This window comes from Kitasatospora sp. NBC_00240 (assembly GCF_026342405.1).
In the GTDB taxonomy this organism is placed as follows: domain Bacteria; phylum Actinomycetota; class Actinomycetes; order Streptomycetales; family Streptomycetaceae; genus Kitasatospora.
Genome location: NZ_JAPEMU010000001.1, coordinates 5,042,116 through 5,099,381, shown reverse-complemented (window position 1 = coordinate 5,099,381; position 57,266 = coordinate 5,042,116). Strand labels below are relative to the sequence as shown.

Annotated in this window: 47 protein-coding genes, 2 tRNA genes and 1 pseudogene (1 of these 50 running past the window's edge); 26 read left to right on the top strand and 24 right to left on the bottom strand. The window is 73.5% G+C overall.

The features are described from left to right. On the bottom strand, positions 1-1,482 hold the 5' portion of the coding sequence (locus OG689_RS21595) for a pyridoxal-dependent decarboxylase (protein WP_266322566.1). It extends 30 nt beyond the left edge of the window; only the first 1,482 of its 1,512 coding nucleotides appear in the window; its start codon is at positions 1,480-1,482; its stop codon lies off the left edge, out of view. Positions 1,483-1,772: 290 nt separating this feature from the next. Beyond that, positions 1,773-2,276 (bottom strand): ATP-binding protein, encoded by a 504-nt coding sequence (locus OG689_RS21590; protein ID WP_266322565.1) that lies wholly within the window; start codon positions 2,274-2,276, stop codon positions 1,773-1,775. Positions 2,277-2,493: 217 nt separating this feature from the next. Between OG689_RS21590 and OG689_RS21585 the strand changes: the two are divergent. The 3 genes and pseudogenes from OG689_RS21585 to OG689_RS21575 form a co-directional block, all read left to right on the top strand. Then, a pseudogene (locus OG689_RS21585) lies at positions 2,494-2,706 on the top strand (helix-turn-helix domain-containing protein); the annotation flags it as partial. A 168-nt stretch (positions 2,707-2,874) separates the two neighbouring features. Further along, positions 2,875-3,885 (top strand): hypothetical protein, encoded by a 1,011-nt coding sequence (locus OG689_RS21580; protein WP_266327329.1) that lies wholly within the window; start codon positions 2,875-2,877, stop codon positions 3,883-3,885. Then, complete coding sequence (locus OG689_RS21575) at positions 3,882-4,766, top strand: aminoglycoside phosphotransferase family protein (protein WP_266322564.1); 885 nt, start codon at positions 3,882-3,884, stop codon at positions 4,764-4,766. Before OG689_RS21580 ends, OG689_RS21575 begins: the two co-directional genes overlap by 4 nt. A gap of 736 nt (positions 4,767-5,502) precedes the next feature. On the opposite strand, the gene OG689_RS21570 is transcribed toward OG689_RS21575, so the two are convergent. Beyond that, the gene (locus OG689_RS21570; protein ID WP_266322563.1) at positions 5,503-7,329 is read right to left on the bottom strand and encodes a DUF262 domain-containing protein; all 1,827 of its coding nucleotides are present in this window, start codon (positions 7,327-7,329) and stop codon (positions 5,503-5,505) included. 183 nt (positions 7,330-7,512) lie between these two features. Continuing rightward, on the bottom strand, positions 7,513-8,424 hold the full coding sequence (locus OG689_RS21565; protein WP_266322562.1) for a DMT family transporter: 912 nt from the start codon (positions 8,422-8,424) through the stop codon (positions 7,513-7,515). Positions 8,425-8,598: 174 nt separating this feature from the next. Here OG689_RS21565 and OG689_RS21560 point away from each other — a divergent pair, with 174 nt between their 5' ends. Both OG689_RS21560 and OG689_RS21555 read left to right on the top strand, forming a co-directional pair. Beyond that, complete coding sequence (locus OG689_RS21560; protein WP_266322561.1) at positions 8,599-9,537, top strand: LysR family transcriptional regulator; 939 nt, start codon at positions 8,599-8,601, stop codon at positions 9,535-9,537. Positions 9,538-9,620: 83 nt separating this feature from the next. Then, complete coding sequence (locus OG689_RS21555) at positions 9,621-9,764, top strand: hypothetical protein (protein WP_323189384.1); 144 nt, start codon at positions 9,621-9,623, stop codon at positions 9,762-9,764. An 88-nt stretch (positions 9,765-9,852) separates the two neighbouring features. On the opposite strand, the gene OG689_RS21550 is transcribed toward OG689_RS21555, so the two are convergent. The 5 genes from OG689_RS21550 to OG689_RS21530 all read right to left on the bottom strand — a co-directional run bounded on the left by OG689_RS21550 (position 9,853) and on the right by OG689_RS21530 (position 16,257). Continuing rightward, positions 9,853-10,863: an MASE1 domain-containing protein gene (locus OG689_RS21550; protein ID WP_266327327.1), complete on the bottom strand. Its 1,011-nt coding sequence runs from the start codon at positions 10,861-10,863 to the stop codon at positions 9,853-9,855. 202 nt (positions 10,864-11,065) lie between these two features. Continuing rightward, the gene (locus OG689_RS21545) at positions 11,066-11,911 is read right to left on the bottom strand and encodes a PP2C family protein-serine/threonine phosphatase (protein WP_266322559.1); all 846 of its coding nucleotides are present in this window, start codon (positions 11,909-11,911) and stop codon (positions 11,066-11,068) included. Between the two features lie 283 nt (positions 11,912-12,194). Next, entirely contained in the window at positions 12,195-13,391 is a 1,197-nt protein-coding gene (locus tag OG689_RS21540; RefSeq protein WP_266322557.1) for an aminotransferase class I/II-fold pyridoxal phosphate-dependent enzyme, read from the bottom strand. Between the two features lie 88 nt (positions 13,392-13,479). Then, the gene (locus OG689_RS21535; protein WP_266322556.1) at positions 13,480-15,078 is read right to left on the bottom strand and encodes a prenyltransferase/squalene oxidase repeat-containing protein; all 1,599 of its coding nucleotides are present in this window, start codon (positions 15,076-15,078) and stop codon (positions 13,480-13,482) included. Between the two features lie 294 nt (positions 15,079-15,372). Continuing rightward, the gene (locus OG689_RS21530) at positions 15,373-16,257 is read right to left on the bottom strand and encodes a LysR family transcriptional regulator (protein ID WP_266322555.1); all 885 of its coding nucleotides are present in this window, start codon (positions 16,255-16,257) and stop codon (positions 15,373-15,375) included. 107 nt (positions 16,258-16,364) lie between these two features. Between OG689_RS21530 and OG689_RS21525 the strand changes: the two genes are divergently transcribed. Continuing rightward, positions 16,365-17,234, top strand: a complete 870-nt coding sequence (locus OG689_RS21525) for an oxidoreductase (RefSeq protein ID WP_266322554.1) — start codon at positions 16,365-16,367, stop codon at positions 17,232-17,234. A gap of 83 nt (positions 17,235-17,317) precedes the next feature. Here the strand turns inward: OG689_RS21525 and OG689_RS21520 are convergent, their stop codons facing one another. Continuing rightward, a complete protein-coding gene (locus OG689_RS21520; RefSeq protein ID WP_266322553.1) occupies positions 17,318-18,421 on the bottom strand; it encodes a C4-dicarboxylate ABC transporter in 1,104 nt (367 codons plus the stop codon). A 70-nt stretch (positions 18,422-18,491) separates the two neighbouring features. On the opposite strand from OG689_RS21520, the gene OG689_RS21515 reads away from it, so the two are divergent. Together OG689_RS21515 and clpB are read left to right on the top strand one after the other, a co-directional pair. Next, positions 18,492-19,400 (top strand): LysR family transcriptional regulator, encoded by a 909-nt coding sequence (locus OG689_RS21515; protein WP_266322552.1) that lies wholly within the window; start codon positions 18,492-18,494, stop codon positions 19,398-19,400. A 170-nt stretch (positions 19,401-19,570) separates the two neighbouring features. Continuing rightward, positions 19,571-22,192: an ATP-dependent chaperone ClpB gene (gene clpB / locus OG689_RS21510; protein WP_266322551.1), complete on the top strand. Its 2,622-nt coding sequence runs from the start codon at positions 19,571-19,573 to the stop codon at positions 22,190-22,192. 130 nt (positions 22,193-22,322) lie between these two features. On the opposite strand, the gene OG689_RS21505 is transcribed toward clpB, so the two are convergent. After that, a complete protein-coding gene (locus OG689_RS21505) occupies positions 22,323-23,204 on the bottom strand; it encodes a hypothetical protein (protein ID WP_266322550.1) in 882 nt (293 codons plus the stop codon). Then, the gene (locus tag OG689_RS21500; RefSeq protein WP_266322549.1) at positions 23,201-23,470 is read right to left on the bottom strand and encodes a helix-turn-helix domain-containing protein; all 270 of its coding nucleotides are present in this window, start codon (positions 23,468-23,470) and stop codon (positions 23,201-23,203) included. The genes OG689_RS21505 and OG689_RS21500 overlap by 4 nt, the downstream gene beginning before the upstream one ends. A gap of 333 nt (positions 23,471-23,803) precedes the next feature. Here OG689_RS21500 and OG689_RS21495 point away from each other — a divergent pair, with 333 nt between their 5' ends. From OG689_RS21495 to OG689_RS21485, 3 genes are all read left to right on the top strand, one after another. Beyond that, entirely contained in the window at positions 23,804-24,166 is a 363-nt protein-coding gene (locus OG689_RS21495; RefSeq protein WP_266322548.1) for a beta/gamma crystallin domain-containing protein, read from the top strand. 127 nt (positions 24,167-24,293) lie between these two features. Then, complete coding sequence (locus tag OG689_RS21490; protein ID WP_266322547.1) at positions 24,294-24,857, top strand: YbjN domain-containing protein; 564 nt, start codon at positions 24,294-24,296, stop codon at positions 24,855-24,857. Positions 24,858-25,095: 238 nt separating this feature from the next. After that, positions 25,096-26,256, top strand: a complete 1,161-nt coding sequence (locus OG689_RS21485) for a pyridoxal phosphate-dependent aminotransferase (RefSeq protein WP_266322546.1) — start codon at positions 25,096-25,098, stop codon at positions 26,254-26,256. A 117-nt stretch (positions 26,257-26,373) separates the two neighbouring features. Here the strand turns inward: OG689_RS21485 and argJ are convergent, their stop codons facing one another. Beyond that, a complete protein-coding gene (argJ, locus tag OG689_RS21480; protein ID WP_266322545.1) occupies positions 26,374-27,528 on the bottom strand; it encodes a bifunctional glutamate N-acetyltransferase/amino-acid acetyltransferase ArgJ in 1,155 nt (384 codons plus the stop codon). Between the two features lie 853 nt (positions 27,529-28,381). On the opposite strand from argJ, the gene OG689_RS21475 reads away from it, so the two are divergent. The 4 genes from OG689_RS21475 to pyrE all read left to right on the top strand — a co-directional run bounded on the left by OG689_RS21475 (position 28,382) and on the right by pyrE (position 32,584). Continuing rightward, the gene (locus OG689_RS21475; RefSeq protein WP_073929139.1) at positions 28,382-28,912 is read left to right on the top strand and encodes a DUF2617 family protein; all 531 of its coding nucleotides are present in this window, start codon (positions 28,382-28,384) and stop codon (positions 28,910-28,912) included. 283 nt (positions 28,913-29,195) lie between these two features. Continuing rightward, positions 29,196-30,707, top strand: a complete 1,512-nt coding sequence (locus OG689_RS21470; RefSeq protein WP_266327325.1) for a spermidine synthase — start codon at positions 29,196-29,198, stop codon at positions 30,705-30,707. Positions 30,708-30,822: 115 nt separating this feature from the next. Then, positions 30,823-31,944, top strand: a complete 1,122-nt coding sequence (locus tag OG689_RS21465) for a hypothetical protein (RefSeq protein ID WP_266322544.1) — start codon at positions 30,823-30,825, stop codon at positions 31,942-31,944. Between the two features lie 88 nt (positions 31,945-32,032). Next, positions 32,033-32,584 (top strand): orotate phosphoribosyltransferase, encoded by a 552-nt coding sequence (gene pyrE / locus OG689_RS21460; RefSeq protein WP_073929141.1) that lies wholly within the window; start codon positions 32,033-32,035, stop codon positions 32,582-32,584. Positions 32,585-32,726: 142 nt separating this feature from the next. Here the strand turns inward: pyrE and OG689_RS21455 are convergent, their stop codons facing one another. Beyond that, positions 32,727-33,446 (bottom strand): VTT domain-containing protein, encoded by a 720-nt coding sequence (locus OG689_RS21455; protein ID WP_266322543.1) that lies wholly within the window; start codon positions 33,444-33,446, stop codon positions 32,727-32,729. A 325-nt stretch (positions 33,447-33,771) separates the two neighbouring features. Between OG689_RS21455 and fbaA the strand changes: the two genes are divergently transcribed. The 3 genes from fbaA to OG689_RS21440 all read left to right on the top strand — a co-directional run bounded on the left by fbaA (position 33,772) and on the right by OG689_RS21440 (position 36,575). Further along, on the top strand, positions 33,772-34,794 hold the full coding sequence (gene fbaA / locus OG689_RS21450) for a class II fructose-bisphosphate aldolase (protein ID WP_266322542.1): 1,023 nt from the start codon (positions 33,772-33,774) through the stop codon (positions 34,792-34,794). Between the two features lie 193 nt (positions 34,795-34,987). After that, a complete protein-coding gene (locus OG689_RS21445) occupies positions 34,988-35,419 on the top strand; it encodes a DUF3151 domain-containing protein (protein WP_266322541.1) in 432 nt (143 codons plus the stop codon). A 181-nt stretch (positions 35,420-35,600) separates the two neighbouring features. Beyond that, positions 35,601-36,575 carry a DUF3152 domain-containing protein gene (locus OG689_RS21440; RefSeq protein ID WP_266322540.1) on the top strand — a complete coding sequence of 325 codons (975 nt, stop codon included), beginning with the start codon at positions 35,601-35,603 and terminating at the stop codon, positions 36,573-36,575. A gap of 123 nt (positions 36,576-36,698) precedes the next feature. On the opposite strand, the gene OG689_RS21435 is transcribed toward OG689_RS21440, so the two are convergent. Together OG689_RS21435 and OG689_RS21430 are read right to left on the bottom strand one after the other, a co-directional pair. Continuing rightward, positions 36,699-37,919, bottom strand: coding sequence for an SUKH-4 family immunity protein (locus tag OG689_RS21435; protein WP_266322539.1), 1,221 nt, complete (start codon positions 37,917-37,919; stop codon positions 36,699-36,701). Then, a complete protein-coding gene (locus OG689_RS21430) occupies positions 37,916-39,721 on the bottom strand; it encodes a hypothetical protein (RefSeq protein WP_266322538.1) in 1,806 nt (601 codons plus the stop codon). Before OG689_RS21430 ends, OG689_RS21435 begins: the two co-directional genes overlap by 4 nt. Positions 39,722-40,589: 868 nt before the next feature. Between OG689_RS21430 and OG689_RS21425 the strand changes: the two genes are divergently transcribed. After that, positions 40,590-41,228, top strand: a complete 639-nt coding sequence (locus OG689_RS21425) for an SUKH-4 family immunity protein (RefSeq protein WP_266322537.1) — start codon at positions 40,590-40,592, stop codon at positions 41,226-41,228. 32 nt (positions 41,229-41,260) lie between these two features. On the opposite strand, the gene OG689_RS21420 is transcribed toward OG689_RS21425, so the two are convergent. From OG689_RS21420 to purS, 4 genes are all read right to left on the bottom strand, one after another. Further along, positions 41,261-42,088 (bottom strand): sterol carrier family protein, encoded by an 828-nt coding sequence (locus OG689_RS21420; RefSeq protein ID WP_266322536.1) that lies wholly within the window; start codon positions 42,086-42,088, stop codon positions 41,261-41,263. Between the two features lie 137 nt (positions 42,089-42,225). Continuing rightward, positions 42,226-44,481: a phosphoribosylformylglycinamidine synthase subunit PurL gene (gene purL, locus OG689_RS21415; RefSeq protein ID WP_266322535.1), complete on the bottom strand. Its 2,256-nt coding sequence runs from the start codon at positions 44,479-44,481 to the stop codon at positions 42,226-42,228. After that, positions 44,481-45,158, bottom strand: coding sequence for a phosphoribosylformylglycinamidine synthase subunit PurQ (gene purQ / locus OG689_RS21410; RefSeq protein ID WP_266322534.1), 678 nt, complete (start codon positions 45,156-45,158; stop codon positions 44,481-44,483). Before purQ ends, purL begins: the two co-directional genes overlap by 1 nt. Continuing rightward, positions 45,155-45,406: a phosphoribosylformylglycinamidine synthase subunit PurS gene (gene purS / locus OG689_RS21405; protein ID WP_073929151.1), complete on the bottom strand. Its 252-nt coding sequence runs from the start codon at positions 45,404-45,406 to the stop codon at positions 45,155-45,157. The genes purQ and purS overlap by 4 nt, the downstream gene beginning before the upstream one ends. A 453-nt stretch (positions 45,407-45,859) precedes the next feature. Here purS and OG689_RS21400 point away from each other — a divergent pair, with 453 nt between their 5' ends. The 7 genes from OG689_RS21400 to OG689_RS21370 all read left to right on the top strand — a co-directional run bounded on the left by OG689_RS21400 (position 45,860) and on the right by OG689_RS21370 (position 50,602). Next, positions 45,860-46,177, top strand: coding sequence for an Lsr2 family protein (locus tag OG689_RS21400; protein WP_073929152.1), 318 nt, complete (start codon positions 45,860-45,862; stop codon positions 46,175-46,177). A 130-nt stretch (positions 46,178-46,307) separates the two neighbouring features. After that, positions 46,308-46,380 (top strand) — tRNA-Gly (locus OG689_RS21395). Positions 46,381-46,445: 65 nt separating this feature from the next. After that, positions 46,446-46,521: transfer RNA gene (locus OG689_RS21390), tRNA-Gly, on the top strand. Between the two features lie 172 nt (positions 46,522-46,693). Then, entirely contained in the window at positions 46,694-47,737 is a 1,044-nt protein-coding gene (locus tag OG689_RS21385; protein WP_266322533.1) for an ABC transporter ATP-binding protein, read from the top strand. Continuing rightward, positions 47,734-48,579, top strand: a complete 846-nt coding sequence (locus tag OG689_RS21380) for an ABC transporter permease (RefSeq protein ID WP_266322532.1) — start codon at positions 47,734-47,736, stop codon at positions 48,577-48,579. Before OG689_RS21385 ends, OG689_RS21380 begins: the two co-directional genes overlap by 4 nt. Positions 48,580-48,668: 89 nt before the next feature. Then, positions 48,669-49,967, top strand: a complete 1,299-nt coding sequence (locus OG689_RS21375; protein WP_266322531.1) for a histidine kinase — start codon at positions 48,669-48,671, stop codon at positions 49,965-49,967. Continuing rightward, positions 49,964-50,602, top strand: a complete 639-nt coding sequence (locus tag OG689_RS21370; protein WP_266322530.1) for a response regulator transcription factor — start codon at positions 49,964-49,966, stop codon at positions 50,600-50,602. The genes OG689_RS21375 and OG689_RS21370 overlap by 4 nt, the downstream gene beginning before the upstream one ends. Positions 50,603-50,627: 25 nt before the next feature. Here the strand turns inward: OG689_RS21370 and OG689_RS21365 are convergent, their stop codons facing one another. The 4 genes from OG689_RS21365 to purD form a co-directional block, all read right to left on the bottom strand. After that, positions 50,628-51,539, bottom strand: coding sequence for a phosphoribosylaminoimidazolesuccinocarboxamide synthase (locus tag OG689_RS21365; RefSeq protein WP_266322529.1), 912 nt, complete (start codon positions 51,537-51,539; stop codon positions 50,628-50,630). 113 nt (positions 51,540-51,652) lie between these two features. Continuing rightward, complete coding sequence (locus OG689_RS21360; RefSeq protein WP_266322528.1) at positions 51,653-53,191, bottom strand: N,N-dimethylformamidase beta subunit family domain-containing protein; 1,539 nt, start codon at positions 53,189-53,191, stop codon at positions 51,653-51,655. A 240-nt stretch (positions 53,192-53,431) separates the two neighbouring features. Further along, positions 53,432-55,099, bottom strand: coding sequence for a hypothetical protein (locus OG689_RS21355; RefSeq protein WP_266322527.1), 1,668 nt, complete (start codon positions 55,097-55,099; stop codon positions 53,432-53,434). 642 nt (positions 55,100-55,741) lie between these two features. After that, entirely contained in the window at positions 55,742-56,989 is a 1,248-nt protein-coding gene (gene purD / locus OG689_RS21350) for a phosphoribosylamine--glycine ligase (RefSeq protein WP_266322526.1), read from the bottom strand. Positions 56,990-57,266: the final 277 nt, after the last annotated feature.

Genomic DNA, 57,266 nt, shown 5'->3' with positions numbered 1-57,266 from the left:
GTGGTCGAGCACACCGGTGAGGTGGTGCTCCTCGATCCGCAGGTTCTGGCCCATGAACCTGAGCGGGTACAGGGTCGCGCCGCGGTAGAAGGTCCCCTTGTCGGGGAGACTGAACTGGTGCAGGTGCCACGTACCTTCGGCGAGCATGCGGTCATGGATGGCCTGGTTGACCTTGTTGATCCGATCGACGTCGGGGGCCGCCAGGTCCACATCGGCGGGGACGTACATGAACGCCACCGCTGTCAGGTCGGGGTCGTTCAGGCGCACGAGCCTGGGCGAGGCGTCCACCAGCTCCGTGAACCGCCTTGTCGTTTCCAGCCGCCGTTCGACCATGGCCGCGAGCCCGGACCGGCCGTACGCCTTGACCATCATCCAGAGCTTGAGCGACATCCACGCCTTCGAGCCGATGAAGGGCGTGGTCTGACCGATCGCGAAGTCCTCCTGCATGATCAGGTCCGAGTAGCTCGCGACCATCCTCATGTGTGCCGGGTCGCGCACCAGCAGTGCGCTGAGGGCGTACGGGATGCCCATGACCTTGTGCGGGTCCACCGTGATGCTGTCGAAGCCGCCGATCCCGTCGATCTTGTGACTGAGCTTGTCCGTCAGCGCACACGCGAGGCCCCAGCACGCGTCCGCGTGCAGCCAGATGCTCTCGTCGACCGAGCGCACCAGGTCGTGCACCCCGCTTAGGTTCTCGATGGTGTGGGTGCGACTGTCGCCGGCGTACGCGACGACCGCCATCACTGAGCCGGCCTCCTTGCGGAGCGTGCGTTCCAGCGCCCGTAGGTCGTAGCGGAAGTCGATGGTGTCGACCTCGACCAGACGGGAGCCGCAGCCGATCCACGCCATGGCGCTCTTGACGCTGTAGTGGCCGATCCCGCGCGGCACCACGATGGAAAGCTTGGAGGGGTCGGTGATCCCGTGCTCCATGGTGCCCGGCGCGCGGTGCTCCCTGGCGAGCATCATCGCGATGGTGTTGCTGAGCGTGCCGCCGTGGGTGACGCACCCACCGACGTCCCAGATCGACTCGGTCCTCTCGACCGCGGAGTTGCGGTATCCGAGCAGCCCGCGCAGCCAACGCAACACCGCGATCTCGACGAAGGTGCCGCTCGGGGAGTCGAAGCTCTGGTTGATCAGGTTCTGCTGGGTGAACAGGGAGAGCAGGCCGCCGCAGAGGGCAGCCACGTCATCGCCCGTGTCGCCGAAGCCGAGGAAGAACGGACTGTTCTCGTTCTTGCAGTCCGGCAGCACGTCGCGGACGAACTCGTCGAGTACCGCCTCGATCGGGCTGCCTTCTTCCGGCAGCGGGACGAGCAGCGTGTCCCTCAGCTCGAACGGCTGGCGGCGTGCCTGGAAGACGGAGTCCTGGAGCTTGAAATCGAGGCCCAGGTCGATAAGGCGGGTGAACAGGCCGCGCAACTCCTCGCGGTGCTCGGCGGTGAGGTGGCGCGGCGGCTGATCCAGGACAAGCGGTGTGGTCATCGATGCCTCCAGTGATGCAAAGTCACATGCCTGCGAGCTGACGGCTGGATGAGGCATGTCGTGCTGCCGCCAGCCGCTCGAATCGGAGCGAACCCTCCCCGGACGGGAGGCGCGGCGATTAGCTTGGGAACCATGAGAGTTGACCGGCGGCTCGGACTGTCGTACTGACGCGTTCCATGACGTACCCCTCGTCGCTTTCGAGTTGGTCGTGGTGTTCGTTCGGGACGTGCGAAAGCAGCTCCGGTCCGCACCAGGAGAGGGCGGATCGGCGCGAACAACGGATGGGAATTTCAGCGCGCCCCTGGCGAGACGTCAGGTGGCGTGAGCGGGAGCAGGCCCCAGACGACCTTGCCGCGCGGGTTGGGGCGCCAGCCCCAGCTCTCGGTGAGGGCATCCACGATCAGCAGGCCCCGACCGTCCTCATCGTCCGTGTCGGCCGGCCGGGGCGCGGGCGTCTCCGGCGACTGGTCGGCGACTTCGACGAGCAATCCGTGCGCGGCCAGGTCCACGTTGACGTCCACCCGGTCCGCCGGCCCGGAGACCGCGACGGCGTTGGCCACAAGCTCCCCCAGGACGAGTTCGAGGTCTTCCAGCAGGCCGCTCGGAAGATGCTCGACGAAGTGCTGGTGGGCGCGGTGGCGCGCCGCGTTGGCCGCCCTCCGGTCAGGAGTGAGTACGCACTTGAGCGTCCCGACTCTGGCTGGCTGACCGGCTACCGCGACCAGGGCCGCCGCGCAGCCCTCGCCGCTGGCCGTCACACCGCCGGCTGCAGAACTGCTCCCGAGATCTCGCACGAACTCACCTCCCCAGTCGCGACCGGGCTACTGGACAACCCCAGCCGGTCATATATCTGATCGCGTGGATAGCACCGAAGTCTCTCCACAGCGCACCAGTAGCGGTGTGTAATGGAGCGTGAGCGCTTGAGAGACATTCAGCCCTGCCACGGACTGCCTGGCCAGTACCGGCAATCGGACAGCACCGTTGTCCACAAGAGACGCCTCGGGGGACCAAATGCCGCGACCGCCAAAGCCGTTGGACCCGACCCGATCGGCAGCCCACTGGCTTGGCGCCGAACTCCGACACTGGCGCGAATTACGGAAGCTGAGCCAGGACGAACTCGGTGTCCTGGTCCACCTGAGTGGTGACCTGATCAGCAAGTTCGAGCGGGCCGAACGTCCCTGCCGGCTCCGGCATGCGACGGCGCTGGACGCCGCGCTGGATACCGGCGGCGTCCTCTCACGAAGCGTCGCGCTAGCTGACGCTGAAATGGACAACCGCTCCCGGGAAATGGACAACTCGCCCGGCGGGGCCGCAATCCCTCCCCGAGAGGCCGGGGTCGGAGGCACGCTGGAGGGACCACTGTCCGCTCCCAAGTGGAACGAGTCCATTCCCATGGAACGACGGAACTTCCTTGCCGCGACCAGCACTGTTCTCGCCGCCGGACCCCTGCTCCAGCTGATGAACACAGCACCAGCCGCCGCCACCCCCTCCGCGGTGCGGCCCACCGACGTCGAGCAGATCCGAACGGCCGCATCCACCCTACGCAGTTGGGACAACCTCTACGGCGGCGCCGGCGTCGTCCGAGACACCGCCCTCGCCCAACTCCACTGGGCGGCCAGTCTGCTGAACAGCAACTGCCCTGCCCCGCTCAGAGCCGGACTGTTCAGCGCCGTCAGCCGCCTGGCCACCGTCGTAGGCGCCTCGGCCTTCGACGCCTTCGCCCACGAAGACGCCCATCGTCTCTTCGCCTTTGCCACCTCCTGCGCCGAGGAAGTGGACAACTGGCCGCTGCGCGCCATCTCCTACAACCTGCGCTCCCGACAGGCCACCTGGCGCGGCGATCCGGACTCCGGACTCACCCTGGCCGAACTCGGCCTCGCCCGAGCGGATCGTCTCTCCCCTGCCGAATGCTCCATGCTCCACAACGCCCGCGCCCGAGCCCTCGCCAAAATGGGCCGCACCCATCAGACGCTGGCGGCGATCGGAGCGTCCGACGAACTCTTCGCCTCGATCGTCCCCGCCAACGAGGGACCGTGGATGGCCTACTACGACGGCGCCCAGCACCACGGCGACACCGGCCATGCCCTGTTCGACCTCGCACTCGCCGGCCACCCGCCGCAGGAAGCGCTCCAGCGACTGCAGACCGCCGTCGACAGCCACGGCGACGGATTCGCCAGGTCCCGCACCTTCTCGCGAACGAAGCTGGCCTCCCTACGTATGGCAGCCGGCGACCCCGAACAGGCACTGGCGGACGGCCGCATCGCGCTCGCCGAGGTGAGCCAACTCCGCTCACTGCGCGCCAACCACGAGCTGGGCGAGCTGAGCCGCATCGCCCACCGTCACCGCACGACCTCCGGCATCCGGGACCTGCGCGAGCAGATCACCTCTACGGTGGTGGTGTGACCAGCGCCGCCGATTCCCACGCACTGCTGCTGAAGGCCTGCGCCGCCGCAGGCCTGTCAGCGGACCAGGCTGAGCCCATCCGCATCGGCGAGAACGCCCTGTGGCGACTGCGCCACCAGGTAGTCGCCCGCGTCGGCCGCCCCGGGCAGTGGGACGCCGCCGTACGGGAGCTGGCGGTCGCCCGCTGGCTGCGCACCTGCGACATCCCGGCTGTGCGCCCGCTCGACCACCTGCGAGAGCCGTTGGACGTCGAGGGCAGCCCGGTGACCTTTTGGCACGAACTGCCCGAGCACCGGCCCGGCACCGCCGCAGACATCGCACCGCTCCTCCGCCGCATCCACGAACTCCCGATTCCCGACTTCCCGTTGGGCCGACTGGCCCCGTTCGTCCGCCTCGCCGCTCGCATCGACAATGCAGCCACACTCGACGACGAACAGCGGCAGTGGCTCCGCCAGCACCTCGCCGACCGCCAGGCCGCGTGGTCTGAGCTGCCTGCTGGCCTTCCCACGAGCGTCATCCACGGTGACGCCTGGGGTGGAAACGTCGCGGTTACCCCCGCCACCGCCTACCTCCTCGACTTCGAGCGGACCTCCCAAGGCCCGCCCGAATGGGACCTCACCGCCACCGCTGTGGGCCACGGGACCTTCGGCACCGTTTCCGACCAGCACTACGAAGCCTTCTGCGAGGCGTACGGTGCCGACGTGACCACCTGGGCCGGCTACCCGATCCTGCGCGACATCCGCGAACTCCGGGTCACCTGCTTCGCCCTCCAGCACGCCGCCGCAGACCCGCACCGCCACCGCGAGGAGGCCCACCACCGCCTCGCCTGCATCCAGGGGCAGAACGGTCCCCGCCCCTGGAACTGGACGGCCGTAGGTTAGATCACGCTCGCCGTCGACCAACTCGGCGCCGCCCCCAGTGGCGCCGCCTTCGTCGGCGACCTGAGGCCGATCTCCACGGCGCCCGCGCCGCCGGAGTCACGGCGGTCGGCGCGGGCTGGGGCCTTACGATGATCGCCGATCCAGCCACCGGCGGAGGCCACGCAACCTTCAGCTCTACGGCGCTCCGCTCCTTACGTTCGGTCCTACCTCTTGTGCCTGTCCAGCCAGGCATGGCCGGGCAGCGTCAGCTCCAAGGCGCCCGCGAGCCAAGCCCGCTGGCCGGCGCCGAGGTGGGGCAGCATCTGGTCGAAGGGTTCGACGGCTTCCTGCCGAGTCGGTTGTGACGTTCGGCCATGGCTCAGCATGTCGAGTTCCCACTCGGTTGGGAAGGCCGGAAGTGCCGCCGCTTCCGTCATCAGGGGCGCTCGGCGTGAGAGGCAGTGGCGGATCCTCCCTGAGCCCGCGAGCGAGCGCTGATCGGGTCGGGGGACCTGATCAGGCCGTGCCAGATCCGTGCCAGAACGGGCGGTGGAGGACGGTCAGCAGCGGTCGGAAGCGGACCCGTCGCGAGCCCGCCTGATCGGGTATCGCCGCAGTTCAGAGGCCGTTTTCAGCTCGAAGGGCCAAAGATTCCCAAGCTTATAGCGCGAGTTCGATTCTCGTCGCCCGCTCCGAAGGAAAGCCCCAGGTCGATGACCTGGGGCTTTCCTGTCGTCCGGGGGGCGCTTGCCGGCGATCAGTCTTCGTCGACCTCGTCCACCGGATCGGTGGTGGGGTAGCCGTCCTCGGCGACGACCGCCTTGCCTGTGGCCTTCTCGATCGCCTCGACCAGGGCCCGCTGTCGGGCGTTGAAGAAGCCCGCGAAGTCATCCTTGGCGAGCAGCGCGGGATCAGCCAGGTGGGTACGGATGTGGTCGGCCACGGTGTCCGCCTCCACCTCGGCGTTCTTGGCGAGCCTGGGGAGGTAGGAGGAGGGCGCTGCCCCGCCGATGATCCGGTTGGTGCGTCCGGTCAGCGGGGTCTTGTTGACGATCGAGTTGTAGCTGCCCCTGGGGATGTTCTCCCGCTCGCACCACGCCTGCGGGAAGATGTGGTGGATGTCCACGGCCTCTGCGAAGTACTCGGTGATCTCGGTCTTCTCGCCGGTCCGCCAGTCGACGGCGCCTTCCTTCATCAGCAGGGCGTAGATCCCCTTGTAGGCGGCGCTGTTGCGGGTACGCAATGTCAGCAGGCGGCTCTCACTGAACCGGGCGTCGCGGATGGTGCGAGGTTCGGCCCCCGTGCCGCGCACCCAGCCCACGGTCTCGGGGAGGTCGTGGCTGAACCTGGTCTCCGTCGAGCCGCCGTACAACTCGCCGAAGACACCGCACCAGTACCAACGGGCCAGCTTCAGCTGTGCACCCGCCGGTTCGGCATGCTCGCCGAGCATGCTGAGGATCGCGGCGAGCGGGATCAGCTGGGTGCCGTAGGGCAGGAACTTGGTGTCGAAGAGGTACTGCTGGCGGAGGAACTTGGCGGCGTCCTTGAAGCCCTGGACGACCAGTGGCGCGAAGCGGCGGTAATCGTCGAGACCCAGTTCCAGCATGTCCTTGCGCTTGCAGCCGATCCGGGGCAGCCGTTCCTCGTCGACCCCGACGGTAGCTGCCTCGACCCGCCGGGCGGCCGTCGCCATCAGCGTGACGGCCTGCAGGAAGTCGGTGTTGGAAACATCTTTGAGGACGCGGTACTCCGGCGCTTTCCACGCGGTCCGAACCACGTTGTCCCAGTGGCTGCGCAGGTCGAACTCGTCGGCGGCGTAGGTGGCAGTGAGCAGCTCGAAGACAGTGAGGGTGACGCCGCCGGTGTTGACCTTCTCGAAGACCTGGCAGACCGCCTGACGCTCGGTCTGCTTCCCGAGTTCGATCACCGGCACCTGGTAGAGCTCGAAGGGACGGACGAAAGCCTCCTCGAAGTCCCGCCACCACTTGCGGCCGTCCTCGCCGCGCGCCTTCCAGTAGTCCTCGTAGCCGTAGCTCCAGTCGCGGTTGGCGAAGAGCTGGGAAAGCGGGAAGAGCCGGGCCGCGTACTCCTTCTCCGGGGTCGAGCAGTCCTCGACGGGTTCGCCCCGGAAGGTGCGCACCACCCGGTCCGCCGGCAGCAGGCGGATGGCGTCCTCACGGTCCAGCTGGGGGTCGAGGGCCTTGACCATGTCGACGTAGAACCAGCCGGAGATCCGCTGCTTGCGCTGGTTCTGCGTCTCGACCGGTTTGCCGAGCATGAGCGACTGGAAGAGCGAGGTCATCCGCTGCTGGCCGTCAAGGATCAGGGTGTCCGGCTCGGCACCCGGAGGCGGGGTGGCGCCCTCAACCGGGCGGCACTTGAAACGGACGTCACCACCGGTCTGCAGCAACATGAGAGTGCCGACCGGGTATCCGCGAGAGATCGAGGCGAGCAGGCCGATGATGTTGTGGTCCGGCCACACCCAGCCGCGTTGGAACTCCGGCAGCTGCGCCTCCCCCTCGGCCACCCGTCGCAGCAAGTTGACCAACTGGATCTTGTCGATCCCGAATGCTTGCTCCGTCACGGCCCGTCCCCTCCCTTGACACTGAACGCAGCCGAGGTTATCGGGTGTTGGAGCGCACCCGAGGTCGGTTCCAAAACCGAGGAGCGGGTCGAGCGGCTGTTGCCGTCCTCCGGCATGGGCGCAGTTCGTGATTGCCTTCGGTCTTCCGGAGGAGGTGGCACGTCACTGGACGCCGGGCGCCGGTCAGGCCGGTGCCGAGGCGCGGAGGGTGCCGAGGGCGCGCCGGGGCCGGCGTCGGGTCATCGCCACTCCGGTGAGGACGACCGCCATCCCGACGGCGATGCGGAGGCTGAGCGGCTCGTGCAGCACGACCGCCCCCAGCAGGACGGAGACCACCGGCAGCAGGTAGCCGACGGTGGCGGCGTTGGTGGCGCCTTCGTCCGCGATGATCCGATACGTGAGGTGGAAGGTGATCCCGGTGGCGAAGATCCCCAGGACGCCGACGGCGAGCAGGGTCTCCGGGGCGAGATGGACGGGCGCCAGGCCGCCGGCGGGCAGGGTCAGTGCGGTCAGTGCGGTGGCGGCGACGAGTTGGGCCGAGGACAGGGCGATGGTGGGGATGCCCGTGGCGACGAGGTTGCGCCCCATGTAGGCGAAGCCGACGGCGTAGCTGGCCGCGGCCGCGAGAATGGCCAGGGCGCCCCAGCCGACGGGCCCGGTCTGCTGCCAGGGGCTGAAGATCACGACGGTGCCCGCGAAGCCGAGCAGGAGCCCGCCCAGACGCACCGGGCGCAGGCCGCGCTCGGTGCCGATCGCGAGGCCGATCAGCAGTGACCACAGCGGGGTCGTCGCGTTGAGGACGCCGGCCATGCCGGAGCCGACGGTCTGCTCGCCGAGGCTGAACAGGGCGAACGGCAGGGCGTTGCAGAAGAAGGCCGCCACGAGCAGATGACGTCGGACGGCACGACCACGTGGCAGGGGTGCGCGTGCCTTCAGGGCCAGGACCAGCAGCATCAGGGATCCCAGTGCGCAGCGGGCAAGAGTCACCTGGACGGGGGACAGTCCGGCCAGCGCCAGCTTGATCCACAGAAAGGTCGATCCCCAGAGCAGAGCGAGAACGCCCAACCGGGCCCAGGCCCGCGGTCCGCTGTTCACTGGTCGCTCCTCGTCCGGTGGTCCGGTGGTCTGGTGGTCCGCCTGAGTTCGCCTGAGTTCGCCTGAGTTTGTCCGGACGTCGTCCGAGTTCGTCCGAGCCCGCCTGAGGAACGGTGCCGCAGGTGATACAAAAGGACAAGCGAAAGAAAATGCACAATCATTAAGGATTTCTACATGCTTGATGTGCGGCGCATGCAGGTCCTACGGGCGGTGGTCGCCAGTGGGTCCGTGACGGCGGCGGCGGCGAACCTCGGCTACACGCCGTCCGCCATCAGCCAGCAGGTAGCGGCCCTGGAGAAGCAGGCCGGGATCGCCCTGCTGGAACGCGTCGGGCGGGGCGTGCGGCCGACGGCGGCGGGGCGACTGCTCACCGAGCATGCGGACGTCATCAGCAGGCGGGTAGCCGAGGCCGAGACGGCGCTGGCCGACCTGCGGTCCGGGCGCACCGGCACGGTGGCCGTCCGCTACTTCGCCTCGGTCGGCGCCACCGTGGTGGCGCCCGCGCTGGCCCGGCTGCGCCGCCAGTACCCCGGTGTACGGATCGACCTGAAGCTCAACGACACCGGCGACCCGCTGACCGAGGTGGAGCAGGGCGGGGCGGACCTGGCTCTGGTGGTCCGCCGCGCCGACGACCAGCCCCCGTCGGGCGTCCGGCTGGTGCACCTGCGCGACGACCCCTACCGCGCCGTGCTGCCTCACGGGCACCGGCTCGCCGCCAACGACGTCCTCGACCTCGCCGAGCTGGCCGACGAGCCGTGGATCGGCAGCGAGCCGCCGGGCCCCTGCCTGGAGCCGGTCCTCGACGCCTGTGCGGCGGCGGGCTTCAGTCCCGACTTCGTGGTGGGGAGCGAGGACTACGCCACCGCCCAGGGCTTTGTCGCGGCCGGCCTCGGCGTCGCGGTGATCCCGTCGCTGGGACTGGGACTGGGCCTGGGACTGGGACTGGGCAACGGCAACCCCGGTGTCACCACCCACCGGCTCCAGCGCCCCGAACCGGTCCGGACGGTCTACGCGGCGGTCCGCGACACCGCCTTGGAGCAGCCCGTCCTGTGCGCACTGCTCGACGCCCTCACGGCCTCGCTGACGCCGGAGCCGACGGAGCCGACGAGGTAACCGTGCTGACCGTGAGCCGTGCGAGGTCCATCGCGGGCGAGGCGATGAACGAGGACTGACGGAGGCCGCGCCGCGATTCACGGCTGGACGCCACGGTGCTGACCGCCGCGCACGCCCTCGCCCGGCGGGCGGTGGACGCGGGCCACGGCGCCGAGGGCTTCGCCCGGCTGACCGAGCTGGTCCGCGAGCGGCCGGACGAGGGGGTGGTGGCGGCCGGCCGGTCCTGAACAGGGGCCCGACGGCCCGCCGCGGCCGGGACCGGTGTCCCGCGTCCCGGCCCCGCGCCCCGCGCCCGGTCGGTGTTCGCCGGGCCGGTCAGTGCTCGCCGGGCCGGTCGCCGGGCCGGTCCTCGTCCTCCGGCGGCCAGCGGTGAACGTCCTCGCCCGGCGCCAGCCGGGCCACCACCTCGGCCAGCCCGATGCAGGCCTGCTCGATCCTGAAATAGGTGTTCCGCTGCTCGGCGATCAGGGCCGCCAGCAGCAGCGCGGTCAGCGCCGCCGCGCCGTTGAGGGCCTGCAGGGTGAACATGACCGCGAGCGTGCTGTGGCCGGTGAAGGGTCCGACGCCGTCGACCGCGGCCCGGACCGCGACCACCGAGATCACCAGCACGCACGGCGCAGCGCCCATCAGCTGGTACCGCAGGGCCGCCCAGATGAGCACCGGGAAGACCAGGAACAGCAGGTGCAGGGTGCTGCGGGTGCCGATCAGCGTCACCACCGTGGTGACCATCACCAGCAGCGGCGGTTCGACCCACTGGTACGGCCGTATCGCGGTCGGCCGGCGGAAGGTGTACAGCGCCAGCAGCAGCGGCGTGATGACCAGGACGCCCATCGCGTCGCCCACCCACCAGGCCGACCAGGTCGCGCAGAAGCCGCTGGCCGGCAGCGAGCCGATCAGCAGCAGCGCGAAGCTGCCCACGGTCGCGCTGATCAGCATCCCGGCGAGGGCGCCGAGAAAGACCAGCACCACGCCGTCCCGCAGCCGGTCCAGCTCGATCCGGAAGCCCACCCGCCGGAGCATCAGGTAGGAACAGACCGGGGCGAGGGTGTTCCCGGCGGCGATCGCGACCGAGGCGCTGTTCAGCGGCCCGATGGTGGAGATCACCAGCAGGGTGCCGATCGCGATGCCGGGCCAGATCCGCGGGCCGAGGATCAGCAGGCAGGTCAGGGCGATGCCGGTGGGCGGCCAGAGGGGCGTGACCTTGGCGCCCCCGACGACCACCTGCTGCAGCAGTCCGATCCGGCCGGCCACGAAGTAGGCGGCCGCGACGGCGAGGATCCGCAGGGCTGCTGCGGTGAGACGCCGGAATACCTCGTTGCGCACCACAACAGCCATCAGACAACGCCGCCGACCCGGCACCGGCCCGTGACACGCGCTGCGGGGCGTCTTCCGCCGGCCGGCCCTGCCACCCCGCGGCGGGCGGGACCGGCCGGTCCGGCGGACGAAGCGCGCGGACGGCCGGGCCGGGCCCGGCGGGGTGACCGGCCCCGGCGGGGTGACCGGGCGCGGCGGGGTGACCGGGCGCGGCCTACGCCTCGCGGGCCCGCTCGTCGTGGCACAGGACGAGGACGGCGGCGTCGTCCGTGTGGCCGGTGAGGTCGGCGACCTTGATGATCTCGGTGGCCAGCTCGCCGGGATCGGGGGCGGTGCCGGCCCTGGCCCCGGCGCCGACGCCTTCCTCGACCACCCGGGTGACCTGTTCGAGGCCGGCCTCGATCGGGAACGAGGGGCCCTCCACCACGCCGTCCGTGACCAGGACGAACGCGCCCGGCACCGGCAGCCGGCGCCGGGTCACCGGGTACTCCTCGCCGGGCAGGATCCCGATCGGCAGTCCGCCTTCGTCCTGGGTGACGCCGCTGCGGCCGTCGGTGGTGGCCCAGACCGCGGGCACATGGCCGGCCCGGGAGTCCGACAGCTCCCAGCTGACCGGGTCGAACCGCAGGAAGCTGCAGGTGGCGAAGAGGGAGCAGTCCATCGAGAGCAGCAGTTCGTTGGCCCGGGCCAGCACCTCCCCCGGGTCGGCCGAGATGCCGGCGACCGCCCGCAGGCCCACCCGGACCTGGCCCATGAAGGCGGCCGCCTCCACGTCGTGCCCCTGGACGTCGCCGATCGAGAACCCGAGCGCGCCGTCGGGCAGCCGGAATCCGTCGTACCAGTCGCCGCCGATGTCCAGGCCGTTGCGGGCGGGCGCGTAGCGGGCCGCGGTGCGCAGTCCGGGCAGCTCCGGCAGGGCGCCGGGGAGCAGTTCGCGCTGCAGGGCCTGGGCGAGTTCCACCCGGGCCTGCTGCAGCTCGGCGCGCTCCAAGGCCTGCGCGGTGAGGCGTCCGAGTTCGGTCAGCAGGTCCTCGGCGCTGGTGGGTCGGCGTCGGGTCATCGACCCTCCCAGGGGCTTGGGTCACGGGCCCGCGGCCGGTCACCGCGGGTGCGACCGGTACTCGGGATCTCCCCGGGGCGGGCGACCGTACGGCACCGGCGGCCCGGCCCGGCCGGTCGCCCGGCGAATCGCAGGTTCATCCTATTTCTGCGGTGCCGCCGCCGCTTGACGGAGCGGTCCGGCCCCGGGCAGGAGCGCTCAAGGCCCCGCCGGGCCCCCGTCCGGCCCGCGTGTCCGCACCCGCGGCCGTCCGGGGCACCCGCCCCGGGCGGCCGCCGCCCGGTCAGCCCGCCTTGCCGAGGGCCTGGTCGAGGTCCGCCCACAGGTCGTCCGGGTGCTCGATGCCGACGGTGACGCGGATCGTCCCCGCGCCGATGCCCGCCGCCCGCAGCTGCTCGTCGTCCAGCTGGCGGTGCGAGGTGCTCGCCGGGTGCATGACCAGGGTGTGCACCCCGCCCAGCGAGGGCGCCAGGGCCGCGAGCCGGACGGCCCCGGCGAAGGCGTGGCCCGCCTCGCGGCCGCCGACGTGCTCGAAGGCGAGCATCCCGCCGTGGCCGCCGTCCAGCAGCCGGCCGGCGAGGGCGTGGTCCGGGTGCTGCGGCAGTCCGGGGTAGTGCACGGCGGCCACGGCCGGGTGGGCCGCCAGCCGGGTGGCCAGCGCGAGGGCGTTGTCGCAGTGCCGCCGGACCCGCAGGGCGAGGGTCTGCAGGCCGCGCAGGGTGAGCCAGGCGGTGAACGGGTCGGCCGAGGCGCCCAGCTCGGAGGCGTAGTGCCAGACCTTGCCGTGCAGCTCGGCCGAGGCGAAGACGGCCACCCCGCCGAGCACGTCGCTGTGACCGCCGAGGTACTTGGTGGCGGAGTGCACCACGATGTCCGCGCCGTGGTCGAGCGGGCGGCAGAGCAGCGGGGTGGCGAAGGTGTTGTCGACGACGCTGAGCACGCCGGCCTCCCGCGCGACGGCGGTCAGCGCGGGCACGTCCGAGATCCGGGTCATCGGGTTGGAGATGGTCTCCAGATAGAGCAGGCGGGTGTTCGGGCGCAGCGCCTGCCGGACCTCCTCGGCACTGTCGCCGCCGACGTGGGTGACCTGCACGCCCCAGCGCTCGGCCAGGTCGCCGAGCATCGCCATGGTGCCGCCGTAGAGGCTGCGCTGGGCGATCACGTGGTCGCCGGAGCGGAGCAGGCCGAGCAGTACGGAGTTGATCGCGCCCATCCCGGAGGCGGCGGCCAGTGCGGCGGCGCCGCCCTCCAGGTCGGCGACCGCGCGTTCCAGCGTCCGGACGGTGGGGTTGCCCATCCGGCCGTAGAGGAAGGCGCCGGCCGGGTCGCTGAAGGCCGCGGCCAGGGCGTCCGGGTCGTCGAAGGCGAACACGTGGCCCTGGTGGATCGGCACGCCGAGCGGCCGGCTGCCGGCCACCTCGGCGGCCGGCGGGTGGACGGTCCGGCTCTCGGGGTGCCGATCCGGGGGAAGTGAGGTCATGGCACCATCCTCGGAACCCGCGGCCGGGCCGTCCAGGGCCGATCGGAGCGGATCGGCCCAGGAGCCGTGGTGGCGGCGGCCGGGCAGGTCACCGTCCGGCGAGGCCGGCCGGGACGTGGGCCAGGCCGAGCAGCACGCTGACGTCCGCCAACGCCGGGACGTCGTAGAGCAGCGGCCGGGGGCCGGCCTGGTCCGGGCGGCTGAGGTACCCGCCGTCCGGCTGCTGGCAGGTGGCGAGCAGCCGGACGGCCCGCCGGAGCACCGGGCGGTGCTCTCCGGAGCGGGCCAGGGCGATCACCGCGTACGCCGTGCTGATCGGGTCGCTCGGGTCGCCGGGGACGTGTCCCCAGCCGCCGTCGGCGTTGGCGGTCCCGGCCAGGTGGCCGACGGCCCGCTTCCGGACCAGGTCGAGCTCCGAGCGGTCGGCCGGGCCGGCGCCGGCGCGGGCCGCGTCGCAGGCCAGCACGGCCCGGAAGACCGCGTTGGAGGTGTTGCGGCTCCAGCCGCGGCCGAAGCTGCCGTCCGGACGCTGGCCGGCCGCGATGAAGCGGGCGCCGCGCTCGACCACCGCCCGGTGGGCCGGGTTCGGGGCCAGCGCGTTGACCGCCCCGGCGGTCATCGCGACCTCCGAGGGGATGCCGCGCGCGTAGGTGGGGAAGCCGCCGTCGGGGTTGCGCCGGTCCAGCAGGTAGCGCTCGGCCGCGGCGATCCGCCGGCGGTGCCGGGCGGCCCCGGCGCCGCGCAGGAACTCGACGGCGTACGAGGTGTCGTCGACGTCGCTCTGCGTCACCCCGGGGTGGAAGCCGAACCCGCCGTCGGGGTTCTGCCGGCCGGCGAGGGCGTCGGCCATCCGGTCGACCAGCGGCCCCGCGTACCCGCAGCGGACGAGGGCGAGCCCGCCGGTGGCGGTGGCGAAGAGGCCCATCCCGGTGATGAACGGGATCCCCCCGTCCGGACCCGGACCGGCCAGCACGTCCCCGAGAACGCGCCGGACGGCGGGCCGGTGGCCGGGGTGCTTGCGCAGGGCGAGCAGTCCGAGCAGCCGGGCCAGGTTGTTGCCCTCCCAGGCCGGCCCGGGCCGGACGGCGGGCGCCAGGACGGCCCAGTCCGCGCCGGTGACCAGCTCGGGGGAGCCGGCGCCGTACGCCGCCATGATCTTGAGGGAGGTCATCTCCAGCTGGAGCCAGCTCTGTTGGCCGCGTACGTCGTAGGCCTCCGGCCGCACCCGGGGGAACTCCCCGGCGCCGAGCTCGGCCAGCAGGGTGGCGAACATCAGCCGCTTGCGGTCGGCGGTGAAGTGGTCGACGGCGTCCAGCGCCCGGGCCGCCTCGCGGTCGGCGGGGGCGGCGAGGCCGAGCGCGGCCCGGCCGAGGGCGCGTTGGAAGAGGTCCGGCGGGTGGTGGTCGAGGGTGTCCCGGAGGTACCGGGCGAGCCGCCGGCGGGCCTGCGGGGCGGCCCGCTCGACGGTGAGCAGCCGCAGCGCCAGCGCGGATTCCAGCATCCGGCTCGCGCAGGGCGCCCGGAGCAGGCCGTCCGGGCCCACCCGGGCGGCGACCCGCCGGGCCAGCCGGTCACGGCAGCGCGGGAGGTCGTGGGCGAGGGGCTCATGGGCCGGGGGCCGGTGGGCGAGCGGCCCGTGGGCGAGGGGTTCGACCCGGCCGGCGGAGGGCAGCAGGGCAGGCGTCAACTTCGGGGCTTTCCATGGGGGACGACGCGGCCTGGCCGGTCGCCGCGGACGATGCGGCCGGACGGTGGCCGGCCCCGGACCGGCGGCGCCGCGGGAGCCTGCGGAGGCCGGGCGGGGCCGTCGGGGCCGGCCGACTCGCCCGCGCCCACCCGGACCCGGCCCGCGACAAGATCACGACTTACGGATCGTAGCGTATTCCGCACGTTGGGTGACGGGCTTCCGGGGGCTTCCGCGGCCGGCCCCGGCCCGATCCCGGCAACTCCGCGACCGGGCCCGCCCGGTGACGGCCGGGCCTCAGGCCTCGGCGGCCAGCTCCCGGACCACCTCCGCGAAGCCCCGCACCAGCGGGTTGTCGGTGCCGGCCGCCCAGGCGAGCACCACGCGCAGCGGCTCGGCGTCGGTGAGCGGCACCCAGCGGAGGTCGGGACGGCCGTAGTACTGGGCCATGCTGGCCGGCGCGAAGCAGATGGCGGCGCCGTCGGCCACCTGCTCCAGCATCTCCTCGACGTTGTCGTTGGTCGGGCCCCAGCGCGGGGCCGAGCCGTCCGGCCGGGGGTTCACGGCCCACCAGTCCACCCACTCGCGCGGCGCCCGCTCGGTCCACATCAGCGGCTCGTCGTTGACCTCCATCAGGCCGACGCCGGCCCGCCCGGCCAGCGGGTGCCGGGCCGGCAGGCCGACCACCCGGGGTTCGGAGTGCACCAGTTCGGCGTGCAGGCCGGTGAGGTCGGCGGGCAGCCAGACGAAGGCGACGTCGACCCGGCCGTCGCGCAGCGCGGCGGCCTCCTCGCTCCAGTCGAAGCGCTTGGGCGTCACCTGGACGCCGGGGTGGCGGCGGGCGAACTCGGCCCGCGCCCGGGTGGTGAGCTCCCCCGCGCCGCTGGCCTCGAAGCCGACCCGCAGCACCCCGGTCTCGCCGCGCAGATGGCGCGCGGCGGCGGCCGTCACCCGGTCGGCCTGGCGCAGCGTGCGGCGGGCCTCGGCCACCACGTCCAGCCCGGCGGCGGTGGCGTTCACGCCGCCGGAGTGCCGCTCGAACAGTCGCAGGCCCAGCTCGGACTCCAGGTTGCGGAGCGCGTACGAGAGGGCCGGCTGGCTCACGTAGAGCCGTTCCGCGGCCCGCCCCAGGTTGCCCTGATCGGCGATCTCGACGAGGTAGCGCAGTTGCCGGAGCTCCACGCAGCGATGATAAGCCGCCTTTATCGGGTGACGGAAGCTCTGTCTTGGACGTCGGACACCGCGGGGTGGCTCACTGGATCCGTCAACAGGGAACGAGGGAGCAGGACATGACGAACACTCACACCGGTGGCACCCGCGCGGCGGCCGGCCGGGTCTGGCTGATCACCGGCGCCTCCTCGGGCTTCGGCCTGGCGCTGACCGAGGCGGCCCTCGCGGCCGGCGACACCGTGGTGGCGGCGATCCGCCGCCCGGAGGCGCTCAAGGACCTCGCCGCCGAGCATCCCGACCGGGTGGTGCCGGTCGCCCTGGACGTCACCGACCAGGCGCGGATCACCGCCGTGGTGGCCGAGGTGCTGCTCTGGTACGGGCGGATCGACGTCCTGGTCAACAACGCCGGGCGCGGCCTGGTCGGCGCGGTCGAGGAGAACACCGACCGAGAACTGCGGGACCTGATGGACCTGCACTTCTTCGGCCCGGCCGCGCTGACCCGGGCCGTGCTGCCGGCGATGCGGCGGCAGCGGTCCGGTGCGGTGGTGCAGATGAGCAGCATGGGCGGGCGGTTCTCGTTCGCCGGCGTGAGCGCCTACTCGGCGACCAAGTTCGCCCTGGAGGGCCTGTCGGAGGCGCTGGCCCTGGAGGTGGCCCCGTTCGGCGTGAAGGTCGTGATCGTGGAGCCCGGTTCGTTCCGGACGGGCTTCGCGGGCAGCGGTGCACTGCTGGAGTCGGCGCCCGTCGAGGCGTACCGGGAGACGGTCGGCCCGGTCCGCGAGGTGCTGTCGCAGAGCGACGGCAAGCAGCCCGGCGACCCCGCCAAGGCCGCGGCGGCGATCCTGGCCGCGCTGGCGGCCGAGCGGACCCCGCTGCGGCTGGTGCTGGGCAACGACGCGACCGACGCGATCCTGGCGAACGCCGACGCGGCCCGCGCGGAGCTGCTGGCCTGGGAGCCGGTCAGCCGGGGCACGGACTTCGACGCCTGACCCCGGCGACTCGGCGGCCCGGCGGCCCGGCCCGGCAGTGCGACCCCGACCACCGGGGCACCGGCTGCCGGGCCGCCGGCGGTTCAGGCCCGCAGCAGCCGGCCGCCGGCCAGCCCGCCGACCGTGCGGACGGCCGCGACCGCCCAGGCCGCGAGCAGCAGCAGGTACAGCACCACGGCCAGGGCGGAGAAGCCCGCGAAGCCGGTGTGCCGGGCGAGGCCGGCCGCGCCGGTGACGCACGTCCCGACCGGGAAGGTGAAGGCCCACCAGGTCATCGCGAACGGCATCCCGGCCCGCCAGGCCCGCAGGTTGGCGGCCGCGGCGACCAGCAGCCAGAGCATCGCGACACCCATCACCGCGACCCCGTACAGCTCCGACAGCACCAGCGCGGCGGGGGCCAGCGCCGGGGCGGCCGGCCCGGCGGCGTCCGCCAGCTGGCCGGTCGCGGTGGTGGACTGCCCGAGCGGCCCGAGCACCAGGAACAGCGCGGGGGTGAGGGCGGGCGCGAGCGGCTTGCTGTGCAGCAGTCCGGTGAGCACCACGGGGAGCAGGGCGAGGGTGGCCAGCAGGCCGGCGCCGAGCAGCGCGTAGCAGCCCTGCAGCATCGCGGTCCGCCAGCCGCCGGCCGGCAGGTACGGCACGAGCGCGGGGCCGGTGGCGGCGGCGACCAGCGGCGCCACCACCGGCAGCAGCCAGGTGGGGTTGGCGTCCTGGGCGGCGAGCCGGTGCCGGGTGATCATCAGGTACGGGATGCCGGCCGCGACGGCCAGCGCGTACCCGGTGCCCGCCGTCCACAGCACGGCGTCGACGGCCAGCGCCGGGCCGGTGCCGATCACCCGCGGGCCGAAGGCCAGCGTGGCGTACCCGACCGCGAGCAGGGCCATCGGCGGGCAGCCGTAGAAGACGGCGGCGGCCGGGTTGTCGAACAGGCCGGCCCGGGCGGCCTCGCGGTGCCGGGTGAGGTGCACGGCGCGCGCCGCCACCAGGGTGATCAGGGCGGCGAGGGACAGCGCCCAGACCAGTTCGCCGAAGACGGTCAGGCCGGGCGGACGGACGGGCAGCGCGGCCGCGCCGTTGGCCACGACGGCGGTCCCCATCACGGCGGCGTACCAGTTGGGACCGAGTCCGGCGAGGGCGGGAGCGCGGCCGAGGCCGGTGAGCGGGCGGGTGAGGGTGAGGGTGGCCATGGCACCACCGTGCCCGGGCGGTCGCGGTGCCGGTAGCGCCCGCGCTCCTATGAGCGCATAGCCTGGGCCTATGCCTCTCTCCTCGCACGTCCCCGAGCTCGGCGCGCTGGAGCTGCTGCTCGCGGTCGCCCGGCTCGGCAGTGTCGGCCGGGCCGCGGCCGAGCTGGGGGTGAGCCAGCCGACCGCGAGCGCCCGGATCAAGGGCATGGAGCGGCAGATCGGGGTGGCTCTGCTGGAGCGCTCGCCGCGCGGGTCGAAGCCGACCGGGGCGGGCCGGCTGGTGGTCGAGTGGGCCCGCAACGTGGTCGAGGCGGCCCAGGCCCTGGACGCCGGGATCGACGCGCTGCGCGAGAACCGGGACGCCCGGCTGCGGGTGGTGGCCAGCCTGACCGTCGCCGAGTACCTGATGCCGGGCTGGCTGCTGGCCCTGCACGGGGTCAGCCCGCAGACCTCGGTGACGCTGCGGACGGCGAACTCCGCGGACGTCGCGGGGCATGTGCTGGCCGGCGAGGCGGACCTCGGCTTCGTGGAGGGCCCGACCACGGCCGCGGGCCTGTCCGGCACGGTGGTGGCCGCCGACCGGCTGGTCGTGGTGGTGGCGCCCGACCATCCGTGGGCCCGCCGCCGCGCGCCGCTGACCGGCCCGGAGCTGGCGGCCACCGCCCTGGTGCTGCGCGAACCGGGCTCGGGCACCCGGGAGGTGCTGGAGATGGCACTGGAGCCGTACGGCGGCGCGGCCCGGCCCCTGATGGAGCTGGCGTCGTCGACGGCGTTGAAGGCGGCGGCGATGACCGGCGCCGGGCCGGTCTGCCTGAGCGAGCTGGCGGTGGTGGAGGAGCTGGCGACCCGCCGGCTGGTGGAAGTTCCGCTGGCCGCGGGGCTGGATCTGCGGCGCCCGCTGCGCGCGGTCTGGCCGGCCGGGCAGCGTCCGTCCGGGCCGGCCCGGGAGCTGCTGGGGCTGACCCGGCGGACCGGCTGAGGCCCGCGATGTCCGCCCGGGGGCACCCGCCCGATGTGTTCATCTGAAAGTTGAGCGGAATAGACTCAACTTAGTGCATGCTGTATTCAGCAGGAGCGACAGCTCCACCGCCCCGGGCGCCGGCCCAGCAGCCGGACCCGACCCCCGACGTAGAGGAGGACGACCCAGCAGTGGACGCCAGCAAGTTCACCACCAAGACGCAGGACGCCCTGTCCGCCGCGATCCGGCAGGCGGGCGCAGCGGGGAACCCGGACGTCAAGCCGGTGCACATCCTGCTCGCCCTGCTGGAACAGCCCGAGGGCATCGCCAAGCCGCTGCTCGAAGCCGTCGGCGCGGACGCCGGCCAGGTCACCGCCGAGGCCCGCCGCCAGCTGGCCGGGCTGCCGAGCGCCAGCGGCTCGACCGTGGCCGCGCCGCAGCTGGCCCGGGACACCCTGGCGGTGCTGACCGAGGCCGGCCGGCGGGCCGACGACCTCGACGACCAGTACCTCTCCACCGAGCACCTGCTGGTCGGCCTGGCCGCCGAGGGCGGCGCCGTCGCCGACCTGCTGAGCCGGTACGGCGCGACCCCCAAGGCGCTGCTCGCCGCCTTCAAGGACGTACGCGGCAGCGGCCGGGTCACCTCGCAGGACCCCGAGGGCACCTACAAGGCGCTGGAGAAGTACGGCACCGACCTCACCCAGGCCGCCCGGGACGGCAAGCTCGACCCGGTGATCGGCCGCGACCAGGAGATCCGCCGGGTCGTCCAGGTGCTCTCCCGCCGGACGAAGAACAACCCGGTGCTGATCGGCGAGCCCGGCGTCGGCAAGACGGCCGTGGTCGAGGGCCTGGCCCAGCGGATCGTCGCCGGTGACGTGCCCGAGTCGCTGCGCGGCAAGCGGCTGGTCTCGCTGGACCTCAGCGCGATGGTCGCCGGCGCCAAGTACCGCGGCGAGTTCGAGGAGCGGCTGAAAGCCGTCCTGAACGACATCAAGCAGAGCGACGGCCAGGTCGTCACCTTCATCGACGAGCTGCACACCATGGTCGGCGCGGGCGCCGGCGGCGACTCCGCGATGGACGCCGGCAACATGCTCAAGCCGATGCTGGCCCGCGGTGAGCTGCGGATGGTCGGCGCCACCACCCTGGACGAGTACCGCGAGCGGATCGAGAAGGACCCGGCGCTGGAGCGCCGCTTCCAGCAGGTGATCGTCGGCGAGCCCTCGGTGGAGGACTCGATCGCGATCCTGCGCGGCCTCAAGGGCCGGTACGAGGCGCACCACAAGGTGCAGATCTCGGACGCCGCCCTGGTCGCCGCCGCCACCCTGTCCAACCGCTACATCACCTCGCGCTTCCTCCCCGACAAGGCGATCGACCTGGTCGACGAGGCCGCCTCCCGGCTCCGGATGGAGATCGACTCCTCCCCGGTGGAGATCGACGAACTCCAGCGCGCCGTGGACCGGTTGAGGATGGAGGAGCTGGCCCTGGAGAAGGAGTCCGACCCGGCCTCGATCGACCGGTTGGCCCGGCTGCGCCGCGATCTCGCCGACAAGAACGAGCAGTTGAGCGTACTGACCGCGCGCTGGGAGCAGGAGAAGAAGAGCCTCAACCGGGTCGGCGAGCTCAAGGAGCGCCTGGACGACCTGCGCGGCCTGCTCGAACGCGCCCAACGGGACGGCGACTTCGAGCGTGCGTCCAAGCTGATGTACGCCGAGATCCCGGCCGCCGAGCACGAGCTGACCGAGGCCCAGGAGCGGGCCGCGACCCCCAGCGAATCCTCTGGGTCCGCCAGCCAGTCGATGGTCAAGGAGGAGGTCGGCCCGGACGACGTCGCCGACGTGGTCTCCTCCTGGACGGGCATCCCGGCCGGCCGGCTGCTGGAGGGCGAGAGCGCCAAGCTGCTGCGGATGGAGGACGAGCTCGGGCGCCGGCTGATCGGCCAGCGCGAGGCCGTCCAGGCCGTCTCGGACGCGGTGCGCCGCACCCGCTCCGGCATCGCCGACCCGGACCGCCCGACCGGCTCCTTCCTCTTCCTCGGCCCCACCGGCGTCGGCAAGACCGAACTCGCCAAGGCACTGGCGGACTTCCTCTTCGACGACGAGCGGGCGATGGTCCGGATCGACATGAGCGAGTACGGCGAGAAGCACTCCGTCTCGCGGCTGGTCGGCGCCCCGCCCGGCTACGTCGGCTACGAGGAGGGCGGCCAGCTGACCGAGGCGGTGCGCCGCCGCCCGTACAGCGTCGTCCTGCTGGACGAGGTGGAGAAGGCCCACCCCGAGGTCTTCGACGTGCTGCTGCAGGTGCTGGACGACGGCCGGCTCACCGACGGCCAGGGCCGGACGGTGGACTTCCGCAACGCCATCCTGATCCTGACCTCCAACCTCGGGTCACAGTTCCTGATCGACCCGAGCACGCCGGAGGACCGCAAGAAGGCCCTGGTCCTGGACACCGTCCGGGCCACCTTCAAGCCGGAGTTCCTCAACCGGCTCGACGACATCGTGGTCTTCGAGCCGCTGGGCACCGCGGAGCTCAGCCGGATCGTGGACCTGCAGGTCCACAAGCTCGGCGAGCGGCTGCGCGAGCGCCGGCTCACCCTGGAGGTCACCCCGGCCGCCCGGGACTGGCTGGCCCTCACCGGCTACGACCCGGCGTACGGCGCCCGGCCGCTGCGCCGGCTGGTGCAGTCCGCGATCGGGGACCAGCTGGCCAAGGCCATCCTGTCCGGCCAGGTCCACGACGGGCAGACCGTGGTGGTCGAGCTGGCCGAGGACAGCGACCGGCTGACGGTCCGCGCCCGGGGGCCGCTGGAGAAGTGACACCGCGCGCCGGGGCGGGCCGCTCCCTTCGGGGTGGCCCGCCGCGGCGCGTCCGAGGCCGTCCCATGCACCTCCCGGCACCTCCCGGCACGTCCAGCGCGCTCAGAAGTCGGCGTTCAAGAACCGGCGTTCAGGACTCGGCGATGATCTTGGCGAGCTTCGCCTCCCGGTCCTTGGCCTTGACCTGGTACTCCGCCAGCTTCTGCTGGTTGGCGTCGACCAGCTGCTTCTGGTAGCCGGCCAGCGCCTCGAACCAGATCCCGGCCAGGTTGGTGCCGCTCGTGCAGACGGCGTCCGCCTTCGCCGCGGCGAGCTCCTCCGGCGAAGGGCCGGCGGGCGCCTGAGGGCCGCCGTGGTACTGGTCCACCAGCCCCTGCGGAGTGACTCCGGCGAATCCGGCGGCGCCCATGCAGCCCTGCCAGGCCGTGGTGGCCGCGGACACCCGGGTATCCTTCGCCAGCGCCGCCAGCGAATCGCCGTAGAGCCGTCCGACCAGCTCCGAACCGGCCGTGTCCGGACTGTTGAGCTGCCCGAACGAGCCCTCCACGCACTTCTGCACGGCCTGCTCCTCGGCGGGCTCCAGCTGTCGGTGGGCCGGCGGGACGCTCGTCTCCGGCGCCGGGTGGAACCCCTGGGTGGCCGCCACACTCTCCGAGAGGTAGCCGAAGGCACCGGCCGGCATCGCCGTGGCGCTGTCGGGGCGCTTGCCCTCGTTGAGCGCGTCGTCCCGGGTGAAGGTGGCGTAGCCGGCCGCGTGCATGCACTTGGTGATCAGCGCCCGGACCGCCTGGCTCGTCATGTCGCTGCGACTGTCGGTGGATCCGTAGGCACCGAGCGGGAGTTGCATCATCGCGTCGCGCCCCGAGGAGGGCGCGGGCGCGGCCCCGGCCGGCGGCTGGGTCAGCGTCGGCGAGGCCGCTCCGGCCGGCCCGCCGGAGGTACAACCCGAGAGGGCGGCGAGCAGCCCGGCGACCGCCAGGGCCGGTACCGCGACCCGTGCCTGCAACTTCACGCATACGCTCCGGTCTTGAGATTCCTGCCCGCCCGGTCCCGCTCGGCGCGGGCCAGCCGGTGCAGTTCGGCCCCCTGGGCCTCGGACAACTTCCAGGTCTGGGCCAACAGTCGGAGGGTGGAGATCCGCGGACAGGAAACCCCGCGCTCCAGATCACGAATGGACCGCACGCTCATTCCGGAGGCCGCGCCCAGATCCTCCTGGGTCATTCCCCGGTCGAGCCGCATGCTCCGGAGCAATGCCCCCAGACAATTGCCCGTCGCCATGACAGGACCCCCCACCACTGACTCCCCCGAACCAATGAAACCTCAACTGGACGTCCGACAGCGGAAATTGTCCTGCCGGGAGGGTTTCACCGCACGCTAACGGCATCCGGCGGCAACGGCAACGGAATGCGATCACTCAGTGCGTGACAAAGCTCACTGCCCGTACACGTTTGGGTGGACCGCCCGGCAGTTCCTCCGGTCAACCTCCGGTCAACCTCCTGGCCCGTGCCGACAGCCCCTTGCAAGGATCCGGTCGGCCACGCCGACCGCCGTCGGCCCGCCGGACCCGACCAGGGACCGGCCGGCAGAGACATCAGGGAAAACAGGAGAATCATGACCCGCCGCTGGAAGAAAGCCGCTCTCACCACGGCGGCAGCCGCCGCCCTCGCCCTCGCCGCACCGGCCACGGACGCGAGTGCCATCAATCGGGTCAGCTGCGACGGCCGGTGGGATTTCGTGAACGTCATGACCACCAGCGACCACCTGTGCTTCGCCAACGACGGGTACATGAACGTGACGATCTACAACACGGGGGACATCTACTCCGGCAACAACGACTTCTACTTCTACTACAGCATCTCCTCCCCCTCCGGCAGCGGAAGCCGCCACCTCTGGGCCTGGACCTGGAACAGCGGCATGTACAACGACGCCGGCCGGCTCGGTACCGTCCGCTCGGTCGAGGCGTACCGGCCCTGAGCCTGGTCGGAGGGCGGGCCCGCCCCCGGGAGCCCCTGTGTCCGGGGCCCAGGATGAGGCAGGATGGGACGTGGAAGGGCGGCCTCTCATTGCCGACCACCCACGTGCACTGAGAAGAGGACCTCCCATGAGTATCGACCCGTCGTCCATCCCTTCGTTCGGCGTCCCCCAGGGCCCGCAGGGTGGTCAGCCCGGTCAGGGCCAGCCGGCCGGCCCGCCGCCGGTCGTGGTGCCCGACCAGGCCCTCGTAGCCCAGCTGCTCGACCAGATGCAGCTGAAGCACGTGGTCGACGAGGAGGGTGACCTCACCGCCCCCTGGGACGGGTTCCGCGTCTACTACATGTTCCGCGGCGAGCAGAAGGAGCTTTTCGCGGTCCGCGCCTTCTACGACCGCTCGTACCCGCTGGAGGACAAGGGCGAGATCCTCGACCTCATCGACGAGTGGAACCGTGAGACCCTCTGGCCGAAGGTCTACACCCACACGCACGAGGACGGCGTGGTCCGCCTGATCGGCGAGTCCCAGATGATCGTCGGCACCGGCGTGAACCTGGAGTACTTCGTGACCACCACCGCCAACTGGACCCAGGCCGCGGTCGGCTTCGAGCAGTGGATCGTCGAGCGCCTCGGCCTCCAGAAGGACATCGAGGGCGACGAGGGCACCCCCGAGGACGGCGCCTCCGACGAGTCCTGAACCGCGCCCGCGCGCGCCCCGCAGGCCCGTAGCGCTCGCACGGCCCGCCCCCGGCACCGGGGGCGGGCCGTCGTCGTCCCCCCCGCCGGGGCAACCACCGCACCCGCGCGCGGGGCCGCCCGCCCGGCGGGCGCAGGGGCCGGCCGGACCGGCGCCCGGGACTCCTGCCCGGGCGGACTTGTCCCCGGCCCGGCGATGCCCGGAGGATGATCCCGACGACAAGCCAGGAGGAGCCGGTATGGGTGACAGGCCGCTGCTGAACCGCAGGCTGCAAGGTCTCGGCACGACGATCTTCGCCGAGATGTCCGCGCTGGCCACGGCCACCGGCTCGATCAACCTCGGGCAGGGCTTCCCGGACACCGACGGGCCGCGCGAGATCGCCGAGGCCGCCGCCCGCGCCGTCCTGACCGGCCAGGGCAACCAGTACCCGCCCGGCCCCGGCATCCCCGAGCTGCGGCAGGCCGTCGCCGAGCACCAGCAGCGGTTCCACGGCCTCACCTACGACCCCGACACCGAGGTCCTGGTCACCGCCGGCGCCACCGAGGCCCTCGCCGCCGCCCTGCTCGCCCTGCTGGAGCCCGGCGACGAGGTGATCGCCCTGGAGCCCTTCTACGACTCCTACGCCGCCTGCGTGGCCATGGCCGGCGCCACCCGGGTGCCGCTCACCCTGCGCGCCCCGGTGTTCCGCCCCGACCTGGACGAGCTGCGCTCCCTGATCACCCCGCGCACCCGGCTGCTGCTGCTGAACACCCCGCACAACCCGACCGGCACCGTCCTCACCCCCGAGGAGCTGGCCGCGATCGCCGCCCTCGCCGTCGAGCACGACCTGCTGGTGGTCGCCGACGAGGTCTACGAGCACCTCGTCTTCGACGGCGTGCACCACCCGATCGCCGCCCTGCCCGGCATGCGCGAGCGGACCGTCTCGATCTCCTCGGCCGGCAAGACCTTCTCCTTCACCGGCTGGAAGGTCGGCTGGGTCACCGCCTCCCCGGCGCTGGTCTCGGCCGTCCGCACCGCGAAGCAGTACCTCACCTATGTGAACGCCGGGCCCTTCCAGTACGCCGTCGCCGAGGCGCTGCGGCTGCCGGACGAGTACTTCGCCGCCTTCCGCGCCGACCTCCTGCGCAAGCGCGACCTGCTCGCCGACGGGCTGGAGGCGGCCGGGTTCCGGGCCTTCCGCCCCGAGGGCACCTTCTTCATCACCACCGACATCACTCCTCTGGGCGAGAAGGACGGCCTCGAATTCTGCCGCTCCCTGCCCGCCCGCTGCGGCGTGGTGGCCATCCCCAACGTGGTCTTCTACGACAACACCGAGGCCGGCCGGAGCCTGGTCCGGTTCACCTTCTGCAAGCGGGAGGACGTCCTCCAGGAGGCCGTCACCCGCCTCCAGCGGCTCTGACACCCGACCGGGCGCCTGCGGAAGTCCCGCCGGACATCTCCGGTCGAACCGTCCGGCCCGGCCGGATTCCACCGGGCGACGGTGATCGCCGTGGGCCCCCGTCGCCCGGTGTCCGGTTCAGGTGGTGTAACCGGAGTTGAGTTCGACGTAGCCCTCGGTCAGGTCGCAGCCGTACACCGTGAAGGCGGCGTCCGCGATCCCGAGGTCGATCCGGATCACCACCTCGTCGCCCAAGAGGTACGTGCGGGCCCGCTCCAGCATCGCGTCGTCCGGCTCCTCGGGGAACATCTCCAGCTCGCCGTAGTGGATCCGGATCCGGGACGGCTCGATGTCGAGGTCGTCGTCGAGCTTGCCGACGGCCATCGCCACCCGGCCCCAGTTCGGGTCGGCGCCGTGCACGGACGTCTTGACCAGTGGCGAGTTCACCACGGCCTTGCCGACCCGCTTGGCCTGCGCGACGTCCCGCGCACCGCTGACCCGGACCTCCAGCAGCTTGCCGGCGCCCTCGCCGTCGGAGGCGATGTCGCGGACCAGCGTCAGCGCGGCCTGGTACAGCACCTGCTCGAACTCGGCCTCGTCCACCGGGCCGGCCAGGCCGTTGGCGAAGACGGCGGCGCTGTCGCTGGTGGAGGTGTCGGTGTCGATGCTGAGCGCGTTGAAGGTCCGGTCGATCACCCGACGGAAGACGGCGTCGAGCCGGTCGGGGGCGAGTCCGGCGTCGGTGAAGAAGAAGGTCAGCAGCGTCGCCATGTTGGGCTCGATCATGCCGACGCCCTTGGCGATGCCCACCAGGACGGCGTCGCCGCAGCGCAGGTGGACGGACTTGGCCCGGGTGTCGGTGGTCATGATGGCCGCCGCTGCGGCCTCGAAGTCGGCCGGCGGCAGTGGGGTGGGGATCGCGGCGATGCCCGCCCGGATGCTCTCGATCGGGTACGGGCGGCCGATCACCCCGGTGGAGCCGATCACCAGCTCCTCGGGCCGGACCCCGGCCTTCTCCGCGGCGAGCCGGCGGACCTCCTCCGCGTGCGCCGCGCCGACCTTGCCGGTCGCCACGTTCGCGTTGCGGGAGACAACCACCATGCCGCGGCTCTTCCGCGCGGCGGTGTCGGCCCGGCTCAGCACCACGCTGGGCCCGGCGAAGCGGGACTTGGTGTACACCGCCGCGGAGACGGCGGGGACTTCCGAGACCACCACCGCGAAGTCGTGGGCCGAGTCCTTCAGCCCCATGTTCGCGGTGTACGAGCGAAACCCCTGCGGCACTGCCAGGTCCATGACCGTCTCCCCGTTTTGGATACAGATGCGTGGATCAACATACTCTCTCAAATGGTGGGGCGCCACAGCTTCAGCGACAGGGACGCCTGACGGTGCGGCAACTTTGTTGCAGAACAGGCAAAATGACGCACTGCGAGCCATCGTGGAATCGATGCCGTAAGTCGACACAGCATCATCAAATGCATAATTATGAGGCGGGGACCGCTTTCCATGCCCCACCCCGAAGCCACCCTTCGGCCACCGCCCCGAAGCCGGCCCTGCCGCCGCACCCTTGGCGGGCGACGGCCGACGCCACTCCCGGGAGCAGGCGGCCGACGGGGCGCTCTCGGGGCCGACCTTCCGGGGCCGACCCCCTGGGGCCCGGCGATCGCCGTACCGGCCCTTCCGCACAGGTGATCTGACGCTCTGTCATATGCCGGTGGCCTCTTCACTCCAGCGACGCCAGGGTGCTCCGCCACCCGAACGGCGGCACCTCGCCCGACCGTCGGGGTGGGGTCGCGGGGGCGGCGCGGATCGAACGGCAACAGCGCGCCGGGCCAGGTTTCCCAGGGGGCGCACGACCGGACTGCACGGCGCACACTCCGGTCAAGGGGGCGCACTCCGAACACAGTCACGCACCGGAGTGATCGGACTGGGGAAGCGCCGGTGCCCGAAACGGTGAATGCTTGACAAAGTTGGGTAAATCACCGACGGACCCGGCGTATTCATGCTTCTCTGCTGCTGAATCTCCAGCCGGAATCCTTCCTTCCACGGTCGGCCGCGCCCTGGACCGCACAGCCTCGAACAGCCTCGTCTTCGGCCTAGTCGGACGCTGCACGGCGGGCGCGCACGGAGCTGAAACGCGGAGCCGAGCATGCTCACCACACTGCAGACCTCCTACACCGACACCCGCGCCGGTGACCTGGCCTGGTGCCTGGGCGGCGAACCGCTGCCCGCACTCGCCGTCCGCGACCTGAGAATCGGCGGCGTCCGCGGACCAGGACCGGCCGGGACGCTGCAACTGCGCCTGCTCGGCGCCTCCCACCAGGTCCTGATCGCGGCCGGACCGGGCGAATGCCTGGAGACGGTCGCCTGCCTGCCGGGCCGGCGCACCCCGCTGCCCGCCCGGGTCGCCAAGCAGGTCGCGGGCTGGGAGTACGAGTTCGCGGCCCGGATCGAGGCGATGCCGCCGCACGACTTCGCCGCCCGCGCCCAGGAACTGCTGGCCCTGGTCGAGGGCCACCCGCGTGGCCTCGCCGGGGTCTTCCCCGGCGACCCGAGCGCCTTCACCGCCCTGATGACCCAGGGCGACGCGAACCGGCTGCTCTGGCGCACCTGGCACGCCTATCCGCAGGAGGGACGGCTGGTGTGCACCCGCTCCTCGCTGGTGGTCCGCGGCCGATGACGGGGACGACCCCCGATTCGTACGCAGGAACGATCCGTCAACCGGACGCACCGCGCTGTCCCACGGATGGACGCAGCTATCCGCATCATCCGTCGCCTAGCGTTTGTTCGTGATCAACCATCCGGCGGGTCCACCCGCTCAGCCGGTACTCGACCCGGGCCCCGACCCGGCCGACGGCTCCGGCCCCGACCGCCGCCCCGCGCGGCCCGGCCGGCCCGGGAACCGCCTGGCCGTACGCTGCCGAAGCCGGCCGCGGATCCGGCCCGGCCTGGCCCGGCCGGCGGTGCTGCTGGCCGCCTTCGTCTGCGCGGCCTGCGGCCTGGTCTACGAGTTGGAACTCGTCGCCCTCGGCAACTACCTGATCGGGGACTCGGTCACGCAGACCTCCGTGGTGCTCTCCGTGATGGTGTTCGCGATGGGCCTGGGCTCGCTGCTCGCCAAGCGGTTCACCCGGCGCCCGGCCAGCGCCTTCGCGCTGGTCGAGTGCGCGCTCGCGCTGGTCGGCGGGCTCTCGGTGCTCGGCCTGCACGCCTGGTGGGCCCGGTTCGGCGGCTACCAGGCCGCGATCGTCGCCCTGACCGGGGTGATCGGTGTCCTGATCGGCGCCGAGATCCCGCTGCTGATGACCCTGATCCAGCGGATCCGCCGGGAGGACGCCGGCCGCGCCGTCGCCGACCTGTTCGCCGCCGACTACGTGGGCGCCCTGGTCGGTGGGCTGGCCTTCCCCTTCCTGATCCTGCCCGCCTTCGGGCCGGCCGCCGGCGCGCTGGCCACCGGCGCCGTCAACGCCCTCGCGGGCGGCGCCGTGGTGCTCTGGCTGTTCCGCGACGAACCCGAACCCCGCTCCCGCGCCCTGCTCTGGACGGGCTGCGGCCTCGTCCTGGTCACCCTCGCGGCCGCGGCCGCCTGCTCCGGCGCGATCGAGCGGGCCGCCCGGCACGCCCTGTACGGCGCGCAGGTCCGCTTCGCCGCCCAGACCCGCTACCAGGAGATCGTGCTCACCGGCCCGGCCGACGCCCGCCCCGACAGCGGTCCGGACGAGCCGCTCCGGCTCTACCTGGACGGCCGGCCCGCCGTCTGCGGCCCCGACGAGTACCGGGGCAACGAGGCGCTGGTCCACCCGGCCATGGGCACCGGCCCGGACACCCGGGTGCTGCTGCTCGGCGGCGGCGACGGCCTGGCCCTGCGCGAGGTGCTGCGGCACTCGGGGGTGCGCAGCGTCCGGCTGGTCGAGCCGGACCCGGCGCTGACCGGCCTGGCCCGCACCGACCCGGCGCTCGCCGCGCTCGGCGGGCACTCGCTGGACGACCCCCGGGTGCGGATCACCCACGCCGACCCGCTGGAGTGGCTGCGCAGCCCCTCCGGCGGCCGGACCGCGGGCCCGTTCGACGTGATCCTGTCCGGCCTGCCCGCGCCGCCCGAGGCCCGTGGGGGCAAGTTCCAGTCCCAGGAGTTCCTCGGCCTGGCCGCCCGGGTGCTCGCCCCCGACGGGCGGCTCGCCGTCCGGGCCGGCCCGTCGGAGTCCGGGCTCTGGCCGGTCGAGGCGGGCCTGCGGGCGGCCGGCCTGCAGACCCTGCCGTACGGGATCGCGGCCGGTCCGGCCACCGGCTGCGGCCCGGCCCGCCCGCAGGGCTTCCTGCTGGCCGCCGCCGGCCGGCCCGGCCTCGCCCTGGCCGCGGACGCGCCGCTGCCCCGCGCGCTCACCGAGGACGGCCTGCGGGCCGCCGCCGAGCGGCTGGCCGCCGACCGGCCGGCCCGGCCGCCGGCCGCGTCGACCGTGCTCGGCCTGGGCTGACGCCCCGCCCGTCCTGGCCGGCTCGCCCGCCGTCCGGGGGCCGGCGGGGTCCTCCTCACCGGCGCACGGGCCCGGACACCGCTCACAACCCGGCCCGGTGGGTAGGCTCGCAGACATGGAGCATGAGGTTGTCGTCCCGATGCCGGCCGCACTGGTCCGGCAGGCCCTGCAGGATCCGGCCCTGCTGGCCCGCTGCGTCCCCGGTCTGAGCACCGAGCCGGCCGCTGCGGGCAGCGGGCAGGCCGAGGAGATCAGCGGCCGGCTGCGGCTGCGGATCGGCACCTCGACGATCACGTACCGGGGCGTGCTGTCCCTGATCGAGGGACGCGAGGGCGTCCTCACCGCGTTCGCCGAGGGCCAGGAGGCCCGGGGCAGCGGCGAGGCCACCGCGACCGTCCGGATCGCGGTCCGGCCGGGCGGCGCCGCCGACGGCGAGGACGGGGGCGGCGAGGACGGGGGCGGCGAGCCGGAGGCCGGCAGCACCACCGCGACCGTCCGCTTCACCGGCGACCTGAGCGCGACCGGGCGACTGGACGAGTTCGACGCCGAGACCCTCGCCGCCACCGGGCGCCGGCTGCTGGACCGCTTCGCCGCCGCGCTGGCCTCCGCCGGCGAGGGCCTGCCGGAGGAGGACGAGGGCGAGGAGCCCGAGGAGGAGACCGCCGAGGGCCCCGGCGCCACCGTGCTGTTCCTGGAGGACCGCGCCCCGACCGCCGACGCGAGCGGGGACGAGGCCGCGACGGCCACCGAGGGCAAGTCCCCGGACGAGACCGCGGCTGCCGGTGCGGCTGCCGGTGCGGCGGCCGAGGAAGCCTTCGAGGACGCCTTCGACGGCGACTCGCTGGACGACGACCTGTCCGACCTGATCGCCTTCTCGGACGCCGACGCCGAGCGCTTCGGCCTGCCCACCGGCGCCGAGGAGGAGAGCGGCCGGCCGGCGGACGCCTCCGCCGACCTGCCCTACGGCTACGACCAGGACCCGGCGCTCTCCGGGCCGGTGCGCCGCAGCATCGTGGGCCGCTCCGCCGAGGAGGTGGACCACGCCCCGCCGCGCGGCCGGTACGCCCCGGCACTGCCCGCCCGCAGCGCCCGGGCCCGGGCCGCCTCCCGATGGGGCGGCGCCGGCGCCGGCGGGTCCGTCCCGGGCGGCCGGGCGGCCGTCCCGTGGATGATCGGCGGCGGGGTGGCCCTGCTCGGCGGCGCGGTGGTGCTCGTCCGGGTGCTGCGCCGGCGCTGACCTCCGCCGACCGCTCGGGCCGTCCGGTCGGCCCCCGGCCGACCCGGCGGGCGGTCCGGCGGCCGGGCGGGCTCTAGACTGGCTGTTCATGAGCAACGACCTGAGCAACGACCGCGACGCCCTGCTGGCACAGATCAAGGACAAGGCCGTCGTGCACGGCAAGGTCACCCTCTCCTCCGGGCTGGAGGCCGACTACTACGTCGACCTGCGCCGCATCACGCTGGACGCCGAAGCGGCACCGCTGGTCGGCAAGGTCATGCTGGACGCGACCGCCGACCTGGACTACGACGCGGTGGGCGGCCTGACCCTGGGCGCCGACCCGGTCGCGGCCGCGATGCTGCACGCCGCCGGCGCCCGCGGCCGCAAGCTGGACGCCTTCGTGGTCCGCAAGGCGGGCAAGGCCCACGGCCTGCAGCGCCGGATCGAGGGCCCGGACGTGAAGGGCCGCCGGGTGCTGGCCGTGGAGGACACCTCCACCACCGGCGGCTCGGTGCTCACGGCCGTCGAGGCACTGCGGGAGGCCGGCGCCGAGGTGGTCGGCGTCGCGGTGATCGTGGAGCGCGGCGGCGAGGAGGCGGTCCGGGCGACCGGTCTGCCGTACCGCACCGCGTACAACCTGGCCGACCTCGACCTGGGCTGAGCCCGCCGCACGGCCGGCCCCGGTGGACGCGCCCGACGGCGCGAACGGCGGCCGGGCGTGCACGCACGCACGGACGCAAGGGAAAGCCCCGCTCTGTTTCACGTGAAACAGAGCGGGGCTTCTCCGTCGGCTCCGGCTGCGGTCAGCCGCGGCGGTGACGCCCGCCGGCCTGGACCGCGTCGGCCTCCTCGGCCACCGCCGGGCCGCCGGCCTTCTTCTTCCTGCGCTCGCGCATCACCTCGACCAGGACCGGCGTGATCGAGAGCAGGACGATCAGCAGCACCGCGGGGATCAGGTACTTGTCGATCACCGGCGCCAGCGCGTCGCCGAAGAAGTAGCCGATCAGCAGCATCGACTCGGTCCACAGCACACCGCCGACGACGTTCCACAGCAGGAAGGTCTTGGCGGGCATCTGCAGGGTGCCGGCGACCGGGTTCAGGAAGGTCCGCACGATCGGCATGAAGCGGGCCAGCACCACGGCCTTGCCCGGGCCGAACTTCTCGAAGTACTCCTCGGCCTTGAGCACGTACTCGCGGCGGAAGATCTTCGACTCCGGCTTGTCGAACATCCGGGGGCCGACCCTGACCCCGATCAGGTGGCCGAGCTGCGCCCCCGCGACGGCCGCGACGGGCGCGCCGATCAGCAGCGCCGCGATCGGCAGCCGGGCGCCCTCGCCGAGCACCGAGGAGGCGGCACTGGAGGAGGCGACGCCGGCCAGGATCAGCAGGGAGTCACCGGGGAAGAAGAATCCGACCAGCAGGCCGGTCTCCGCGAAGATGATGGCGATCAACCCGATGGCGCCGAGCGACGAGATCAGCGATTTGGCGTCGAGCAGGTTGACGGCGAGCTGGTTGTAGTCCACGGCCGCAGGATAGCGGGCCCGCCTTACCGGAGTCCTCAGCCTCCGGGGCGGCGAGGACTCATCCGTTCGTAGCATGCGGGGGCCCGGCGTCCGACTGGCGGGCCCTTGGTGGACCGCGGGGGCAAGTCTGGGAAGATGGCACCGGCGTCCGGCCCGTGGTAGCGAACACCCTCTTCGTGACACCGCGGCGGCAGCCCCGAAGCCCGGTACCAGAAAGCCGTGTCGCAGAGCCGCGTCGGCCCCCGGTACCTCAGGTCGTACCGAAGGCGTACACAGCGTCGGACATCACCGTCCGTACGCCGCAACCCGACAGGAGCGGATTCGCATGCCCATCGCAACTCCCGAGGTCTACAACGAGATGCTGGACCGGGCCAAGGCGGGCAAGTTCGCCTACCCGGCCATCAACGTCACCTCGACGCAGACCCTGCACGCGGCCCTTCGCGGCTTCGCCGAGGCGGAGAGCGACGGCATCATCCAGATCTCCACCGGTGGTGCGGAGTTCCTGGGTGGTCAGCACAACAAGGACATGGTGACCGGCGCCGTGGCGCTGGCCGAGTTCGCCCACATCGTGGCCGCGAAGTACGACATCACCGTCGCGCTGCACACCGACCACTGCCCCAAGGACAAGCTGGACGGCTACGTCCGCCCGCTGCTCGCGATCTCCGCCGAGCGCGTCGCCAAGGGCCAGAACCCGCTGTTCCAGTCGCACATGTGGGACGGCTCGGCCGAGACCCTCGCCGACAACCTGGCCATCGCGCAGGAGCTGCTGGCCCAGGCCGCCGCCGCCAAGATCATCCTTGAGGTCGAGATCACCCCGACCGGCGGCGAGGAGGACGGTGTCACGCACGAGATCAACGACGAGCTGTACACCACCGTCAACGACGCCGTCCGCACCGCCGAGGCCCTCGGCCTGGGCGAGAAGGGCCGCTACCTGCTGGCCGCCTCCTTCGGCAACGTGCACGGCGTCTACAAGCCGGGCAACGTCGTCCTGAAGCCGGAGCTGCTCGCGGAGCTGCAGGCCTCGATCGGCAAGCAGTACGGCAAGCAGGACCCGTTCGACTTCGTCTTCCACGGCGGCTCGGGCTCCACCGCCGAGGAGATCGCCACCGCGCTGGAGAACGGCGTCGTGAAGATGAACCTCGACACCGACACCCAGTACGCCTTCACCCGCCCGATCGCGGACCACATGTTCCGCAACTACGACGGTGTGCTGAAGGTCGACGGCGAGGTCGGCAAGAAGAACACCTACGACCCGCGCACCTGGGGCAAGCTCGGCGAGGCCGGCATGGCCGTCCGCGTGGCCGAGGCCGCCCGGAGCCTGCGCTCGGCCGGCACCCGCCTGAAGTAGTCCGACCGGCCTGCCTCCGGCAGCGCCGATCGCCCGTCGCGCCCCCGGCCCGGACACCACGTCCGGGCCGGGGGCGCGGTGCGTTCCGGGGGGCCGTGCCGCCGGGCCCGCGGCACGCCGCCCAGGACCGACCGGCCCGGCACCGGCACACCGTGGCCACGGCGCCGCCATCCACTGGTGGTTCACTGGGGGCATGAGCGCACACGAGAACCCCTTCGCGGGTCAGAACCTCCTCGGCGGCCCGGCCCCGACCCACCTGCCCGTCGAAACCGCTCCGCTGGAGCTGCTGGCCGGCGGCGCCTCCCCCGCCGAGGTGGCGGCGAAGTTCCCGACCTCCTCCCTCGCCTGGGCCCAGCTCGCCGACGACGCCTTCGTCGCGGGCCGGGTCGTCGAGTCGTACGCCTACGCCCGGACCGGCTACCACCGCGGGCTGGACTCGCTGCGCCGGGCCGGCTGGAAGGGCCACGGCCCGGTGCCGTGGGAGCACGAGCCGAACCGCGGTTTCCTGCGCGCGCTGCACGCGCTCGGGCGGGCGGCCGCCGCGATCGAGGAGAAGGGCGAGGCCGAGCGCTGCTCGCAGTTCCTGCGGGACAGCTCGCCGACCGCTGCCGACACCCTGGGCTGACCTCCCCGGGCGCGCCACGCCCCTGCCGCCCGGCCGTCCGACGGCCGAGCGGCAGGGGCGTGGTACATACCGGGTATGTGGACAGCCGCGCCGAGGCCGTGCCAAGGTGAACGGGCGACGGGGGGCGCAACAGGTTTCGTACGCCTCCTCGGCCCTGCCCCCGGACCAGGAAGCGTACGCCGTGCGAACTGCCCGACCCGCCCCGAAAACCGCGCGGCCCGCCCGGGGCCGACGCCGACGAGCCCGGCGCAACCGGGGCCCCGGCATCGCGGTCGGGCTGGCCGTCGCGGCCCTCCTCGCGGGTGGCACGGTCTACGCCCTCGCCCGGCCCCTCGACCCCGCCCGCCACGTCGCCGACCGCCGGGGCGGCGCCGCCCTGCAGCCGCCGAACGCCGCGGCAGCCGGCAGTACACCCGGGGCCGACCCGTCGGCGGGCGCGAAGTCCCAGGACGGCCGGCCGGCCGGCGACGGTCCGCCCGCGGCCGCGACCCCCGCCCCGCCGCGCACCCCGGCGCCGCCGTCCCCGGCCGGCAGCCCACCCGCCCCCGCCCCGACCGGGTCGGCCGCCACCCCGGCCCCGCCGGCCGCCGACCCGGTGCACGGCTCGGGGACCTTCACCGTCGCCGGCGGCGAGGGCAGCCAGGTCGGCACCGGCACCGTCCGCCGCTACCGGGTCGAGGTCGAGGACGGCAGCGGGGTCGACCCGCAGGCCGCGGCCACCCAGATCCGGAACATCCTGGCGGACCGGCGGGGCTGGACGACGGACGGCAGGAACGCCTTCCAGCCGGTCGCCTCCGGCCCGTACGACTTCACCGTGAAGATAGCCTCGCCCGACACCGTGGACCGGATCTGCGGCGCTGCCGGGCTGAACACCCACGGCGAGGTCAACTGCAACGTCGGCGACCAGGTGGTGGTCAACATCAAGCGCTGGAACACCGGGTCGCCGCAGTTCGACGGGCCGATCGACGAGTACCGCGCGCTGATCGTCAACCACGAGGTCGGGCACCGGATCGGCCACGGGCACGAGACCTGCCCGGGCAAGGACAAGCCCGCCCCCGCGATGATGCAGCAGATCTACGGGCTGAAGGGCTGCCGCCCCAACGCCTGGCCTTACAGCGCGGAGGGCGGCTACCTCGGCGGCCCGGCCGTCCCCTGAGCCCGGAGCCGCCCCTGAGCCCAGAGCCGCCCCTGAGCCCAGAGCCGCCGCCCCTGAGCCCAGAGCCAGCCACCCCGGTACCCTGAGCCGCCGGCGCCCCGGGCCACGGGCCGCGGGCGCACCTCAGCCGAGCAGCCCGCCCATGTGGTGGTCCTCGGCCAGGCCGCGCCAGGGCCGCTGCTCGGACTCGAAGGCCGCCGGATCGATCTCCGTGAGCAACTCCTCCAGCAGCCCCTCCAGCAGCGCCGACGGATCGAAGACCCGCCAACCGCCCCCGCGGGGCCCGGCGGGGCCGCGCCCGTGCTCGGCACGGATCCGGTCCACCGTCCAGCACATGTAGAGCAGCGCCGAGAGGTCCTGGTTCAGGTAGGCCTCCGGCCAGCCCTCCTCGCCGTCGCCCGTCGTCACCTCGACCCGCCCGGTCCGGCCGTCCAGCACGATCTCGCAGTCGTACGGCCAGCCGCCGATCCGCAGGAAGTCCCGCTGGTGCGGGCGGTCGTCCTCCTCCTCGTCCCAGTCCTCGTCGAACCGCCACGGGTCGGCCTCGACGAGCGGGACGAGCTGCCGCGGCGGGTCCTGGAGCAGGCGGTGCCCCAGCGGCAGCCCGGCCTCGGCGAGCAGCCGCCCGGTCGGGCCGTGGGTCAGTCCGGCCGGCAGCTCCGCGGCGGCGTGGCGCACGGGCTCGCCCAACTCGGCCACCAGCTCCGGCGTCAGGTCGTAGGCGAGCCCCGTGCCGTCCCCGCGCGAAGCACCCCAGCGCAGCGCCTCGGCCCGGACGAAGGTGCTCCAGTACGGCGCCGACCCCTCCGCGTCGAAGGGTGCCCGGTCCAGCTCCCGCATCCGCCGTTCGACCTCCGCGACCACGGCGCGGACGGTCCCGGGCCCCCGCCGGCCCGCGGCGTCCGGCGGATCCGCGGCGGCCCGCCGGACGGCCGCCGCCTCCCGCAGCAGGCTGACCAGGGTGGAGAGGTCGGTGGCGATCAGGTCCAGGGCCGGCTCCGCCGGGGGCCCGGGGCACCGGGCCGCCAGGTGGACGGTTCCGCCGACGCCGTCCAGCACCAGCAGGCCGTCCCCGTACACCGGCGCGCCGATCACCAGCAGCCGCCCTCCGCCGGGGATCTCCTCGCCGAGCGCCTCCGACAGGGTCGGCCAGGGGTCGACCGCCCCGGCGTCCAGCTCCAGCCCGGCCGCCCGGAACGGGAGCCCCACCCCGGTCAGGAAGCGACGGCTGGGCCCGTGGACCAGCGCCCCGGGCAGCAGCCCGGCCGGCAGCCGGCCGACCTCCGCCGCCCCGAACCATTCGTCCAGGTCCCGCGCCGTCACCGGCGTCCGCTTGTCGTTCATGTCCGCTGTTCCACCCCGAGTCGCACAGCCACCGGGCCCTCCGGCCCGCCGATCACCAGGAGTCCGCCGGCCAGGGCCAGCGACCAGACCGGGGCGCCCAGCCGCAGGTCGAGGACGCCGTCCGGATCGTCCAACCACCGCACCCTGACCAGCCCGTCCTCCCAGGCCGCAGCCACCACCGGTCCGGCCGCGCCGACCCCGGCGGCGACCGCCGTCACCGGGCCCTCGCGCCGGTCGGACGGCCCGGCCATCGGCTCCGAACGCGGGCCCCAGAGCCGCACGGCGCCGTCGAAGCCGCCGCTCACCAGCAGCGGGAAGCCCTCGTCGGACACTCCGTCACCGTCCAGCGCCGCCCCGGCTAGCGCGGTCACCGGGCCCTGGTGCAGCTGCTCGCGGCGCACCTCGCCGCCCTCGTACCAGCACACCCCGCCGGCCACGTCGCCGACCGCCGGGGCGGCGCCGGCCAGCCCCGGGACCACCGCGAGCGCGCTGAGCTCGCCGGCCGCCGCACCGCGCAGCCGCTCCAGCGCCTCACCGAGGGCGTACGGCTCCAGGCCGGGGGCGGGCCGCGGCGGCGCCAGCAGTTCGGTGCGGCCCCCGGCGTCGAGCAGCACGACGCTGCCGCCCGGTGTCGCGGTGAGCGCGCGCAAGGGTCGGGGGCCGGGCACCAACAGGGCACCCGGGCGCCCGGTGGCGGCGTCCACCGTCCGTACCGCGCCGGTCGGGCCGGCCAGCAGCACCTGTCCGGCGTAGGCGCCGTGACCGGCGGCCAGCGCGGTGACCGGCCCGGGCCAGGCGTCCCCCGCGGACGGCCAGAGCGCCCAGACGCCGGCCCAGGCGGCGGGTACGGCGGCCAGCCTGGCGACGGCGGCCTCGTCCACGCCGAGCAGTCGGGTGCGCAGGGTGGCCGCCCGCTGGGCCGGATCGGCCTGCTCGACGAGCGCCGGACCGGCCGCCCACCAGGCGCGGGCGACGGTGCCGTCCTCGCCCTCCAGCGCGGCCGTGACGGCGACCGGGCCGGCCAGCACCAGCAGCAGCGGGTCGGCCTGCATCCGGCCGGCGCCGCCCTCGCGGGCCGCGGCGGTCCAGAACGCGGAGAGCAACTCCTCCTCCGTCCGCAGGAGGTCGGGCGTGCCGTCGGGGCGGACCGGGATCCGGGCGGCCAGTTCACCCAGCGAGGCCGGCCCTGGCTGCCCCGAACGCCCCAGCGCCGCGGCGGCGTTGGGGTAAGCCCCGGGGTCACCGCCGCGGGCGAGGCACCAGGCGCCGAAGCGCTCGCGGTCGGTCCACTGCGGGTCGTCGAGCTCCATCACGGCCGGCGCCGGTCCGGGGCCGAAGGCCGCCGCCTCCGGGCTGCCGGTGGCCGCCTCGACGACCATCCGCACCTGCGGCAGCTCCAGCAACGGCCGCAGCAACTCGGCGACCAGGGCGGTCGGGTGGGCCGCCCGGTTCAGTCCGGGGACGCAGATCACCGTGGGCCGGCCGTCCTCGGCCAGCCCCGCCGTCAGTTCCGGCACGGTGCGTGCGGGCACGCCGAGCCGGTGCCCGAGCGTCCAGAGCGCGGAGCTGAGCGAGTGCCCGGCGGCCGGCAGGACGGCCCTGATCCGCCGGGCGGCCGGGGTCTGCGCCGTGCCGCACCCGGCCGCCAGCCAGTCCAGCAGGTGGCTCTTGCCGACGCCCGGCGGGCCCGACACCCGGCACAGCCGGGGCGCCCGGGCGTCGTCCAACCATCCGAACAGCGCCAGCCCGGCCGGGTGGCGGCCCGCCAGGAGGGGCGGGATCCGCCGGCCGTCCGTCGTCATGCCGTCCCCTGTCGTCCCCGCTGCCGGCCTGCCGACGCAGCCTTGCCGGGCCGGGCGTCCTTCGGGCAGCACGCTCTCCCATCAACGCCATGAGCATACTTACCGGCTCTCACCCCGCCGGGCCGGGCCGCAGGGCCATGACAGCCACGATGCGGACGGGCGCGCCCCGTCGAGCAGCCCGCGGCCGGCGGGCGGGCGCGCCCGGTCGGGCGCACTGTGCGTAACTCGGCCGGCGCCGCGGCCGTTTCCGGCGCCGGCGCGGGGCCGGAACCGAAGGCTGGTCCGAATGACCGGGCCCGGTAGGGAAAATCTCCCGCCGAGGCTCCGGAAAGCCATCGGAATTCACCGGGGTGGGCAGCGGGACGGGACGGCTCCGCAGAATTCGCCGGGGATTCGCCCGGCCGTGCACGGGCGACCCCGCAGGGTGCCACACCGAGATCACCCTCGGACCACACCGGCGGCGCCCGCGGGTACCTCGGGAGCACCCGCGGGAATCACCGGGGCGCAATCCGCCGCCGGGTGCCCTCGCCCCGTCCCACCACCCGCGGGGCCGGCCGGACTTACCTCCCGGGGCCCCGGGGGCGGCCCCGGCATTCCGGGCCGGATTCCCGGAATACCCGTCCGCGGTGACGTTCCGGCGGCCGGCCGAGCGGGCTCCGCGCCGGGTCCGGCCCCGCCTCGGACGTTCCCGTCGGCCGCGGCGGCCCCGGGGCAACTCCCCCTTGCCCAAGGCTTGCAGGGTGGTAACGTCCGGATGAAGCCCCACCTGGACCGCCTCCCGCGAGAGGCACGGAGTCCGGTGCCCGCCGGCCACCGACCCCGCCCCGGAGAACCGCAGAGGAGCGCCATGGCCCGGGTCACTCCCGAGATGTTCGATTCGGTATTCGCCGCCGACCAGCTCGTCCGGATTCCCGACGAGTACGTACCCGTACGGGTCACGCACGGCCCTTCGCGGGAGTACTTCAGCACGGTCGGGTTCCCGCTGGTCCGGAACTGGCTCTACCTGTCGCCGGTGGCGGAACCGTCCTGCGAGTTCTCCGACCTCGGGACGGTCCGGCCCGAACTCGACGAATTCATCGACGTTCCGGGCGGCGCCAAGGAATGGCTCCTCGTCGGGTGCCTCGGCTCCGATCTGCTGATGCTGGACGGGGCCACCGGTCGCGTCCATGTCATACTGAACGGCTCCGACGAGATCACCCCCGTGCACGAAAGCCTCGCGGAACTCGGCTACTTCCTCTACGTGATGCAGCGGGAGCGGGCCCTCTTCTACGGCCCGTACGAGGACAGCGACGAGAGCGAGGACGTCCGCGGGGCCATCGACCAGGTTCGCGAGGAGCTGGCCACGGCCGGGCCGGGCGCCTTCACCGGGCCGGCCGGCAGCTGGCCCCGGCTGCTGCAGGAGTTCAAGGACGAGTGGGTGGAGTACGCCCCGGCCGGGAGCGGGCAGCAGGCCGGCTCGCCGTACCCCGGCGAGCACACCTGGTGGCCGCCCCCGCCCCGGGCCTGAGCCGGCCGGCCCGCCCACTGCCCGAACGGCCGTCAGTTCAGTACGGGGAGATGCCCGGAGAGGTCGCTGCGCTCGCCGCTCGCCGAGACCAGGGCGTCCTCGACGGCGGCCGCCCAGCCGATCCGGCCGGTGGCCAGCCGGATCCAGGTCAGCGGGTCGGTCTCGACGACGTTCGGCGGGGTGCCCCTGGTGTGCCTGGGCCCCTCCACCGCCTGCACCACGGCGTACGGCGGGACCCTCAACTCCACCGCCCCGCCTGGCGCCTGGGCGGCCAGCGCGTCGGCCAGCAGCCGGACCACCGCCGCCACCGCCTGCCGGTCGTGGGCGAATCCCGGCAGACCGAGCGCGTCCGCCAGGTCGTCGGCGTGCACGACGGTCTCCACCAGCCGGGTGACCAGCATGTCCGACAGCGGCATCGAGCCCAGCCGGATCTCGAACCTCCGCGCGGGGTCCGCCACTTCGGGCCCGACCAGCAGGGCGATGAGCGCCTGCGCCGCGGCGTCGAACGCGGCCGCCACCTCGGCCGGGGTGCCGTCGAAGGCCTTCGCGGTGTACTCCCGGGTGCCGGCGTCCAGCAGCGGCGCCACCGTGCCCACTCCGGCGACCCACTGCGCCAGGCTCAGGTCCGGCGCACCGCGCAGCGGCTCCTGGACGTGCCGGGGCACCCACTCGATCTGCAGGGCGAGGTGGGCCACCAGCTCCCGCACCCGCCACTCCCCCAGCCGGGTCGGGCGGGCCAGCCGCCGCTCGGCGTCCGGACCGGCGCACAGCTCGTGGACGGCGGCGCGCAGCGCCCCGACCTGCGCGGCCAGCGCGGTGCGCACCTTCACGGGGTCGTAACTGCGGGTCTTCGGGGGCATACCGGCAGGCTACCGCCCCCCGCACGGGCCGCGGCCGGGCGGCACCGGCGCCCGAGGACCGCCGGGAACGGCCGAAGGGCGGCCCGCGCCAGCGCGCGGACCGCCCTTCGGATGCTGCGGGTCGGAGCCCGACCGGATCAGGCGAGCAGAGCCTCGATGACGCCGGTGTGGGCGTCCTTCAGCTCGGCCAGCGAGACGGTGAACTGGCCCTGGACCTCCAGGACGTCGCCGTCCACCACGCCGATCCGGGTGGCCGGTAGGCCACGCGCACCGCACATGTCGTTGAACCGGAGCTCCTCGCTGCGCGGCACCGACACGACGGCGCGACCGGCGGACTCGGAGAACAGGAACACGAACGGGTCCAGCTCGGCCGGCACCACGATCCGGGCGCCGTTGCCGCCCTTGAGGCAGCTCTCCACCAGGGCCTGGGCCAGACCGCCGTCGGAGAGGTCGTGCGCGGCGTCGATCATGCCGTCGCGGGAGGCGGCGATCAGGATGTCGCCGAGCAGCCGCTCGCGCTCCAGGTCCACCTTGGGCGGCAGGCCGCCGAGGTGGCCGTGGACGACCTGGGTCCAGGCGGAACCGCCCAGCTCGTCGGCGGTGTCGCCGAGCAGGTAGAGGTGCTGACCCTCCTCGGCGAAGCCGATCGGGGTGCGGCGGGTGACGTCGTCGATGACGCCGAGCACCGCGACCACGGGGGTCGGGTGGATGGCGACGTCGCCGGTCTGGTTGTACAGCGAGACGTTGCCGCCGGTGACCGGGGTGCCGAGCACCAGGCAGGCGTCGGCCAGGCCGCGGGTCGCCTCGGCGAACTGCCACATCACGTCCGGGTCCTCGGGGGAGCCGAAGTTGAGGCAGTCGGAGACGGCGAGCGGCTTGGCGCCGCCGGCCGCGACGTTGCGGTACGCCTCGGCCAGGGCCAGCTGGGCACCGGCGTACGGGTCCAGCTTGGCGTACCGGCCGTTGCCGTCGGTGGCGACCGAGACGCCGAGGTTGGTCTCCTCGTCGATCCGGACCATGCCGGAGTCCTCGGGGGTGGCCAGCACGGTGTTGCCGATCACGTACCGGTCGTACTGGTCGGTGATCCACGCCTTGGAGGCCTGGTTCGGCGAACCCGCCACCTGCAGCAGGGCCTCCTTGAGGGCCTCGCCGGTGGCCGGGCGCAGCAACCGCTCGGCGGTCGGGGCGTCCGCCTGCAGCGCGTCCTGCCAGCTCGGCCGGGCGTACGGGCGGTTGTAGACCGGGCCGTCGTGGGCGACCGTGCGCGGCGGCACGTCGACGACCTGCTCGCCGTGCCAGAAGATCTCCAGGCGCTCGCCCTCGGTCACCTCACCGATGACGGTGGCGATGACGTCCCACTTCTCGCAGATCTCCAGGAAACGGTCGACCTTGCCGGGCTCGACGATGGCGCACATGCGCTCCTGCGACTCGCTCATCAGGATCTCCTCGGGGGAGAGCGAGGAGTCGCGCAGCGGCACGGTGTCGAGCTCGACCCGCATGCCGCCGGAGCCGGCCGAGGCCAGCTCGGAGGTGGCACAGGAGAGGCCGGCGCCGCCGAGGTCCTGGATGCCGAGCACCAGCTTCTCGGCGAAGATCTCCAGGGTGCACTCGATGAGGAGCTTCTCCTGGAACGGGTCGCCGACCTGGACGGCCGGGCGCTTGGCCGGGCCGGTGGCGTCGAAGGTCTCCGAGGCGAGCACGGAGACACCGCCGATGCCGTCGCCGCCGGTGCGGGCGCCGTACAGGATGACCTTGTTGCCGGCGCCGGAGGCCTGCGCGAGGTGGATGTCCTCGTGCTTCATGACGCCCACGCAGAGCGCGTTGACCAGCGGGTTGCCCTGGTAGCAGGAGTCGAAGACGACCTCGCCGCCGATGTTCGGCAGGCCCAGGCAGTTGCCGTAGCCGCCGATGCCCGCGACGATCCCGGGCAGCACCCGACGGGTGTCCGGGTGGTCGGCCGCACCGAACCGCAGCGGGTCCATCACGGCGACCGGGCGGGCGCCCATCGCCAGGATGTCGCGGACGATGCCGCCGATGCCGGTGGCCGCGCCCTGGTAGGGCTCGATGTACGACGGGTGGTTGTGCGACTCGACCTTGAAGGTGACCGCGTAGCCCTGGCCGACGTCGACCACACCGGCGTTCTCGCCGATGCCGACGAGCATGGCGTCCGAGACGGGCGCCTTCTCACCGAACTGCTTGAGGTGCACCTTGGAGCTCTTGTACGAGCAGTGCTCCGACCACATGACCGAGTACATCGCGAGCTCGGCCCCGGTGGGGCGGCGGCCGAGGATCTCGCGGATCCGGGCGTACTCGTCCTCCTTGAGGCCGAGTTCGGCCCAGGGCTGGGCGGTGTCCGGGGTCTGCTCGGCGTTCTTGACGGTGTCGAGGCTCATCAGGCGTTCACCAGCTGCTTCAGTACGGAGGTGAAGAAGCCCAGACCCTCGGTGCTCGGGCCGGTGAGCGGCTCCACGGCGTGCTCGGGGTGCGGCATCAGGCCGACGACGTTGCCGGCGGCGTTGGTGATGCCGGCGATGTCGCGGTACGAACCGTTGGGGTTCAGGTCGAGGTAGCGGGCGACGACCCGGCCCTCGGCCTCCAGCTCGTCCAGGACGTGCTGGTCGGCGACGAAGCGGCCCTCGCCGTTCTTCAGCGGCACGACGATTTCCTGACCGGCCGAGTAATCGCGGGTCCACGCAGTGTTCGCGTTCTCGATCCGCAGCTTCTGGTCGCGGCAGATGAAGTGCAGCGAGTCGTTGCGGGTGAGCGCGCCCGGCAGCAGGTGCGATTCGCAGAGCACCTGGAAGCCGTTGCAGATACCGAGGACGGGCATTCCCAGCTTCGCCTGCTCGATGATGGTGTCCATCACCGGGGAGAAGCGGGAGATCGCACCGCAGCGCAGATAGTCGCCGTAGCTGAATCCGCCCGGCAGGACGACCGCGTCGACCTGATGGAGATCCTTGTCACGGTGCCAGAGCGCGACCGGCTCGGCGCCGGCCAGGCGGACCGCGCGCTGCGCGTCACGGTCGTCGAGCGAGCCCGGGAAAGTGACGACGCCGACGCGGGTGGTCACGAGGACTCCTCCACTCGAACGGTGAAGTCCTCGATCACGGTGTTGGCGAGAAAGGTTTCGGCGGCTTCGCGGATGCGGGCGAGCGCGGCGTCGTCGACCGGGCCCTCCAGCTCCAGCTCGAAACGCTTGCCCTGGCGGACGTCGGCGATCCCGGCGAAACCAAGGCGGGGCAGTGCACGCTGCACCGCCTGTCCCTGGGGGTCGAGGATCTCCGGCTTGAGCATGACGTCGACTACGACGCGTGCCACTGGCACTCCCGGTGGTGTTCTCGTGAAGGCGGGGGAACTCCAGACTACCGGGGGTTTGAGGTCGGATTGCGGCCCGGACGTCGCGACGCGCGTAGACCCCAGCCCCTTACGCCACAAGGGCACCACCCCCGCGGACTCTCCCGCCGGTGCCCCTTTTCGGCGGATTCGGGACCCTTCTCAAGAACACCCGAATACCGGCACTCCGGACAGATCGGCCATGCCGCGACGCCGGTATCCGATCCTCGGTGAATCACGTGAATATCCGGAAAAGAAAGCAGGACTCTTCGATTTCACCCCGCTTCGGGTGCAGAATAGGGCCACCTGCTGCGGCAAGTGCTGCGTATCCGGCATGGCATCCCGCCTGCCCGTATGCGCTTGCGCGACTGGTGCACATCGGGCCTCAGGAGCGCACCCCGCGCCCTGCGGCCGAAATGCCCGAGAGGATTGACACCCATGGCTCAGCGTGTAGTTGTCACGCTCTCCGACGACCTGGACGGCGGCGCGGCAGCGGAAACCGTCCACTTCGGCGTCGACGGGAAGTCGTACGAGATCGACCTGTCCCTGGACAACGCGGAAAAGCTGCGCGAGGCCCTCGCCCCGTTCGTCGCCGCCGGCCGTCGCCAGAGCCGCACCGGAAAGTCCTTCCGCCGCACCGCCCTCACCCCCGACCCGGCCGCCGTGCGCGCCTGGGCGCAGTCCCGCGGCATGGAGCTGCCGGCCCGCGGCCGCATCCCCAAGCACGTCTACGAGTCCTTCGCCGAGGCCAACTGACCTCCCGGAGCACCCGGTCGCCCCGCCCGTCCGGAAGGGTGGGGCGACCACCCCGATCGATGGGGTAAAGTATTCCTCGTCGCCGCAACCGGAGTCCGGTCGAGGCGGCCGGTGCCCTTCAAAGCACCGTGCGGACGTGGCTCAGTTGGTAGAGCATCACCTTGCCAAGGTGAGGGTCGCGAGTTCGAATCTCGTCGTCCGCTCGCAGTACGTACGAACAGCACGGCCGAGCACTGCGCTCGGGATGGACAACTCAATAGCTCAGCATGCGGACGTGGCTCAGTTGGTAGAGCATCACCTTGCCAAGGTGAGGGTCGCGAGTTCGAATCTCGTCGTCCGCTCCATGAATCGAAGGCCCCCTCTCACGAGGGGGCCTTCGTCGTTCCGTGGCGCAGGTCACATACCCCCGCGCGGCCGGCACCGATGACATTTGTCACCGCCGACCCGTGAATCCGCATCCGCGACCGATGACAGCGCGCACTGCCCGCGCGGCCCGGTCGGCGGAAGGCTGGAGTCATGGAAACGAGCCACCCACAGCCGCCCGCGGACCACGTCATCGAGGTCGCCGGCCTGCACCGCCGCTACGGACCGGCCGACCCGGCCGGCTTCGACGCCGTCCGCGGCGTCGACCTCACCGTCCGCCGGGGCGAGCTGTTCGCCCTGCTCGGCACCAACGGGGCCGGCAAGACCTCCACCATGGAACTGATCGAGGGCCTGGCCGCCCCCACCGGCGGGCAGGTGCGGGTGCTCGGCCACGACCCGTACCGCGAGCGCGGGGCGCTGCGCCCCCGGATCGGCATCATGCTCCAGGAGGGCGGGTTCCCCGGCGACCTCACCGTCGCCGAGACCGGCCGGGCCTGGGCCGGGATCACCAGCGGCGCCGGGCCCGGGGAGGGCGGCCGCACCCTGGACGAGGCCCTGGAGCTGGTCGGGCTGACCGGCCGGCGCGGCGTCCGGGTCAAACAGCTCTCCGGCGGTGAGCGGCGCCGGCTCGACCTCGCGGTGGCGCTGCTCGGCCGGCCCGAGGTGCTCTTCCTGGACGAACCGAGCACCGGCCTCGACCCGGAGGCGCGCGCCGCGACCTGGCGCCTGGTCCGCGACCTACGGGCCCGGGGCACCACCGTGCTGCTCACCACGCACTACCTGGAGGAGGCCGAGGAACTGGCCGACCGGCTGGCGATCATGCACCGCGGCCGGATCGTCACCACCGGCACGGTGGCCGAGGTGATCGCCGGCCGACCGTCCCGGATCTCCTTCGAACTCCCGGAGCGGGATCGTGAGTTCGCCGATCTGACGCTGCCTCCGCTGGCCGGCGCCGAAGTCCGCGCCGAGGGCCGGCGGATCACCGTGCAGACGCCGCGACTGCAGGACACCCTCACCGAGCTGCTCGGCTGGGCCGCCGGCCACCGGCTCGCCCTCGGCGGGCTCGACGCCCGCAGCGCCTCGCTGGAGGAGGCCTTCCTGGCCATCGCCGCCGGCGCCGAGGAGCAGAGCCCCGAGGCCCCCGCCGTGCCCGCCCGCCGCAACCCGCTCCGCAAGCTGATCGGAAGTGCCCGATGACCACCGCTTCCACCCCCGCCACCACCCGGCCGGCCGGCACCGCGCCGACCACCACCCCGGCGGGCCGGATCCTGGCCCTCGGCCGGGCCGAGGCCACGCTGCTGCTGCGCAACCGCAGCGCACTCTTCGTCGCGGTCGCCCTGCCGCTGCTGATGATCGGCGCCCTGCGCGGGGTCCTGGACCAGCAGGCCGAGAAGCTGGCCGGGCTCGACCTGGACGCCGCCCTGGTGAACGGCGTGGTCGGCTTCGTGCTGATGTTCGTCGTCTACTACAACCTCACCAGCGCCTACGTGGCCCGCCGCAACGAACTGGTGCTCAAGCGACTGCGCACCGGCGAGGCCGGCGACCTGGAGATCCTGGCCGGCACCGCCGTCCCGGCGGTCGCGCTCGGCCTGCTGATGTGCGCGCTGGTGGCCGCCGGCGGCGCCGTCATGCTGCACCTGCCCGGCCCGGCGAACCCGCTGCTGATCGTGGCCGGCCTGGCCCTCGCCCTCGTCCTGCTGATCGCCCTCGCCGCCCTCTCCAGCACCTTCACCAAGACCGTCGAGAGCGCGGGGATCACCACCCTGCCGCTGATGCTGGTGACCCAGTTCGGCTCCGGCCTGCTCGTCCCGCTCGAAGCCATGTCCGACCGGATGGCCGACCTCTGCCGGCTGCTGCCCGCCACCCCCGCCTTCGAACTGATCCGGCTCGGCTGGTTCGGCACCGACGGCTCCGACCCCGCCACCGGCTTCGCCGGCACCTGGGCCGAGGCCACCCCGCACCTGGCCGTCGGCACCCTCTGGACAGCCGTCGCGCTCTGGGCCACCCTGCGGGTGTTCCGCTGGGAGCCCCGGCGCTGACCGGCCGGCCGCCCCGTCGATGGTCACCGCGCCCCACCACTGGTAGGAAGACAGGCAGCACGATCATGACTTCAGGGGGAGCGTCGGAGATGGACGTCACGGCACCGGTCCGACGCTGGAAGGGCTACGGCAAACCGCAACGCAGCGAGCTGTACCTGCGCTGGTCGCTCTACCTGATGGCACTGCTCCAGCCCCCGGTGGCGCTGCTCGTCCTGGTCGGAACGGCGCCGCAGCACGGGCCTGGACCGGCCGGCGCGGCCACCGTGCTCGCCCTGTCCTGCGGCCTCTGCTGGCTGTCGATCAGGGCCTACGGCGCCGCGGTCGACCACTACCTCGGCCGCCCGAGCGCCGTCGACCGCCGGCTCCGGACCACCGCCGGCGGCGCCCTGGTCGCGGTCTGGACCACCGCGCTGATCAGCTCGGGCATCAGCCCCCGGACGGACGGCGCCAGCCTGGCCGTCACGGTGACCGGCGGCCTGCTGGTGCTCTGGTTCGGACCGCTGAGCGTCGCCCGCCCCGTCCGGACGGTCGCCCTGCAGGGGCTGCTGGGGCTGGCCCTGCTCGCGCCCCCGCTGCTGCTGGCCGGCGCCGACGCCGCCACCACGGGCGGGATGCTGGTGGGCCTCGCCGTGGTCCTGCCACTGCTCGGCGCCAGCTGCCGCAGCTTCGCCTGGCTGCTCGGCGTGGTCTGGGAGCTGGACGCGGCCCGCGAGACGCAGTCCCGGCTGGCGGTGGCCGAGGAGCGGCTGCGGTTCTCCCGGGACCTGCACGACGTGATGGGCCGCAACCTCACCACCATCGCGCTGAAGAGCGAGCTGGCCGTCCAGCTCGCCCGGCGCGGGCGTCCCGAGGCCGCCGACCAGATGACCGAGGTCCAGCGGATCGCCCAGGAGTCCCACCGCGAGGTCCGCGACCTCGTCCGCGGCTACCGCACCGCCGACCTGAACGCCGAGGTCATCGGCGCCCGCGCGGTGCTGCGGGCCGCCGGCGTGGAGTGCGGGATCGACCTCGGCGAGGACGCGGCCGAGCTGGCCGGGCCCGTCCAGTCGGTGCTCGGCTGGGTGCTGCGGGAGGCCACCACCAACGTGCTGCGCCACAGCGAGGCCGGGCACTGCTCGGTCCGACTTCGGCTCGCCGACGGCCGGGCGGTGCTGGAGCTGGAGAACGACGGCGTCCCGACCGGTGCGCCGCCGGCCCGGCCGGGCGGCCGCTCCACCGGCGGCACCGGGCTGCGCGGCCTGCGCGAGCGCCTCGCCGCCCACGACGGCACCCTCGACCTGCCGCCCACCGCGCCCGGCAGCTTCCTGCTGCGCGCGAGCGTCCCGCTGGGCCCCGGCCCGGCGGCCGGCGCCCCCGACCCCACCGCACTGGAGGCGACCGCCCGATGAGCACTCCGACGGAGCCGACCGCGCCGACCCCGGTACGCGTCCTGCTCGCCGACGACGAGCACCTGATCCGGGGCGCGCTGGCCGCGCTGCTCGCCCTGGAGGACGACCTGACGGTGGTCGCCGAGGCCGCCTCCGGCCCGGAGGCGCTGGCGATGGCGAAGGCGCACCGGCCCGACGTCGCGGTGCTGGACCTCCAGATGCCGGGCCTGGACGGCATCGAGGTGGCCACCGAGCTGCGCCGGCTGCTGCCGGACTGCCGCACGATGATCGTCACCGGTCACGGCCGCCCCGGCTATCTGAAGCGCGCCCTGGAGGTCGGCGTCCGGGGCTTCCTGCCGAAGACCGTCTCGGCGGCGGACCTGGCCGGCATCATCCGCACCGTGCGGGCCGGCGGCCGGTACGTCGACCCGGAGCTGGCGGCGGACGCGATCGCGGCCGGCGGGACCCCGCTGACCCCGCGGGAGACCGACGTCCTGGAGCTGGCCGCCGACGGCACCTCGATCGCCGGGATCGCCGAGCGGGCGGCGCTCTCCCAGGGCACCGTCCGCAACTACCTCTCCTCGGCCGCCGCCAAGCTCGGCGCGGAGAACCGGCACGCGGCGGTGCGGATCGCCCGCGAGCACGGCTGGATCTGACCGGCCGGCCCGCGGGCGGAAGGGGCTACACCCAGTCGGTGGCCCAGTCGGTGCCGGTCAGCCGCTCGTACGCCTCGACGTACTTGGCCCGGACCCGCTCGACGACCTCGACCGGCAGCTCCGGCGGCGGCTGCTCGCTGTGGCGGTCCCAGCCGGAGGCCGGGGAGGTCAGCCAGTCCCGGATGATCTGCTTGTCGAAGGACGGCTGGGCACGGCCCGGCTGCCACTGGTCGGCCGGCCAGAAACGGGAGGAGTCGGGGGTGAGCACCTCGTCGCCGATCACCAGCCGGCCGCCGTCCAGGCCGAACTCGAACTTGGTGTCCGCCAGGATGATCCCGCGCTCGCGGGCGATGTCCCGGGCCCGGGCGTAGACGGCGAGGGTGACCTGGCGCAGCTCGGCGGCCAGCTCGGAGCCGATCCGGCGGGCGGTCTCCTCGTAGCTGACGTTCTCGTCGTGCTCGCCGACCTCGGCCTTGAGCGCGGGGGTGTAGATCGGCGCGGGCAGCTCGGAGCCGTCCTCCAGGCCCTCGGGCAGCGCGATGCCGCAGACCGTACCGTCGTTGCGGTACTCCAGCAGGCCGGAGCCGGTCAGGTAGCCGCGGGCCACGCACTCGACCGGGGCCATCTCCAGCGGGCGGCAGATCAGCGTGCGGCCGGCCCAGTCGGCCGGGGCGCCCGCCGGGACCTCGGTGGAGATCACGTGGTTGGGGACGATGTCGGCGATCCGCTCGAACCACCACAGCGAGAGCTGGGTGAGGATCCGGCCCTTGTCGGTGATGGCGTTCGGCAGCACCCAGTCGTAAGCCGAGGTCCGGTCGCTGGCGACCATCACCAGCTCGCCGGACTCGGCGCGGTACAGGTCGCGCACCTTGCCGGTGTGCAGGTGGATCAGGCCGGGTACCTGGACAGGCTCGGGCTTGGTGACAAATCCGCTCAAGGTCGTCTCAGTCCTCAGGGTGGTTCGCGTGTCCGCGGGCACGAAAAAGGGAGGTCGGTGGGGCCGAGTCTTTCACGAGGCCCCTTGTCCGTTCACCCAAGGGCGCGGGCCGTTCAGCCGTCCTTGCACAGACGATCCAACAGGTTGGCGGTGGCCCGCTGGACCCGCTCGTCGGTGTGTCCGGGGCGGTCCAGCGCCGGCGACCAGGCGAAGGTGCCCGCCGCGAAGACGTACGCGCCGCTCGGCGCCCGGTACAGCGAGGTCTCCTGGTACCGGGTCCGGCCGGCCGCGTCCTGGTACGGGGAGTGCGCCAGCAGCACCCGCTCGGTGTGCTCGGGGAGCGCCACCTTGGGGAAGTAACGGTCCGCCTCGCCGGCCACCAGGCCGGGCAGCTCGTCCCCCTCGCGCAAACCGGTGCCGTCCCAGAGCCAGTGCTCGGTGTTGCGCGCCACCAGCGGCACCGGGGCGGCGACCCGGCTCGCGTACTGGATGCCCAGCAGGTGCTGCTCGGGCTCGGCCGCGTCCCGCCACAGCGCGCTCTGGCTGCCGGCCACCCCGGCCGCGGGGCTGCCCGCCGGGACCTTCTGCCGCTTGCGGCAGTTCAGCAGCCGGTTGGGCTCGCCGGAGGCCGCGGGGGACAGCTCTACCCGCCAGTACATGGTGTTGGCGGAGAGGAAGACCAGCGAGGTGCCGTCGTCGCGGGCCCGCTCGACGGTCCGGCGCATCGGCTCGGACCAGTACTCGTCGTGGCCGGGGAAGATCAGCGCCCGGTGCCGGGCCGGCTCGACCAGGCCGGCGTGCAGGTCGGTGGCGGTGGCGTAGGAGAGGTCGTAGCCGTACCGCTCGGCCCAGCGGATGAAGTCGTAGGCGTGGCCGACGTGCAGCGGCAGCCCGGCACCGGCGTGCGGGCGGTCGAAGGAGACCGTGACGGCCGCCTCCCGCTCGCCGAGCAGCCCGCCCCGGTCGTCCCAGGCGTGGTAGAGGCTGGCCCCGAGCCGGCCGTCCTCGGGGAAGAGGTTGTAGGCCTGCCAGGTCACGTCGGGGAGCACCAGCAGCAGGTCGGCGGTGTGCGCCGGGTCGTCGAAGTCCCGCACGGTGAACGGGATGTGATTGCGGTGCAGGTTGTCGCTGGTGGTCAGCACCGCGACGTAGGCGCCGGGCCGCCAGTGGGTGGGGACCTGCAGCCGCCAGGACTGCCACCAGTGGTGGCAGGAGACGGTGCGGCCGGCCACCAGCGGCGCCGGCTGGGCGAGGCCGGCGATCAGCGGGCTGGACGTCATGTGGTGGGCGCCGTCGCCGGAGTAGTGGCCGATCCGGTAGACGTCGACGGTGAAGTCGCGCGGCGGGCGGACGGTGACCCGGAAGTCCACCGACCCGCCGGGGCGGACCACGCCGGCCGAGGCGAAGCCCTTGATCTGCTGGTCCACGTCGTCGGAGTTGGCCGGGGTGCCGACCGGGGGTCTGGGTCTGGCGCCGGTGAGCGGCTGCTGGCCCGGCGCGTCCAGCGAGACGTACCAGGGGACGGCCTCCCCGGTGCCGGCGACGTACTGGTCGGGGCCGCGCAGCCAGGGCAGCGGCCCCTGTCCGAAGGGGTCGGAGACGCCGTGCGCGTGCGTTCCGGACTCCCAGCGACGGTTGAGTTCGGTCCCCACGCGCCCCTCCCAGGTGCACCTCCACCGGGCTGGCACGTGCCACCCGGATGTGCGTGCGGTCTAATACACCACACACTGCTGGCGCTGCGTAGCCTCACCGTAGCAACTAGTGGCGGCCAATCTGTTCCGCTCCCCGGTCCGGGCCGCTGTGCTGCGGGAACAGCGGATCCCGGGGGCGCGCACCGCGGCATCGTGCGCCGCCCCGGGCCGGCCTCCCGTACGGCCCGGGCCCGGTCGGGCTCAGAGCCGTACGGGCTTCTCCAGCCGTACCCCGGCCGCGTCCAGCCAGGCCCGCAGCGGGCCGTCCTGGCCCTGCTCGACGGCCTGTGCCACCGGCTCGGCCAGGTCGGTCCGGCGCACCCCGCCGATCAGCAGGACGGGACCGTCCAGCCAGTCCAGCCCCGGGGTGCCGCCCGCGGTGTCGACGGCGGCGCAGCAGACCATCGCGGTGACGTGCTCGACCAGCAGGTCCCGCCCGCTGCGGGCGGGCTCCAGCAGCGAGGGCGGGCGGCCCGTCCGGGCCAGTTGGCTGGCCAGGGCGGCGGCCAGCGGCTCGCCGTCGCCGTCGGAGAGCCGGGACAGCAGCCGGGTGAGGGTCGGGGCGCCCGGGCGGGCCTGCGGGGCCAGCCGGTCCAGCGCGGCCTGCAGGGCGGTGGCCCGCGTCCGCCAGCCGAGGTCGACGACCTCGGTGGGGTAGTCGGCCCAGTCCAGTTCCTTCCAGCCGTCGGCGGCCGCGGCGACCGGCAGCACGGCGGCGGGCAGCACGGCGGGCTCGGCGGGCGCGTCCGCGGCCGTACCGGCGGCGGGCGCCCCCTCGGGGAGCCCGAAGAAGAGTTCGGCGGCGAGCAGCGAGACGGCCGCGTCGACGGTGCCCGGCTCCTCCAGCAGGTCGCAGGCCGGGCGGTCGCCCAGCCGGGTGCCGTAGCCGTCGGCGGCGAGCCGGTCGCGCCGGGAGAGCTCGGTGAGCGCGGCGACCACGCCGGCGTTCAGGTGACAGGGGTGGCGGCCGAGCTTCCAGGCCGGCAGCGCGACCCGGGTGAGCAGCCGGTCCCACCCCGCGTACGCCAGCCCGACCTGCTCCTGGGCGGCGATCCGCAGTCCGTAGTCGACGGTCTTGGCCTGCTCGGAGGCCCAGCCGGCGACCGCCCGCTCCAGTTCGGCGGAGTGCTCACGGCAGGCGCCGAGCAGCCGCCGGGTGATCCGGTCGGTCAGCAGGCGGGTGCCCCGGCGGGCCGGCCGGGCGGCCTGCGGGCCCGCTCCGGGATCGGGGCCGGGGCCGAGGTCCGCGCCGGAGTCCAGGCTCGCGTCGAGACTGCGGACGAACCGGCGGGCGGCGGCGATGTCGGGGTCGGCCGCGGCGGCGGTGCCGGCCACCACGGGGGCCAGCAGGGCCCGCAGCTCGCCGGCCCGCATCCACCACAGGAACGGTGAGCCGATCACCAGGACCGGGGCGGGCGGCGGGGTGTGCGCCCGATCGCGCCCGGCGCGGCGGCCCGCCCGTGGCGCGGGCACGTCCTCCAGCCAGCTGTCGCAGTCGGGGGTGAGCGCGATGGCCGACGGCGCCGGGACCTCCAGGCGGTCGGCCAGCTCGCCTATCAGGCGGTAGAGCTCGGGGGCGTCCGCCCGGGAGAGCGGGACGGCCGGGGTCTGCGGCACGGCGGCGGTGCGCCGGGCCCGGGCCACCAGGCCGGCCACCAGCAGGGTGGCCGCGGCGACCGCGCACACCGCCCAGCGGACGGCGTCCCAGGCCGCCGCGTCGGGCGACCCCGGAGCGCCGAGCCGGCCGGTGACCCGCCCGGCGAGCAGCACCACCGCGACGGCGGCCGGCAGTACGGCGGCGGCCACGGCCCGGCCACGGACCCGCAGCACCGCTTGGGCGCGGGCGCGTGCGGTCTCGACAGCGGCCATACGGTGCGGCACCCCCTTCGGAGTCCCCGGGCGCCTTGTCAGGACGACCGGGCCGACTCGAAACGATCAGTTCCGACCGGGAACGGCGGTATCCGAGCCCGGTTGTGCATCCTGCGTGGCGCTCCTGACAGTTTTGACGCCCGCGTCCTGGTCGGTGTTCCGGATCGCCCCGGATTCCACTCGTCCCAGTGACGCCGCACGCATTCCGGACGCCGGCGTCCGGCTTCGATGCGCGGCGGGCCCGGACCGGACCGGCACGCCGGGCCACGCACCCCCCAGCATCCCCCCGTACGGGCCCCGCCACCTGGCGACGATCATCGCGGCGCGGCCCGTGGCACTGCGATCCAGCGCACCATAAGGCCGATGGCCGGACCACGTCAGCCGGACGAGGATGCTGTCACTCGAACTGGTGGAATCCGTCGGCCGAGCGGTGTGGCAGCTGGCGCCCGTCGACCGGCGCGGAACGCCCGAGGGCGCTGCGTCCATGAGGGTCCCGGCCCCGGATCGGGGCGGGGACCGGACGCGGCGCCCTCGGGGAGCCTGCTCGTACGACGGCCGGCCCGGGGCCTTGCGGCCCGGGCCGGCCGGTGGAACCCGCGCGTGGAACCTACGGGTGGAGCGGGCGGGTGGAGCGGGCGGGTGCTAGCCCGCCGCCTTCAGCGCGATGTCGGTGCGGTGCTGGCTGCCCTTCAGGCTGATCAGCGCGAGCGCGTCGTAGGCCCGGGTGCGGGCCTCGGCGAGGTCGGTGCCGGTCGCCGTGACCGACAGCACCCGGCCGCCGGCGCTGAGCACCTGGCCGGTCCCGTCGAGACGGGTGCCGGCGTGCAGCACGTAGGCGGTGCCGTCGGCGGCGTCGGCCTCGGCCAGGCCCTCGATCGGGTCACCGGTGCGCGGGTCGGCCGGGTAGCCCTCGGAGGCGATCACCACGGTGACGGCGGCGCCGTCGTCCCAGCGCAGCGGCTCCAGCAGGTCCAGCGTGCCGGTGGCGGAGGCGTGCAGGACGCCGGCCAGCGGGGTCAGCAGCCGGGCCAGCACGACCTGGGTCTCCGGGTCGCCGAAGCGCGCGTTGAACTCGATCACCCGGGTGCCGCGCGAGGTGAGCGCGAGGCCGGCGTACAGCAGGCCGGAGAACGGGGTGCCCCGGCGGCGCAGCTCGTCCACGGTCGGCTGCAGGACGGTCTCCAGGACCTCCTCGACCAGGCCCTCGGGGGCCCACGGCAGCGGCGAGTAGGCGCCCATGCCGCCGGTGTTCGGGCCCTCGTCGCCGTCCAGCGCGCGCTTGAAGTCCTGGGCGGGCTGGAGCGGCAGCACGGTGACGCCGTCGGTGATCGCGAAGAGCGAGACCTCCGGGCCGTCCAGGTACTCCTCGATCACCACCCGCTGGCAGGACGCGGCGTGCGCAAGCGCCTCGGCGCGGTCGGAGGTGACCACCACGCCCTTGCCGGCGGCCAGGCCGTCGTCCTTGACCACGTACGGGGCGCCGAAGGCGTCCAGCGCCTCGGCGGCCTCCTCCGGGGTGGTGCACACGTAGGAGCGGGCGGTGGGCACGTTGGCGCCCGCCATCACGTCCTTGGCGAAGGCCTTGGAGCCTTCCAGCTGGGCGGCCTGGCCGGACGGGCCGAAGACCGGGATGCCGATCGCACGCACGGCGTCGGCGACACCCGCGACCAGCGGGGCCTCCGGGCCGACCACGACCAGGTCGGCGGCGAGCAGCCGGGCGAGCGCGGCCACGGCCGCACCGTCCAGCTGGTCGACCGGGTGGACCGTCGCCACCTGCGTGATCCCGGCGTTACCCGGGGCGCAGTGCAGCTCGGTGACGGCGGGATCTTGGGACAGAGAGCGGCACAGGGCGTGTTCGCGGGCGCCGCCGCCGATGACGAGGACCTTCACGGTTGGCAAGGGTAGTCGCTGACGCGATCGGGCCGCTCTCCGGTCTCATGCGGACGTCCGGACCGGGGTCCGCTCCGGTACCGCCGACCTGGAGGAAGCTCCGAACGAGCCCCCGGCCGCGCCCCGCCGACATCAGCAGCGGGTGTCCGGGTCAGGACAGCGGGTCACCGGCGGCTCGCTCGGAAGGGTGAAATCTCGCCGGCCCCCGCAACCCTCCCACCTCGGGATCCTGAGGTCATTTCCGGTAACGATCATTGGCGAAGGGGCCCCACGGTCA

Bases quoted from the DNA above. Each gene is read 5' to 3' on its own strand.
- OG689_RS21430 (WP_266322538.1), bottom strand. From the start codon at position 39,721: ATGACGACGGACGGCCGGCGGATCCCGCCCCTCCTGGCGGGCCGCCAC.
- OG689_RS21490 (WP_266322547.1), top strand. From the start codon at position 24,294: ATGAGTATCGACCCGTCGTCCATCCCTTCGTTCGGCGTCCCCCAGGGC.
- OG689_RS21385 (WP_266322533.1), top strand. From the start codon at position 46,694: ATGGAAACGAGCCACCCACAGCCGCCCGCGGACCACGTCATCGAGGTC.
- OG689_RS21485 (WP_266322546.1), top strand. From the start codon at position 25,096: ATGGGTGACAGGCCGCTGCTGAACCGCAGGCTGCAAGGTCTCGGCACG.
- OG689_RS21370 (WP_266322530.1), top strand. From the start codon at position 49,964: ATGAGCACTCCGACGGAGCCGACCGCGCCGACCCCGGTACGCGTCCTG.
- OG689_RS21540 (WP_266322557.1), bottom strand. From the start codon at position 13,391: ATGACCTCACTTCCCCCGGATCGGCACCCCGAGAGCCGGACCGTCCAC.
- OG689_RS21445 (WP_266322541.1), top strand. From the start codon at position 34,988: ATGAGCGCACACGAGAACCCCTTCGCGGGTCAGAACCTCCTCGGCGGC.
- argJ (WP_266322545.1), bottom strand. From the start codon at position 27,528: ATGGACCTGGCAGTGCCGCAGGGGTTTCGCTCGTACACCGCGAACATG.
- purL (WP_266322535.1), bottom strand. From the start codon at position 44,481: ATGAGCCTCGACACCGTCAAGAACGCCGAGCAGACCCCGGACACCGCC.
- OG689_RS21475 (WP_073929139.1), top strand. From the start codon at position 28,382: ATGCTCACCACACTGCAGACCTCCTACACCGACACCCGCGCCGGTGAC.
- OG689_RS21525 (WP_266322554.1), top strand. From the start codon at position 16,365: ATGACGAACACTCACACCGGTGGCACCCGCGCGGCGGCCGGCCGGGTC.
- OG689_RS21495 (WP_266322548.1), top strand. From the start codon at position 23,804: ATGACCCGCCGCTGGAAGAAAGCCGCTCTCACCACGGCGGCAGCCGCC.
- OG689_RS21435 (WP_266322539.1), bottom strand. From the start codon at position 37,919: ATGAACGACAAGCGGACGCCGGTGACGGCGCGGGACCTGGACGAATGG.
- pyrE (WP_073929141.1), top strand. From the start codon at position 32,033: ATGAGCAACGACCTGAGCAACGACCGCGACGCCCTGCTGGCACAGATC.
- OG689_RS21580 (WP_266327329.1), top strand. From the start codon at position 2,875: ATGGAACGACGGAACTTCCTTGCCGCGACCAGCACTGTTCTCGCCGCC.
- OG689_RS21545 (WP_266322559.1), bottom strand. From the start codon at position 11,911: ATGACCCGACGCCGACCCACCAGCGCCGAGGACCTGCTGACCGAACTC.
- OG689_RS21560 (WP_266322561.1), top strand. From the start codon at position 8,599: ATGCTTGATGTGCGGCGCATGCAGGTCCTACGGGCGGTGGTCGCCAGT.
- OG689_RS21520 (WP_266322553.1), bottom strand. From the start codon at position 18,421: ATGGCCACCCTCACCCTCACCCGCCCGCTCACCGGCCTCGGCCGCGCT.
- OG689_RS21515 (WP_266322552.1), top strand. From the start codon at position 18,492: ATGCCTCTCTCCTCGCACGTCCCCGAGCTCGGCGCGCTGGAGCTGCTG.
- OG689_RS21500 (WP_266322549.1), bottom strand. From the start codon at position 23,470: ATGGCGACGGGCAATTGTCTGGGGGCATTGCTCCGGAGCATGCGGCTC.
- fbaA (WP_266322542.1), top strand. From the start codon at position 33,772: ATGCCCATCGCAACTCCCGAGGTCTACAACGAGATGCTGGACCGGGCC.
- OG689_RS21425 (WP_266322537.1), top strand. From the start codon at position 40,590: ATGTTCGATTCGGTATTCGCCGCCGACCAGCTCGTCCGGATTCCCGAC.
- OG689_RS21380 (WP_266322532.1), top strand. From the start codon at position 47,734: ATGACCACCGCTTCCACCCCCGCCACCACCCGGCCGGCCGGCACCGCG.
- OG689_RS21355 (WP_266322527.1), bottom strand. From the start codon at position 55,099: ATGGCCGCTGTCGAGACCGCACGCGCCCGCGCCCAAGCGGTGCTGCGG.
- OG689_RS21420 (WP_266322536.1), bottom strand. From the start codon at position 42,088: ATGCCCCCGAAGACCCGCAGTTACGACCCCGTGAAGGTGCGCACCGCG.
- OG689_RS21375 (WP_266322531.1), top strand. From the start codon at position 48,669: ATGGACGTCACGGCACCGGTCCGACGCTGGAAGGGCTACGGCAAACCG.
- OG689_RS21465 (WP_266322544.1), top strand. From the start codon at position 30,823: ATGGAGCATGAGGTTGTCGTCCCGATGCCGGCCGCACTGGTCCGGCAG.
- OG689_RS21400 (WP_073929152.1), top strand. From the start codon at position 45,860: ATGGCTCAGCGTGTAGTTGTCACGCTCTCCGACGACCTGGACGGCGGC.